Genomic DNA, 57,671 nt, shown 5'->3' on the forward strand with positions numbered 1-57,671 from the left:
ACAACTCTTGCTGATTCCATCGGTCAGAGGCTAGGCTATCCAAAGGCTGTGCATTGTCCAAATAAATGGAAGTCTTTCGTTGGGTATTTCGCAACGAGACATCTAGCATTGGGTAAAATGTTTGAAAACTCAAATTGGCATACGTTCCACTGGTTTGCTCATTCATATTGTAAGAATAACCTCCAGAGATAGCAGTAGTTCCCAACAAATCCTGAGACGACAACCCTGCGTAAAGCGTATTACCAGAAGAGGTAGTCATAGCACCCCACGAATAGATATTGAAGATGTTGAATTTACTATACTTGCTGACTTCATAAGACTGATTAGGGACTTGTTTCAACAAATTTTGATGAGCTTCTTTCAGCACCATTTCCCCAAAATATCGTTTTGTCGAAACGGGATTAACTTCTTTCAGATCTGAATCATGCAAAGGCATATAAGCTAATCTATGACCATTTTTAGTGAAATCATTAAAAATTAACTCTTTCCCATCTTGTGAAATGGCAGGATTAAATCCTCCTAGTTTACGATTAGTGACCTGATAACGAGCTTGTTTATCCAAACAAAACAAATACACATTATCTATCCCAGTCACTCCTGAATTAAAAAACAGGCTATCTCCAATCAAGACAGGATGTGCTAAATTTTCTTGACTACTCGCAAATAAGGCAGTCTCTTTACCTGACAAGTCTGTTTTTGTAATGGTTTTCTTTCCATCTTTTAGTTTTACAAAAACAATTTCATTCTGTTTTGTCCATCTTGGATGAAGTAAAAAAGCATTGGTTGGATTTGATATTTTTTGTAAAACTTGTCCAGACTGGGCATCCAAAACGACCAAACTATATTTTTGTTCTGGTGTACTTTCTACACAGACAATCTTTGTAGCATCGGTATTTAGGCTAGGCGCTGCATATTTAGTTTTATGAGTGAGTGTTCTGATTTTCCCCTCATTGAAATCATACGTTTTAATCACAGAATAATCCTTACGCGCCCAACGTGCATCATAAGCAATCTCTGCCCAAACTACTTTTGTTCCTTGTAAAGAAAGCATTCCTGCATCGTTCCAAATCCCTAATTCTGCTATTTTTTCTTCTTCACCGTTTTTATCAACTGCGACTAATTGCGAAATAATATCTAAACCAGTTTTGACAACCAAAATTCTACCGTCAGGCAAATATTGAGGATATAGATAATTGGAAAAGTATTTATCCTTACTCGCAATCTGAGTAGCAGGATTCTCCGTAATCTTACTTTGTTCTTCAATCCATTCTTTTTGAATATCTAAAAATGCATTTTTGTACAAATCTTCAACCCTAAGTCCAGTCACCTTTTTGATATTATTCGAAAAAGAAAAAGGATAAAATGGAAATTGATAAGTTCCTGTCAATACTTTATCCCAAGCATCATTTCCATATTTCTTCTTCAAGTAAGTCGTTAAAAAATAACCACTTACATAGTAATTAGGAATATAATCTTTATAGGATTCTGTAACAGCTTTGGCGTAAGGATATATCTTACCAGAAGTCAACTGCGCACGCAAAGCCATATCAAAACTAGGAATTCGTCCTCTACCTGATGGTGTCATAGCAGTTTCTACTCCTACGGCATCTCCTTCTTTAAACCAATTAGGGGCTGTCAAACTGCTTACTACACCTAAGCCATTGTTTCCAAATAAATAATAAGCCAATTTTGAAATACCCGTCAAAGCTTTGTCATTTTGTACTACATGACGAAACTCATGTACTGCTAGTAAATCAAGCCAGTTGTTAGTTCCCAACAAATTAGGGTCTTGGGGTGGTGTCACAAAAAATTCACTTCTGCGCGGTAATAGCGTCACAAAACCATTAGATATGGTCGTCTGATTTTGTAATAACACTGAAATTTTCCGAGGATTTTTTCCGAGTGAGGAAGATACTGGTTCGTAAACCGTTTCCAAAACATTGGCCAAACGTTGCCCTTCTTCTGTATTGGTGGTAGGAAAAATAAGTCTGAAGTGTGGGGTATTGATTTTTGACCAGCGAACTGATGGAGGATTTTGTTGTAAACTATTTGTAGAAACCTGAGCCAAATCCAAAAATGGACTCAATAGACCAAACACCAACAAAAGACTTTTTTTCATAGAGATTATTTGGTTTGCGAGAATGGATGTATTAGTAACGCTTGTTGAGTCGAACTCAACAAGCGCTATACGGTGTTTTAGTCAACCCAAGGGTCAAAAGTTTTTTCTAGTTCAGTCAAATAGCCCTTATTGCCATTTGGTCTTTTTAAGCTTTTGGTAAATTCATACCAATAACCGTCACCTACAGAGATATATTTTCCTGTATGCTTAGGTTCATTTTTCAAAGCTGCATCAGGGATAAACTCACCGATAAAAACCTGTTGAATAATAGCATTAGCTTGCGCCCAAGTAATTGGTTTTGAGTCAGTTTTTCCAATACTATTGATACCCTCAGCTTGACGCTTGGCATAGTAAAGGTTTAACTCAAAGTTTTTCATATTTTTATCTTTATCGATTCTGCGGTATTCCAAATGAAAAGGTGCTTCTTTTTGGGAAGTTTCATAAATAGCCTGAATCAATTCTTGAAGGAAATATTCCCAATCTGTTTGGTTAATAGGATTACCCGCAGATTGTTGATTTACTTCAATTTCGAAGAAGTTCATTTCCTCCTCCAACGCTTTATGATTAAATTTATTTGGCGTTTTTTTCAATATCTCTTTAATGGGTTCAAGCCATGCATTGTCAATCTGACCTTTCCAGCTGTAATCATCATTGAGAGAAAATCCTTCTTCCAAAATTTCCTCTTCGCTCAAATCTTCTCTATCGATATAGGCAATTTGGAAATCTACCCCGATGCCCTGCCCAGCAAATTGCATTTTTAGCAAAATCTGATGTGAAAATGGAGCACCGACCATATCGGCTGTCTCAAATTTTATTACTAATGATGATAATTGATTAATTTCCATTGGATACTTTTTTTGGTAAAATTGTGTTTTGTCACACTAACATTGTTGCTCATGCTCAAAGCATTGTTTTGTAGCAAATAGCAAAGTCACAAAGGTACAAAGGCTAATTTTGAAGGCAATGAATTGTCCAAAATTTTATGAGTTGGTATCCAAAAGCAAACGTTGAGCAATGACCCTTTTATCAATTTTACCCGAAGCTGTTTCAATAAATGTATTTACTAAAAAAATGGCTTTCGGGATTTTAAATTTGGATAATTTTTCAGCACATTTTTCTAAAATACTCTTTTCCTCTGTTTTCGTGATTTGGTTTGTTTCCCAAATCAACACGAGTTTTTGCCCTAATTTATCGTCGGGAATCCCCCAAGCAAAAAATCTTTTGTTCGACAATTCCTCAAAATACTCTTTGCAGATTTCTAAAACAACTTTCTCAACCTCCTCCAATTGTATCTTGACTCCTCCACTATTAATAATGTTGTCGTATCGACCTAAAATTTTGAATTTCTTATCCTCGGTTAATTCTACCACATCATTGGTAAATATCCATTCGTTATTAGAAGCAGGCGCTTTTATAGACAAACAAGAGCGCTCATCCAACTTAATTTCGACTCCATCGAGTATCTCAAACTCATCAGAAATACTTTCGTTATTCAGTCTTTTGATAGCAATATGTGAAACCGTCTCTGTCATACCATAAGTGCTGAACACTGGCACGGAAAGTTGCTGAATTTGTGACTGTAAGGCCGCATTCACGGCTGCACCACCTACGATAATGGCTTTCATTTGGTTGATTTTTTGTAAGCCTATACCCCCATTTTCAATAATCTGTTGAATTTGTAAAGGGACAAGTGCCACAAAATCAAAATCATATTGAGATATCATTGGGTATTTCACAAAGGGATTTGAAACAGGTGGTACAATTACCAATTTCAAGCCTAGCGTCATCCCTCTTACTAGCATCATCACCCCTGCAATATACTCGATATTCACACAAACCAAAGCTGTATCACCCTTGTTTAAATCAAATGTTTTTCCTGTCAATTCGGCGCTTGCCTTCATCTGAGCACGGGTCAATTCAATCGGCTTGGGCGTACCAGTTGAGCCTGAGGTGTGGAGGACAAAAGTCTCAGCGCCAGACAACCATTTTTTACAAAATTCCAATGCTCGTTGCTCGTAGGCATCGTTGGAATTGGGTAAATTTTCGTAAGAATCAATATATAGCATGCGCAAAAATACAAATCGACTGTAGCATTGTCTACCACAGTCGATTTTTTATGGTGAATATTAGAACCCAACCTTCTAAGATGGATTCTATTTGATTGCAACTTTATTCGATGCTGAGTCGAATGTAGCGGTGTATTGCTTCAACGGACTGCTTGCAGGAGCAGAAAGAACAGCACCAGTAGTCGAAAATTCGGAACCATGATTCGGGCATCTAAATTTGTTGTCATCTGCTACAAAATTAATCGTAGTACCTTCATGGGTACAAGCTTTGGCCAATGCAATAAAATTTCCAGCTTTTGTACGAGCAACTATTACATCGCCAACCACCAAGGCTGAGCCATTAGTTTTTAAAGTCGCATAATCTGAAGTGGAAATATCAATGGTAAAATCAATTGTTCCTTTCGAACTGGCAGCATTGCCAGTAAACCCTGTACTAGTTGGATTGGTTGTAGTACCGCCTGTAGTACCACCTGATGGCGTAGGGTCAGACTTGCTACTGCACCCTGATAAACAATTTTGTAAAATTATAGCACCCACACTGATGCCCACGAGCGACATGAATTCTTTACGTTCCATGATAGATTGAAGAAGTTGTTTAAATAAGACAATATTACGAGAGTCGAGAATTTACATCCTCTTGCACAAGTTGATTTAGTACCACTTTCGTTAGAAAATAGCACAATACGTTTTAAATGAAGAAATTATAAATTGCAACGCTAGAGAAAACGGTCAAGTATAAAAGAGAATAAACAGATATATGTAAGTAAATTAAATGTATTTACAGATAAAAGCAAAGTAAAATGTGTAAATTATTTATTACGATTTTATACTCAAAATCAACTCTTTAGTAAAATTCTGTTTAATCCATTTTTGGGCACTAATCTATAACTTCAAAAACAATTTATAAGTCTCCAAGGTTACAACCTTGATTGAATTCTTGGAAAATCTCCAAAATTTGGTCTACCCAATAGATAATATCCCTATTTTTGTAAAAGATTTCACAGGGATTTGAAAAACTTATCTATTTGCTTAAACACAAATAGATATATTATCTAAAATTTACTAGTCTAGTAAATAAAAAATCTTGTTCTAGTAAATTTGTGGTAATCATAAACAGTACACAATTTTCACTAAGATTATGTCCGACGATAAATTTATCAATCCCATTAATAAAGATAAAGTAGCCGAAAACCCAGGTTTATTACCATACGCACACACCGCAGGTGGGGCAGTAATCAGACCAGAGGATATGGGCAAAACCAAAGGTCGTTCTGTTACAGCGATGCGCCAGCAAACTGACCGTCAAATGAACCAGTTGTATGAACAAATGGAGACTTTGGCAAGGCAGGCAAAAGCACTGGCTCAGCGTCGTGAGATTTCTGAGAGGATTTACACTGCTACCGTAGGATTCGAACCTATCATCAACGAAACCTACTATATGTACGAGAAAGAAGACGGTACAGATTTATTGTCATTGGTAGCACCACACGAGTGGGGTCGTTCGTTTAAGTATGTAAGATATGTCGCAAAAGTATTACTTTTAGCAGATCATACTTGGGACGTCACATATAATGAAGAATTAGACAAAGAACAATAGGGCATTAATGCTTATTCATTATTTAATTATACAATTATGATTCAGTGGGAAACCATCAAGGAATATCAAGAAATCCTGTTTCAATTTCATGAGGCTGGGATTGCAAAAATCTCAATCAATCGCCCTCATGTACACAACGCTTTTACGCCATTGACCGTAAAAGAAATGATTGACGCCATGAATATCTGTCGTGACGACGAGCGTATTGGTGTGATTATTTTGACAGGTGAAGGTGGTCGTGCTTTTTGTAGTGGTGGCGACCAGTCTGTGCGTGGACACGGCGGATACATCGGTACAGATGCTGTACCTCGTTTGAACGTATTGGATTTGCAAAAACAAATTCGTTCAATTCCTAAACCAGTAGTAGCTATGGTTGCAGGTTGGGCAATTGGCGGAGGTCACGTTTTGCATGTAGTTTGTGACTTGTCTATCGCTGCTGAAAACGCTCGTTTTGGACAAACTGGTCCAAACGTAGGTTCTTTCGACGGTGGTTTTGGTGCATCTTACTTGGCTAGAGTAGTAGGTCAGAAAAAAGCTCGTGAGATTTGGTTCTTATGTGACCAATATAATGCTCAAGAGGCTTTGGATATGGGATTGGTCAACAAAGTAGTTCCTTTAGAAAAACTAGAAGAAACAACTGTTGAGTGGTGTTTGAAAATGTTAGGGAAAAGTCCTTTGGCACTTCGTATGTTGAAATCTGCATTTAATGCCGAATTGGACGGACAAGCAGGTATTCAAGAATTGGCAGGTAACGCAACTTTGTTGTATTACTTATCTGACGAAGCTAAAGAAGGTAAAAATGCTTTCTTGGAAAAAAGAAAACCTGACTTCAGTAAATTCCCTAAATTCCCATAAGAATCGAATACTGAGATTTAGAGAGGAGACAATCCTATTTTCGATAATCTGTATTCTCAAACGACGCCCAATCATATTTTTATGGTTGGGCGTTTTTGATTATTGACTCATATACAACATTTTAGATTTTATTCGAAAAAAACTTATCACCGCAAATCAACCTTTTATCTACAAATAGTGTCTATAGTGGAAGCAAATACTTCCAAATTTTAATAACAAGATTCAAGACCAAAGCGTTAAGTATATCAAGATTTCTTTTAGTTTTGGGGAAATAACAAACGAAGAAGATACATTGGATATTTTCTTTCATAAAATTTGTACAATACTTAATTCTTATCAAAATGAACTATTGGTTAGTAAAGTCTGAGCCTTTCAAATATTCGTGGGATGATTTTGTAGCGCAAGGAGTCGGTATGTGGGACGGCGTTAGAAATTATCAAGCTCGTAATAATATGAAAAGTATGAAGCTTGGAGATTTAGTGTTTTTTTATCACTCCAACGAAGGACTTGAAGTTGTTGGTATTGCGAAGGTGGTTAAAGAACATTATCCCGACCCTACCACAGACGATGAGCGTTGGGTTGTTGTAGATTTATCACCTGTTGAAAAATTACCAAAAACAGTTACACTTAAACAAATGAAGAATGATGAAAGACTACAAGATTTAGCATTAATCAAACAATCTCGCTTGTCGGTGACTCCTGTAAAATCAGAAGAATTTGACATCATCGTGGGATTGGCTCATGAATAAATAGCTGGTCTACAAGCTTTTGTTAATCTATAACCCAATCACAACATATATGAAAAAGATATTGTTGATTTTAAGTTGGCTACTTTGTACCACTACAATGTATGCCCAAAGTGTAAAGCGCGTAGAAATTCCGCTGCCTTCGGCCTCGTCGGAATACTTTACGATTCCTTTGCAAAAGCAAGGTGTGCTTCTTTTGTCCCAAATCAACAAAAATCAGTTTAACCTCATTAAACTTGATACCAACCTTGAAACTGTTTGGAATATAACTGGCACAATTGATGGCAACCTTGATTATGTAAAGCACTCTTACGATGGCAAAAATGTGTACTTACTTTTTAGCCGTTACCGTAGCAATGTGTTTGAGGTAATCAAAGTAAATCTTGGTCCAGGGTTTGTCGAAAAATTCCAAATTATGTCAGTCGACAGACTTGAAGTATCTGATTTTCAAGCACTCAACTCATCCGTATTTATCGGAGGACTTGTCAATAGTCAACCCATTATCTTGTACACAGATTTGGCCGCTCGCAAGACCAAAGTATTGCCTTCTGCCTTGAAAAATCAAGCAGAATTACAATCAATGGAGCTTGATACGGTAAACCATTTCGTGAATGTAACATACGCTGTTGGCAACAAAGGAAAGAATTACCAATTGGTCGTAAAATCATTTGACGAAGAAGGTACGCCAATCAATCAAATTGTGATGGATACCCAAGAAGATTTTGCCATGATGAACGGGCGCCTCAATATGGTTTCGGATAGCACTCAAATCATGTTTGGAACCTATGGTCACAAAAACTCCATCGGTACACAGCGTGGTCCTACCTCACAAGGAATTTATTTCAGCAAAATGCTTGACAATGAGCTAACTGAACTGAAGTTTTATAGCTTTACAGACTTCAAAAACTTCTTTAATTATCTTAGTGAAAAACAGCGTTTGAAGCAAGAAAGGAAAATTCAAGACAAAAGAGACAAAGGTGAAGACCTTCGTTTAGATTACCGTTTCTTGGTTCATGATATTGTTAAACAAGGTGATAAATACATTCTTGTAGCAGAGGCATTTTATGCGGATTATCGTTACAACAACTTCAATAACCCGTATAGTCCGTTTAGTTCATGGGGCTCTGGCTTGTATGGTAGCCCTTGGAATTCCTTCTATAATCCATATCGTTGGGGATATGGTTACTACGGTTTGTATTCGCCATTTAGTAGCTACTACAGTCCGTGGGGATATGGCAATAGATATTACAGCAACTCGCAAACATTTGATGGTTGGATCTATACCCATGCCATCGTAGCAGCTTTTGACGAAAAAGGAAATTTGTTGTGGGACAATAGTATTCCACTGAAAGATGTGAAAGAGCCTAAATTAGTAGAGAAAGTTCAAGCCTCTATCAAAGGCGATCAAATTACTTTAACTTACAGTAGCAAAGGGCAAATTTTCACCAAAACTATTGCCAAAGATTTAACACTTGACGAATTAACACCTAAACAGGTGGATACTCAGGTAGAAGGCGATGTAGTAAAAAGAACGACGTCTGACCATATCGATTATTGGTTTGATAACTACTTTTTGGCGTCTGGTATTCAACGAATTAATAATGATTCTGAAAACTTAAGAAGAAATGTATTCTATTTGAATAAAGTTTCATTCTAAAATCCAAAGCCAGACAAACTTATAATTTAGCAGAAAAGAACTTTAGCTCATCAAACAATCTATTGTTTTTCAGCAGTTTAAAGAAAAAAGTAAAAATAATCTAAAACAGCGAAGAGCTTATCGTTCAATTTGCACGCATTCTAACAACTCTTTTTTGTAAATTTGTAGCGGTATCCGAAAAGGATACCGCTTTTTATTTGCAGAAGTTTAATCAACAGAACCATTGAGCACAACCGTAATACAAACAGCAACGCCCAAAAACTGGAAAGCTTATCAACTTTTAGATTCGGGTGGTTTTGAGAAATTAGAGAAATTTGGAGACTATATCTTACGTCGTCCCGAACCGCAAGCGGCTTGGGATAAGTCACTTTCTGAACTAGAGTGGCAAAATCGAGCGAATGCTTATTTCAAAAAAGACAAAGGATCTCAAGAAAAAGGCGAATGGATGCTAAAGAAAGGCATGGTAGAGCGCTGGTATATGCCTTATCAAACACCCACCTTGAATCTTAATTTTAAGCTGGCATTATCTTCTTTCAAACACGTTGGTATTTTTCCAGAACAAGCTATGAACTGGGATTTTATCATGGAGAAGGTAAAGAAAATGCCCGTTAAAAATCCAAAAGTATTAAATCTCTTTGCCTACACAGGTGGTGCGTCTATTGCCGCCAAACAAGCGGGAGCCGATGTAACCCACGTGGATTCGATCAAACAAGTAATTAGCTGGTCGCGCGACAATATGGAAGCTAGTCAGCTTGACAATATTCGTTGGGTAGTCGAGGATGCTATGAAATTTGTACGTCGTGAAGCAAAACGTGGCAATGTATATCAAGGAATTATCCTTGACCCTCCTGCCTATGGTCGTGGTCCTGATGGAGAAAAATGGGTATTGGAAGAACAGATTAATGAAATGCTCAAAACTGTTGCACAAATTTTAGATAAAGAAAATTACTTTCTCATCTTGAATATGTACTCAATGGGTTTTTCTTCTCTTATTGTCGAAAATCTAGTAAAGTGTAGCTTTGAGCATTCCAAAAATCATGAATTCGGGGAGCTTTACTTAGAAGATTCTTTCAAAAAGAAACTTCCTCTTGGGGTGTATTATCGTTTTGCGAGCATCTAAAAATAGTACAAACTGGAGGATTTATTAAAGAAAGTCATATCTTACTTTAGTATCTTTTGTTAGTAACTATTTTACTGCTTAAAAACTAAATAAATACTTCTAATGCTTTGAGTAGCAACAAGAAAAGCGCTAAAAGATAAAATTTTTTCATAACAACAAAATCAGTGATTAGTTAAGGTTTTACTAATAGCAAATATATTGTTATTTATATTTTCAAACAATAATTTTTCTTTTGTTTTGGGAACTTTTAAATGTTTTTTAATACAGCAATAATTTACGTGGTAAAGGCTGTAATTTTGAGAATGATGAAAAGACTGTTTTTCTACTATATATTCTTATTGGGAGTAGTACTTTTTTTGGCAAGCTGTAATAGTGAATCAAAAAAAGGGCTTTCTATTCCTGCTGTTCCTGAAGTTACTGAAAAAGCACGCAGAGCTGCCGCAATTGAATTCTTAACCGATTTGATTAATTCGTCGTCCAGTTCTTCTGAAATTTATTACAAAAGAGCTAAATTGTATCTTGAAGACGAAAGACCCAAAGATGCCTTAGATGATATTAATACCGCCATTGGCATGAAAGCCAACAATGGTCATTATTATCAAACAAAAGCGCTAATCTTAAGAGAACTCAAAGAGCCTCAGCAAGCACTTGAAGCCGCTTCTAAGGCAGAGGTACTCAATGTAGAATCTCCTGAACTATTTACTCTTTTGGGCGATTTGTATCAGCAAATTGGACAATTCGCCAAAGCAAAACTATACTTGAATAAGTCTTTGCAGATTTCCCCAAATCATGGTGAAACGTACTTCTTCAAGGGAGAAATTGCAGCCAGACAAGGCGACACCACTACGGCTTTACAGTATTTTCATCAAACACTCAATCTCAAGCCTACATTTTTGCCGCTTTATCTCAAGTTTGCGGAGGTTTATACAGCCTTACGTCAATATGATTTAGCCTTATTTTACAGCGATGAAGGGATTAAACAACATCCTAAAAATGCTGAATTGTACTATAAAAAAGGGGTTACCTATCAGCGAGCTTATCAAACCGATAGCGCTTTGGCGAGTTATACCAAAGCTGTCAAGTTAGATTCGTCCTTGACGCAGGCTAGTTTTAGTGCAGGAATGTTGTATTTCAGAATCAAAAACTATCGTTTTGCTTTGCCTCAATTTGCTCATACGGTAAAAATTAACCCCAAATATCCCGATGCCAAGCTTTACTTAGCCATTTGTCAGGAGTTTACAGGTGATTTTGCTTCGGCTATCCTAACTTACGAGCAAATTATCGCCGAAAATCCAACAGATTACCGTGCTTCGGGAGGACTTTACCGCACCAAACGTAAGCAAGACTATGGAGCCTTTATTCCAGATAATTATGGTACGTCTACCGATACCAGTAGTTTGAGTCAATATGATATTCCAAGAAAGAATGTAGATACTACATTTAGACCATTGCAACCAAAATCAAGATTAAACTTAAAACCTGATTCTTCTCGAAAGAATTAATTATCTTTGAATAGTCTTTACATTTTAATTCATAAATACAAAAACCAACGCCTGTAATGGCTATCCCTTTCGAAGAAATTGTTTGTATAATTTTCTGACTAGGAAAGATAGAATACAGGCCGAAACTAAAACAATCAAATGATTAAAATCACTTTACCCGATGGTAGTGTTAGAGAGTATGCCCAGGGAGTCACTGGGATGGACATTGCCCTCAGTATTTCAGAAGGTCTTGCCAGAAATGTATTGGCAGCGAAAGTAAATGGAAAGGTAGTTGACGCCTCATTACCTATCAATCAAGATTCAGATTTCCAATTACTTACGTGGAATGATACAGATGGAAAACAGACTTTCTGGCACTCTTCAGCTCACTTGATGGCCGAAGCTATTGAAGCTTTATACCCTGGTACGAAATTCGGTATTGGTCCTGCTATTGAAACTGGATTCTACTACGACATCGACATGGGTGATAAAACCCTAAGCTCGGAAGACTTCAAGAAGATTGAAGATAAAATGGTAGAATTGGCTCGTCAAAAAAATGAATATCAACGCACACCTATCTCAAAGGCTGAGGCGATTGAATACTTCACTGAAAAAGGCGACGAATATAAATTAGAACTAATTGACGGCTTAGAAGACGGCTCTATTACGTTCTATTCTCAAGGAAACTTTACGGACTTATGTCGTGGACCACACATTCCAAACACTGGTTTTATCAAAGCCATTAAATTAATGAGTGTGGCGGGTGCTTACTGGCGTGGTGATGTGAGCCGCAAACAGATGACTCGTGTATATGCCGTTACATTCCCGAAACAAAAGGAATTAGAGGAATATCTACACTTGTTGGAAGAAGCCAAACGTCGCGACCATCGCAAGTTGGGTAAAGAATTAGAATTATTTGCTTTCTCTGAAAAAGTAGGTATGGGCTTACCACTTTGGTTGCCAAAAGGAACAATGTTGCGTGAGCGTTTGGAAGGATTCCTTCGCAAAGCACAGGTTCGTGCAGGCTACTCTCCTGTTGTTACGCCACATATCGCTTCTAAAGAACTATATGTAACATCGGGTCACTATGCCAAATATGGTCAGGATTCATTCCAGCCAATTCATACACCTGATGAAAACGAAGAGTTCTTCTTAAAACCAATGAACTGCCCTCACCACTGCGAGATTTATAAAGTAAAACCTCGTAGTTATCGTGACCTTCCATTGCGTTTGGCTGAATTTGGAACTGTATATCGTTACGAACAATCAGGCGAATTACACGGTTTAACTCGTGTAAGAGGATTTACTCAGGATGATGCGCACATCTTCTGTCGTCCAGACCAAGTAGAAGAAGAATTCATGAAAGTAATTGACTTGGTATTGTATGTTTTCAAAGCTCTAGGTTTCGAAAACTATTCAGCACAAGTATCACTTCGTGACCCTGAAAATAAGGAGAAATACATCGGTAGAGATGAAGACTGGGAAAGAGCAGAAGCAGCTATTATTCGTTCGGCAGAAATCAAAGGTTTGCCAACAGTAGTAGAATTAGGCGAAGCAGCGTTCTATGGTCCTAAGCTCGACTTTATGGTAAAAGACGCTCTTGGTCGTAAATGGCAGTTAGGTACAATCCAAGTAGATTATCAATTACCACAACGTTTTGAGTTGGAATACACTGGTTCTGACAACCAAAAACACCGCCCTGTGATGATTCACCGTGCGCCATTTGGTTCATTAGAGCGTTTTGTGGCTATTTTGATTGAAAACACCGCGGGTAACTTCCCATTGTGGTTGTCGCCAGATCAATTGGCTGTATTGCCAATTTCTGAGAAATACGAAGATTATGCAAACGATTTATTCTTGAGATTACAAGAACAAGATTTGCGTGGATATATCGATCACAGAGATGAGAAAATTGGTAGAAAAATCCGTGATGCGGAAGTTTCCAAAATTCCATTCATGCTAATTGTGGGAGAAAAAGAATCTGCTGAAGGTAAAGTTTCAGTGCGTAAAAAAGGAGAAGGTGATTTAGGAATGATGACCATTGAAGAGTTTATTCAATTGGCTCAAGAAGAAATCAACAAGAATTTGGCACGCATCAGCTAAGCAACCAACGATTTGTAGCATTTGGTGAATAACGAGTTAACACTCCCATTGTTCATCGAATGCTGCAGATTAAGGATGAAATAGCAACGAAAAATAAATTTGTGGTTTCACAGACGCGGAAATTTGCATTTCATTTTTTTTTGATTTAGATTTCGGAAAGATAAATTGATAACTATCTAATAATCACGAAAATCTGTAATTAGCCCTTGTGCTGGAACATTTTTAGGAGTATTATAGTTATTAATTTAAACAGTTTTTGAACTTCCAGCTCAATCTGATTTTATATAATTTAAAACTAATAAATTTTACAATATGGCGTTACGCCCGAATAATAATTACAAAGGGACAAAAAGAGAAGAGGAACCTTACAGAATTAATAATGCTATCCGTGGCGTTCAGCAGGTTCGTCTTGTAGGTGAAAATGTTGAACAAGGCATCGTTGAGTTCAAACAAGCCTTAGAAATTGCGAGTCAACAAGGTTTAGACTTGGTAGAGATTTCGCCAAAAGCAGTTCCACCAGTATGTCGTGTTATTGATTACGCAAAGTTTAAATACGAACAGAAGAAAAAACAAAAAGAAATTAAAGCCAACGCCGCTAAAACGGTTGTAAAGGAAATTCGTTTCGGTCCTAACACGGATGAACACGATTTTAATTTCAAGTTAAAACACGCTATCAGTTTTTTGAAAGAAGGTGCAAAAGTGAAAGCTTATGTACACTTTGTTGGTCGTGCTATCGTATTTAAAGAAAGAGGAGAAATGCTTTTGCTTAACTTTGCAAAAGGTTTGGAAGAGGTTGGCAAGCCGGACGAAATGCCAAGATTGGAAGGAAAAAGAATGTCTATTATCTTCTCTCCAAAAGTTGTGAAGAAATAGTATTCAATTTCAAATTTCAGTATTACTTTGACAATCTAATAAATCTGTAAAGGTTTATAGGTATATTTCAGGTAAACCCCTGATAATCAAAAGCCATTAATGACTGTTCGCAGCGTTAATGGCTTTTTAAGTATTAATGCAAAATAAAATTGCATTAATACGCTTTAGGCTGTAAGCCGTAGGCATTAGCCAAAAAAGTTTCTATTACTTCATGAGAAATACTATTTAACTTTTAGCCTACAGCATAAAGCCTAGCGCTTAATGCGGGTAAAATTATTTTAATTTTGCCCACTAACTTATTTCTTAAAAATTAATTACAAACGCAATTAATTGCAAACTTTTTTGTATCTTTGCGGACTATTTTACCAAGCCAAGACAGAAATGTTAAGGCAATTACTTTTCACAATTTAAACGTTTAACAGAAATGCCAAAAATCAAAACTAAGTCAGGAGCGAAAAAACGCTTCAAAGTGACTGGATCAGGCAAAATTAAGCGTAAGCACGCTTTCCATAGCCACATTTTAACAAAAAAATCTACTAAACGTAAGCGTAACTTGGTTCATGATACATTAGTATCTTCTTCAGATATGAACAGAGTTACAGCAATGTTAGTATTGTAATTTTTTTTCGGAAATCTAATTTCCATTTAGTTATTGTTCAACCAGAGAATTGGCCTTAAAGATTTCTTCAACGAAACGCCAAATTTCAAAAAACAAGCAAGATTATGCCACGTAGCGTCAATCACGTAGCGTCGAGAGCAAGACGTAAAAAAGTGCTTAAATTAGCCAAAGGTTTTTACGGAAGAGGTAAAAACGTTTGGACAGTAGCAAAAAACAAGATCGAGAAAGGTCTTCAATATGCTTACCGTGACCGTAAGGTTAAGAAAAGAGATTTCCGCTCATTGTGGATTCAACGTATCAATGCTGCTGCACGTCAAGAAGGTCTTTCTTACTCAGCATTCATGGGTAAAGTGAGCAAATCTGGTATCGAATTAAACAGAAAAGTATTAGCTGACTTAGCAATGAACCACCCAGAGGCGTTCAAAGCTGTAGTAGCTAAAGTAAAATAGCACAATAAAAGCCGAACCTCTAAGGAGCTTCGGCTTTTTTGTTTTCCTACGTTTCAATCACCTTTGTTTTTACTCCCACACAATTTCCTTCTGTAGGCTTTCCCAACAAATACACGTCGATTTCTATATTTCCTATTCTGTATATTTTTATATCTGTTAAGTTGGCTATTAATAGAGCATGTAGATCCTCCGCAGATTTTAGCCACTCTAATTCTTCTTCGCCAAACCAATCTTCTTTTTTCAATAAAGGTTTAAAGAATGTTTCTATATCCCACTCTGAAGTAGTTACTTCGGGCGGAATTCCTAAAAACATTTTAAGAGATGCCACATCTGGCGTACCTTCTATCGCGAATGGTGCATCAAAGAATTCAATCTTTTCATCAGATTCACTGGGGTAATAAAGGTCAGCTACTAAGGCTGTTATCTTTTCGCCTAAAGATAAATTTGGAGCTTCTTGTGACAAATTGATAGCTGTTTCTGTCATAACACTGATTTTTATAGATTTTAATCATATTTTAGTTGAATTTATAAAAAGTCTTTCTATTATTGTACTCAACACAAACCAAATTTAAACCCCCATAAAGATGTTAGAGCAACTCATGGGTCTAATCCAAGACCATTCTCAAGACGCAATCGTTAATAACCCCGCTATTCCTAACGAAAAAAACAATGATGCAATGCAAACTATCCTTGGTGCCATTACTGGCGGACTGCAACAGCAGGCTCAAGGCGGTGGTTTAGCTAGCGTTATGGGTCTTTTGGGTGGACAAGCAAACACAGGTGGTGGAAGTCTTATGTCTAATCCAATTGTAGCAAACATTACTCAACAAGCAGTAACAGGTTTGATGCAAAAATTTGGACTTGAGAATAGCGCAGCAGCAGGAATTGTTAGTCAAGTATTACCGGGTGTAATTAGTTCTGTGATTTCGAAAACTAACGATCCAAATGACAACTCATTAAACATGTCAGATTTCACAAACGCATTTAGCGATGGTAAATTTGATATGAATGATGTGTCTAACATTGCAGGTAAATTACTAGGAGGAAACGCTGGTGGTATTGGCGGCATGTTGGGTGGCTTATTCAAGTAATTAAATCATACCGAACCCATTTATATATTTGAAGGTGTAAGATTTTCTTACACCTTTTTTATTTTCGGTACTCCAGATGTTTATCTTTGAAGCAAATTCATCAAAGACTTTATCTTAGGACTCTACGAAGGATTTCCAACAATTGTAGATTTGGGATTTCTGATTTCGGAAATAAAATAAAATACCTTTATTATTTCAAAATAGATTAGATTACTCTTCCGAAACCCAACATCAGATATTCGAAAATCCTTCGTACACTACCAAATTATATCGTGAAATTACCTGTCTATTTGGATTACAATGCCACAACGCCTGTCGACGAAAGGGTTTTAGCAGAAATGTTACCATGGTTTACTCAGAACTTTGGTAATGCCGCATCAAGAAGTCATTTGTATGGTTGGCAAGCTGAGGAAGCCGTATCCATAGCAAGAATGCAAGTCGCAAAGCTATTAGGTGCAGGCGAAAAGGATATTGTCTTTACCAGCGGTGCTACAGAGTCAAATAACTTGGCGATTAAAGGTGTATTTGAAGCATTTGGTAAAGAAAAAAATCACATCATTACCATTGCCACCGAACACAAGGCTGTTTTGGATGTATGCACGCATTTGGAGCAATTTGGGGCAAAAATTACCATATTATTGCCTGATGCTGATGGACTCATCACCACTGCGCAGATAACCGAAGCAATTGAAGCGGATACATTATTGGTCTCGGCCATGTATGCCAACAACGAAACAGGTGTTATTTTTCCGATTGAAGAAATAGCAAAAGTTTGTCGTGAAAAAAATGTATTCTTTCATACCGACGCCACTCAGGCTGTTGGCAAACTCCCTATCAATTTACGAAATACCCCTATCGACCTATTGAGTTTTTCCGCTCATAAACTCTACGGAGCTAAAGGAGTCGGAGCCTTGTATGTCAACCGAAATAATCCCAGACTTAAGGTAATTGCCCAAATGGATGGTGGTAAACACGAACGTGGTATGCGCTCAGGAACGCTCAATGTACCCGGTATAGTAAGCCTTGGGAAAGCCTGTGATTTGGCTAGATTAGAGATGAAAGTTAATCAAGAAAAGTTATCTTTTTTAAGAAACAAATTAGAACAAACCATCCTTTCGAAGCTTAAAAATACCTCTGTAAACGGAGGAAATGCCCCTAGACTAGCACACGTTACGAATATTGCTTTTGGTGGTGTAGACGGAGAAATGCTATTAGGAAACCTTAAAAATATAGCTGTATCCTCTGGTTCTGCTTGTACTTCTGCCTCTGTCCTTCCCTCGCATGTGCTCAAAGCTATGGGTGTAAAGGACGATTTGGCCTATAGTTCTATACGCTTTAGTTTAGGGAAATATACCACAGAAGAAGAAATTGATTTTACGATTAATCATGTGGTGGAAGTTATTGAAAAAATGAGGTAAAGATTTTGGATAGAATCCTTAGAAAAAGAGAATGCTGGATAGGAATCCAGCACTAGCGAATGACTTCGCTTCTTATTGTAGTTAAAAGCTTACCAATTTTACTAGTGTATGCAGTCTTCATATATTTTAGCTTTTATTCTAAAGACTTTTTTTTCGACCTTTTGTAAAACTGTCAATACACTATCAGCTTCTTTTTCTGATTCATATATGCCTGCAACCAAAGCAATTGTTTTATTATCTGCATGGCTTTGATAAAACTTCAAATACTCTAAGCTTAAATCGCTTGAAGGCAAACGTCTCGGTAAATACTCTCCTGCATACATTTCATCTTCAGAATTATCTGGTAATACGATTAGATCTTTGACCTTATTAAAATATCGTCCCATTGTGTCAATCGGAATATTGAAATTTCTATGCAGTTCAAACATCTTCTTATGAAGAGTAAAGTAATTTAAGCAGGTATCTGCAATAATGACGAAGTAGACTGATTCCTCATTTTCCTTGGCTTTACTTTCCATGATAATAGGAGTTTCCACATTCGGAACAGTATCGTGAACATTGGCAGGAGATATAACTTTTTTATTTTCATGACTTTTGGTATTACATGCGCATAGCCAAAACAACGAAAGGAAGATGAGAGCTATTTTCATAAATATTGGTTGACGGTAGAAATTGTATTTGGTAAAATTTTCAATCATTCTATTAATATCGCAAGAACTAAAAATAGTTTAAACCTCATTGTAAGATTTAAAACGTCTATAAATTGGTGCTAAGGGTGTTGTTGGTATATTTTAAAGATTATAAAATATGCTTAAAGCCATTTTACTTTTGTCGTTTTGGTGTCTGTAATAACTTAGCTTTATCTCTTAAATCTGGGTCTGTTTCTAAGTTTCTTAGAATATTTTCTACTTTCCCGTGTCCTAATTTTTTTGCTTGTTCAAAATAATAGAATGCTTTTTCTATCAAGTTTTCTTCAGTCAAGAGTTTAAGAGCATAATCAAAAACACTTTCTCTTGTGACTGGGTGGTATATCACATCTCCAGTTTCAATATCTAAGGAAAAATAGTCTTCTGCCACTTTTTTACTTTTATATGACTGTACTCTATTAATATGAAAAACTCCAACGGTCTTATTATCCAACCACTTCAGTTTATCAAACCACTGAAAATTATAGTTTCCTATTAGAAATGTTACTTTTTCATTATGCTGATTGTCAAATAAAGTAACACTCGTAGTACTCTTATCAGGGTCTTCCGAGTAGAAGCCTTTCATTTGAGCAAAGTGTCGCTTGTTAGGACTAGCTTTTTTTTCTTTATAGAAACCATAATAAACAAGATTATCCAATACAAGTTTGTGCCTTATTGCTTCAAAAACAGAAAAATCACAAGAGTATTTTTGACAAACGAATTCTAACCCTCTACAGAACTGGTCGAGTAAAATTTTCTTTCGATTAAACTCATCAAAAAATATCAGGGAATTGTAATCAAAATAGATGTATAGCTCTACAACATATCCCTCTTCAATCGTATTGAAGTATGTCTTTTCATCAAGAGTTAAATTAACAATAACTCTCCAAATATTGTGACCTATCTCGTAGCTTCGAGGAAGATAGAAACTAAAAATATCCGCTACAAAACTTGCCGATTTTGCCACCAATTGTTGACTGGGCGTAAGCTTTTTCTGTCCCGCTGGAAGTTGAACACGATACATAAAATCTTGCAAGTATTTTCCCATACTTTATAATGTCATTATTTACCATCAACTAATTTTCATTACCTTACACTGACGTTATTTTATGCCAAATTAATCAATAATATTACATTTTGATAGTGCTTACCCCCGTTAATCCGCTTTATGTTGAAGTCTAATAATTGTATCGACTATCTCAACTGCTTTTTGGTAGCTAATTCCATTTTCTTGGTCAAGTGTTAATGAATGCCCTTCCTCTATTAGTATGATTTCAGGAATAAACCCAACTTCTTGCTCTATAGAAATGGTTTTCAGATTAATGGTATCTCCATAGCTAGGAACACTTGTTTGTAACCAACCGAAATATGGCTCTTCTTTTGTCCTGTTTGGGTCACTCCACAAATTCATCCTTTTATCAAAGTTGTCTTTGCTGATTGTTGTCCAAACATTGAAAATTAAATCTTCATGATAGTCTGTAATTGGAATAGTCAGCCTTCCACGATGGAAAAAGTATTGGTCATCAACTACACACAAACTTTCGTGTAATTCGATTCTGGTTTCTCGTTCATTAGGAGGTACAGAATAATAATACTCAGGATAATCAGCCCCAAAACAAAGTGGTAATTCATCGTAAATTTTCCCACAACATGAACACGTATAAATAGGCTTGGTATTGTCATCACCAAGAAAAGAAAATATTTCCATTGATAGCTTCTAACTTTTATTTTAGTTGACAGTCATATTCGTTAGGAAAGTTAATTACAATTCTTTCCGTTGATTTTATAAAGCTAAAGAAATCCTTTAAGGTTTTCTATTAGACCATTTTAACAAGAGAGGTAATCATCTCCCAAAAACAACAAAAAAACCTCGTCTAATCAAATTAGACGAGGTTTTTTGTACTTAATACTGAATATTACTTTCCTTGTAACAACTGAATATCTGGTGTTGAGTTGTCATCCAAAGTAACTTTGCCTCTTTCTTTGCGGACGATACGTGAATAAAGCCCTACTTCTTGACTAAACAAGAAGGTAAAGAACAACTTCGTAAATGAAGTATGATATTTCAAATTATCATAAAACTCTGGAGCGGCAGCCTTCAATTTTGGAAGATTATTCCAAGGTACTGATGGCATATCGTGGTGTTCGTTGTGGTATCCAACGTTCATGTTGATTCCATTCAATGCACCATAGTAGCTGTATGTTTCTTGGTTTTTATCCAATACCAAATAGTGTTCTTGAATCCAACGAGCACCAAGTGGGTGTAAACCAACCGAGAACATGAAACTTGCACCCATGTAACCTAATGCAGGCCAGCCCATTGCATATACAATGATTGCATCAAATGCCAATTGGCAAACGATATTCATAATTACCCAACGGTCGAATACTGCCAATTCTAAACAACGCAATGTACGAATAGCTTGGAAAATTGGGAACAATAACAACCACAATGCTTTACCGATGAAATAGTTGTTAATCAATTTTGCTTCCCAGTGATCTGGTAAGTCTGCATCTAATTCATGAACACCTTGAAACGCGTGGTGTTTCAAATGGTAGTTTTTGAATGAAATAGCTGTTGGCGCCAATGAAGGGAAGTTTGCTACGATACCTGCATAAACATTCCAAGATGGTTTTTTGAAAATCAAGTTGTGAGCAGCCTCATGGATACATACAAAAAGTGTATGCGTTGGAAATGCACCAATAAGCCAAGCAGCAGCCAAAATAACCCACCAAGCTTGGTCTTTCACTAGGTAAGCCATACCAATTTGCATTGATACACAGCCTAGAATCCAAACAAAAGTCATGGGGTTTTTGGTAATAAGTTTTTTTACTTCTGGGTGAGCTTTTACAATTTCACGTGTACGAGTACGGTGTGGTTCTGTGCCCGTAACATAGGTAAAATCTTTTTGATATGCCATTAGTTTGGTAATTGTTTAGTTGTTATTGTTAATGTGACTATTTCAAGATTCGGGGATTTTCTGACGAAAATCTTTCAAATATATAGCGAACTTCGCGTTTTATCAATTTGTTTACGAATTAATGCTTTTTTAGTACCTTTTACAATGATATGAATCACTGTTGGGACAAGCTTCTTGTGTTTTATCCAATATTCATGAGTATTTTAACAAGAATTAAGACTATCGAGAAAATACTTTTATCCTACCTCAATTTTCAACCATGAAGAAATACATTTTACCGTTACTTTTGGCAGCTTGTACCGCTCAGGGGCAAGTGTCGGGCACACTACCCAAACCTTCTGCCAGACAATTGGCTTGGCAACAATTAGAGACTACTGCTTTTTTGCATTTTACTGTGAATACTTACACAGATAAAGAATGGGGAGAAGGTGATGAATCTCCTTCGATTTTCAACCCTACGAAGTTAGATGCGATGCAATGGGCGAAAGCCTTGAAAGCTGGAGGTTTCAAAATTGCTATCATTACGGCAAAACATCACGATGGCTTTTGTCTTTGGCCTTCAAAATATACCGAACATTCTATCAAAAACAGTCCTTATAAAAACGGCAAAGGGGATATCGTTAAAGAGCTTTCGGAAGCTTGTAAAGCTGTTGGAATCAAATTTGGCGTGTATCTTTCTCCTTGGGATAGACATGAAAAAACTTACGGGACTGACGCCTATAATACCTATTACAAAAACCAGTTGAGAGAATTATTGACTAATTATGGAGAAATAGCTGAAGTTTGGTTTGATGGTGCCAAAGGCGAAAACGCTAAGAATATGGAGTATGATTTCCAAGGCTATTGGAAAATGGTGCGTGAGCTTCAACCAAAGGCAGTCATGTTTTCGGATGCTGGTCCAGACGTTCGCTGGGTTGGAAATGAAAAAGGAAACGCTGGCGAAACTTGTTGGTCGACTATCAATAATGCAGGACAAGCGCCAGGGAAAGCCGATGAACATTATTTGAATACAGGTGATGAAAAAGGTCCAGACTGGATACCTGCAGAGACTGATGTTTCAATTCGTCCAGGATGGTTTTGGCATGAAAAAGAAAACACTAAAGTAAGAACGCCACAAAATTTGGTTAATCTCTATTATCAATCGGTCGGAAGAAACAGTTTGTTGTTGCTAAACATCCCTCCTAACCGTGATGGTTTACTAGAAACAACTGATGTGAACGCCATTCAGAAGTTTAGAGCCATTTTAAATGAAACATTCGCTCATAATTTAATAAGCCCAAAACATCAGTTCTTGATTGACAAAAAGTTAAGTACTAGTAAAGTCTTGGATGTAAATCAGTCTTTAATTTTACAACTAGATGGTGAAAAAGAGTTTGACAGAATTGCAATTCAAGAAAATATTGCTGAGGGACAAAGAATAAAGTCTTTTTTGGTAGAATATTGGGATGGTAAGACTTGGCAAAAGCTAGCCGAGAGTACAACAGTCGGTCACAAGCGCTTATTACGATTCCCAACTGTTAAAAGTACGCAGGTAAGATTAACCATCAAAGACGCCTTAGCAAAGGTATATTTAGCAGAGTTTGGCGTTTATAAAGCCTCCGCACAAGAATAAGATAAGAACTTCGTTATCAAGGTGTTTGAAAGCCATTTCAAGCACCTTATTTTTTAACTTGTACTGACATGAAAACTTTTTTTGCCTCTTTTTGCTTATTCATTACCCTAATACTCTCGAATAAAGTTCAGAGCCAGCACTTGAACACAAGTGGTACTTTTTTAGATAAAAAAGGAGGTCTTTTTGTTGCCACCATTGAGAAAGACAAATCGGATTTGGTGTCGATAAAAGTCAAAAAATACCTATTGAATAAAAAAACTAAAGTATCATCCAGTGTTGTCGCGAACGATTATAACCTAGATATACAATCTCCAGTCAAAATACTAGAGACTTCAAATGGCACTTTATATGTTGTTTTTTTAACAAAACCTATCGTTCATGCCAATCCTAATCCATTTAAAATGAGTGATGATGTTTCATCGAAAAACAATACTGATAACGCTCCCAGAAGCAAACGTGCTGAAACGCAAGGAACCACGGTCGTTAACTTCAAACAGTTGAGATATGCATATTCTAATAATGGAGGAAAAACATGGTCGGAAAGCAAAGCCATTGAAAACTTGGATGCCTACAGCGCTACTCACACAGATTTATTTGAATTAATGGAATTTAGTGGAGATAGGTTGGAAATTAAAGGAGTAAAAAGACTTATTAAGGATGAAAGAGATGTGGTTTTTAATGTAGTCATTGACAATAAGTAGATAGATGTTATTTGTTAAAAGTATATCAGTTAGTTAAATAAAATTGAGTGAATGGTGATTGAGTGAATGAGTGATTATTTTTAATAAGAATTTTATTCGTAGAGACGCAATGATTGCGTCTCAAACCGAGCCATATCTAGCATGAGAGTATAAAAAAAAAGCGGTCGGAAAATATTTTCCGACCGCTTTTTTGATACAATTTAGAGAATAACCCAAATCCTAAAATTAGGGATGACTTCTGCTCAGACTACTTTTCAGTTTCACGCTTTGAGCCTTTGCTACTTTATCACAATCTAATTGTGATAGAATTTTTTGTATCCAAAAACAGAAGCAATTGGTGCTAAAATATATGCTAGAAAGTTTTGTGTTTTTTGAGATAAACCTTCAAAATAAATCTTACCCTCCATGTAGTTCACCCATACCATACTTTGCAAAAAGTTAGCATTCCCGTTTCTTATCTTGCCATTTTGCCACATCGTGATCATTGTTTCTATTAGTGGCTCTATGTCGTAAGAAGGTGTAATGGTATAGTACATCACTACTGGCTTGGCTGAGTCATTGTAATGTCGATGTGCTTGTGCTTTGGGTAAAATAATTGTTTCACCTGCCTTTGCTAGCATTTTTTTGTGGTTAATCTCATACGTGAGTTCTCCTTCTAAAATTTCATAGATTTCGTCAGACTTCTCGTGACAATGACAAGCAAGTGCTAATTGATTGGGTTGTAAACATACTTTTATTTTAGTATGATTACCATTAGTTTCGGAACTAACCTCTATAAATTCAAAGGTATTTCCATTCCTATCTTCCAGAATTGTGCCTTTCTTCACCATAATTTTAAGGTTTAAGCTATCAGACTACTTTCTTCATCGAAAGCAGATTTAATAGAGGTAATAAAAAGTATTAATGGCTATTTTTGCAATGACATTTTACTTTAGTTAGGTTAACACTAAAGCAATTACTTGTGGAATTAGAGAAGAAATACATTTCTTAAAACAATGTGCGGTTGCTTCAGGAAATAAACTTTAAGGCTATCAAAAATAACTGAATATTAACGAGTTACCAACAAAGTATTGTCTAATTATTATACGGCATATAAATTCCCCTTTTTGTTAACAAAAATCAATTTTATCACTTGAACTGCAAGCTATAGTCTACTTAAATCTTTTGTTTCTTATGAAAGCAACATTCTCTACTATTCATTTTCAGAGTGAGGTTGGACGTAATAATCCACTCAAAATATATTATCTGAGTGTTCCGCCTGATGTCGTACAAGCCTTAGGTGGAAAAATGGGTATTAGATTTTTGTGCACCATCAAAAATACCACTTGGCAGGCTGGTCTGGTCGCTTTAGGTGAAGGCTGGGCATATATCAATCTTAGCACAAAAAGAATGAAAGAGGCAGGATTAAGCCTAGGCTCGACGGTAGATGTGAAATTAGAGCCAGACTTGAGTGAATATGGAGCTTTAATTCCTGAGGAGCTTCAGGCCGTTTTTGATACCGACCCAGAGGGATATGACCGTTTTCAAGGACTGAGCAAGGGAATGCAACGCTATATCATTCATCATGCTGATGGGGTAAAATCGCCACAATTGAGAGTTGAAAGAGCCCTGATGATGATAGAGAATTTAAAAAAGTTGCCCGTAGGCAAGGAGGAATTTAGGCGTATTTTAGGGAAACATGATTAAAAAAATATCCCCAAACTTGGATGGCCGCAAGAATGGGGTATTTATTCTCTCATGTATGTAAAAATTCTTAAATAGTCGTGTACTGTTAAGCAATCGGAATATGGTTAAAAAATCTATTTTGCTTGTACACTTACGGTATTACTCATTTTGTAGCTTGTCCCATCTTTGAAATAGACTTTCACTGCATAATCCAAGGTGTTTGGTGTCTTATCCAGTTTTTCTGAAAATCTATTTGCTTCAACCGTCTGCCACGTACCCAATGCTGCTTTATTTTCTGCACGATAAATCACAAAATGAGATACGTTGTTTGAACGGCAAGTCCAATCTAAAGTCACAAGTTTTTGATTGGGGTCATAATTTACTTTCAATCCTTCCACGCTGGCAATGCCATTTTCACCAACATACAAAATCGATTGAGAAAACTCCGATTTCGATTTGAGTTTGCTATAATCTTCTGCCTCCACTTTGTACTCATAGCGTTGGTTATTTTTCACGTCGGTATCTATATAATTGATAGAGGTTGTCAATAAGCCATTGTATTGCTTCAACACCTCCCAACTTCCTTTCGAAGATTTTTTATATAAAGTATGAAAAGAAACATCTTCACTCGAACTTGGGATAATCAATAGTTTTATCCCGTTTTTCTCTACGACAATTTGTTCAAAAACAGGTGCCGTTGGAGGATTAGTATCGGGTAATTTTGCCATAACCACAGGTGAATATTCTGAATGATTATTGCTTAAATCAACCGCTACTACTTTATAAAACAGTTGGCGATTCAATAATGTTTTGTCTGGGATTGAATCTGTGTAATCAGAATTAGGAACGCCATAAGGTGTGAGCAACGTATAATTTTTGGCATCCTTACGATATGCTCGGTATACTTTATAGATGGCGACATCAGGCTCTGAGCTAGCGGGCCAGTCTATCACTACTTTCCCTTGTGGCGTGGCCGAAGCTGTGAGTGTATTTGGAGCTTTGGGAGGCGTCCTATCCTCAATATTTGCCACAACGGGCATTGCGTAGTTCACATTCCCAGCGGTATCTACTGCTCCAACCACATAATATCTCCCTGTATACGGCTCAGGCGATGCGTCGGTAAAACTGAGACTTTGATTAGATAAAATCTCTTTTTTGACAAAATTAAAAGGACCAGCTACTGTGCCGCCTTTGGCTATGACATAGCCTTTAAGGTCATTGGTATTACCTGTTTTTTCCCATGTAATAATTACTTCCTTGTTATCTACAACTTTTATTTTAACATTTTTAGGTTTTGCAGGAGGCGTAAAATCCTTTGGCGAACCTACCATAATATCCGACACTGGACTTGATACGCCAAATGGGTCAATCCCAACGATGCGATAATAGTATTTGCGATAGTTGACCAAATTAGAATCTATATAGGTAATCAGAGAACTAGGATTAGTAATACCTTTGTAGGTTAAAGAATCTTGTTTGAGTATATTTTCATCAGCAGGCGTTTGAATGTAAGGATTAGAGGTGATAGATTTAAAATTTTTCCCATCCTCACTTCTTTCTATCAAATACCCCGAAAACTCCCCATCCACACTCATGCGATACCAACGAAGTGTAACCTGCGAGTCGCCTTGTAAAATACCTGCTGTTATGGGCGCATAGACTTTGGTAAACTGGTTGGCAAACAATACCACTGTCGCAGTATCTGCTTTAGTTCTAGATTTGGTATCGGTATCTATCCAAACTTTATACATAATAATATCATCGGGATTTTTAGCAGCCTTATCGACCCAACGCAAACCAAGCACTGTCGCAGCATTAGGACTATAATCTGCTGATAGCATCGCACTGGCATATCGACTATTTTGTTCATTACTCTTTTGCATGATTCCTCCCATACTCTGCTGAAAAGTCGTGCTTGCTTTGGGATTATAGAGTGACTGTACAGCAGCACCCACATAACTATCTTGTTTGGAATAACGCAATTTTACCTCCTCAAAGGTCAAAGGAAGAATTTTATTAGGTGTCAAAAGAGTACTCATACCTTGACTTGAGCCTTTTGAGATAACCGTTTTCTGAACACGATAACCCTTTTGACTAGCAATGAGCCATTGCGCTGCACTAGTAGGCGCCCAACGCAATACGACCGAATCTTGGTAATTGCGTACAAGAAGCTGAACTTTTGGATTGAGAGACTTTTGCGCCTGAGTTTTTAATCCAACAAGGAACAAAAGCAAGCATATATAACTTAGTTTTTTCATGACTCACGAGTTTTAAGTATATCAAAAAACGGGACAAAGAACTAGTTGTAAAGACCACTCAAAATATGGAGAAACTTTGAGTACTATTACTCCATTGCTTCAAATCATACATCTACACTCTTATTTTCGTTGTCCCATCTTGCTTAAAATTTAAAATACCCTCCTACGATTGGTGATGGCATAAATGCTGCCGTACCAAAAGTGAAAGCCTTCTCTACCCTATTGGTTGGTGCATCTACATAAGGTTTGTACTCCAACGTAATATAGACAGTTGTGCCACCCGTCCGTGGCTTGAAGGTATAATAGCTGGCTGACTGATAGCCACTATACACATCCAAATCGGCATTGCTAAAATTACGAGCCATCGTGGAGGCGGAGGTATTCAAGGTCAAACTTCGACTTGTTCCTTGTACATTGATATTCGCGAAAACAGAACCAAAACCTAAGGAAACGTTTTTCCAATTCCCTAAACTTGCATTCAGTGCTTGGCGAGTTTTGACCATATTTTCTCCAAAATTCTTGACTGCATAGAAATCATGATACGCCACTTGGTCTACCTTGAAAGCAAAAGCATACATTCTGGTAGGTTCGTCTTCTAATGGGAAGAAAGTCAATGAAGGTCCAATAATATCGTCCATTCGTAAAGCAGAGCTAATCGTATTGATATTTCCTAAAGTTGCTTTTACACTACCAGAAGTAGTAGGCTGATTCGAAGCAGGTTGGTTGACAGTAGTTTGTAAGCCATTGAAAGAAGCATTCAAATTAACAGAGCTAATCGATGCTATTTGCCCTAATATAGACTGTCGTTGGATGCTTACTGCTAAATCTGGTGTACCAATACCTACAATTTTTCTCAGTTCTTGAACACCGTAGTTGATACCTACCTGTTTGGCACCAAAATTTACCAAAGGTGTGTACACTTCGTTTTGAATATAGGTATCAAAACTTACTACGCCAGCTTTCATCGGACTCGATACATTCAATAAAGCTGGCTGGGTTTTTCCATTACGAGTATAACCATACAACTCAGCATCGTCAAAATTTTCGGCTGTTCCATTGGATGGCTTTATATCCATGACCAAGTAATCCGCAGATTGCACATTATTGGTATTTCGATATTCGGCTCTTTCAAAATTTACAGCTGACAGTTTTTCATTGATAGTACTGTATTTACTAGTTTTGAAAACAATGTCATAAATTACCTTAGATTTAGGAATCGAAGAAGAGGAAGTTGCCGAACGATTTAGGGCATTTTTGTTGATATAGAAAAAATCCTCTTGGCTTCGTAAAAATGCTGAGGCTTTAGCCACCGTAACCTTTTCTTTTACCATGGCACTCGCCAAAAGTTGCTGATTGAGATTGATGGCTGAGCCTACAGCACTTTGATAAATTCTACGGATTTCGACACGGTAGGTTTTATCATTTTGTAAATTGTTCGGAATATCAAATTTCACCTGATTTTGTTTGTCGTAATACACAGCTGTAGTGAGTGTATCGCCACCATCTTTCGGAATATATACTGCCTTGTAGATATATTTTCCAGCCAACAAAGCACTAAATTTTGAATCGCTACCATCTACGGTGCTACGGAAGGCCTCATCAGGAATTTGTCCTTCGATCACTCCTTGTGGCAATTGATTTTTTAGGAAATAATTTTGTCCTTCTAATGGCCAAGTATAATTTACATTGCTAAACTTGATATAATCAGGTTGTTTGGCGGTTGAAAACTCTACTGTTTTTTCTTCGGAACGATTGGCATTATCACCTTTTCCTCCAACTTCTTCAATACCTAATGAAATACTGAATTTATGTTTGGACGTAGAGGCAAAATGTTTGTTTTTTGACAAAATCAATTGCTGATTATCATTCACCCATTCAGGTGATTGGAAGCCATCAAATGTGGTTAGACGCCCGCCATTTTTACTGTCTTCATACGTAAGCTTGTATTCTTTTAGTTTAAAACGGAATGTTTTGACAGTATTATCAGGCATAGCCAATTCATAATCTTGCCCAATACTTGTGTTGAATGTCACGGTAATAGGCGCATCGGTTTCTACAGCATTTTCGCCATTGGCAGGAGAAATATCACCGATAATTTCGATACCATCCAAACCATTATCTTTGTTGTTGGCAGGGGTGCATTGTTCACCAAAAGCCAAATCAAAGCCTGTGTTTATTTTGATTAAACCCAACACATTCCCTTGAACTTTTACCCTACCACTCATCCACATCGGATTTGGAATACCTCCTTTGAGTATTGCTCCTGCCGTAACTTCACATATTTTGAAACGTCCAGCGGCAAACCACGAATCTAAGTCTATATAGGCTCCTCCGTTGAGATATGCATACATTTGAGCATTGGCATACCAGCCGTTCCAGCCTAAGGCTTGACCACCTTGTTCGCATTCGATACCATATTCTAAGGCAGCATCGAAGCCTAAAATCGCAGATGCATTCACAGATAGAATGGCGACAGTAGCGTCAAAACTACCTTGTAGTTGTCCACCTACCAAAATAGAAAACTTAGGTACAGAAGTAACTCGTCCGTCGTCGTCAGTACCGACATTAGTTTTGGAAGCTACCTTACTATATTGGGCATTGCGATACTGGTCAGCGGCGGCGTTAGCACCACCCATAAAATTGCTTACTTCGGCAGGCAATTCTGGCAAACCACCCAAGTCATTGCCCATCGCTATATAAAATTTGGCTCCCAAATGCGCTTTTACAACAGGTAGATTCAAGTCCAAAATATTGAATGCAATACGTTTTTGAGCATCGAGTGGGTCACCCAATTTGATATGCCAATTTTGTGGGTCAAAGTGTACACGCAATGGCACTTGGACATTTGTTCCTAATATGCCTGCGGTAATATCTGCGTTTACATCATAGATGCCCGGTGCCAAATAATTGAACGCTACCGAACCTTTCACCAAGGTAGTTGGGTCGTCGGGAACACCGTCTTTACTGATGATATTGACAGAACCCGTAGCATTAAAATTATTGAGTGCACCATTAGCAAAACCTGCTTCAAGTCCGACAGAAGCCGTCAATAAACGAGCATCTGCTACAGACATATACACACGAGCTTTGAGTCCCCAAGCACCTTTTTGTGGTGAATACACCAAGCCCGACTTTGTCACGCCCGGAGCATTATTTAGCTCCAGTTTTTCGGCGTCGGTAAGTGGCTTATTAGCAATTTTAGCATCTACAGTACCCTCTTGTTTCATGTTAAAATACAATCCTCCACCAAAACCTGTCAAGGTGAGCGGTGGAACTAATACAAACCCAGGATTTGCCACCACTGAAGCATCCATATAACCATAATAATAGTCATTGGTATTGCCAAAAATGATATTAGATTCGACTGTTGCCAGATTCGGAATTTTTACCTTTCCCCATCCACTTAATCCCGTTCCATATTTTGCATCGCTATAATAAAATTTCAATTCACCTTTTACATTGGCAGGACCGAACTGTCCATCAATCGTAAATCGAGAAGGATATACTCCTTTGAAAGAAGGTGTTAATTTTCCATTGACAAAATCTAATCTGCCTAATACCTGCACCGTTCCTGAGGCATTTGCCAAACTGGCATCGTCACCACCTACCATGACTTTTACTCCAAATTCGAAGCCTAAGCCTATATTATTTTTCACAAATTTTGGAGGAATCAATTGAATAGGGAAACCTCCCATTTTTGATTCTTTACCGCCATTGGCCACTGCTGAGGTCATGATTATATCCTCGTGAGGACCGCCTTTTACGTCTTTATTAGCAGGGTCTTTTTCATGTTCTCCTGCCAGTCCTCCTTCCAGACACCATTCACCTGTTTGTAGATAAATGCCACTTCCAGCAATTTCGTCGCCACCCAAGGCTTTGAAAGTTGAAAGAGAGAAATTCTCAAAAGTCAGGTCAGGCACGACCATATTAAGTGGTGGTTTGGAATCCAAGGTTAAAGTGCCATTGAGCGAAAATAAAAACTCTGGGTCTTTGTCTTTTACCAAGCCAATTACAAAAATTGAGTTAGGGGCTATTTTCATATTGGCCATAAATACTGGCACGTTGTATCCTTGTGGTTTGGGTTTTACCAAGATTTTAAGCGAATCTATACCATTGCGAAGATTACAAGTATAATCTAGCACATCGGAACTAATGGGCAATTGTATTTTACCCACCATATTGCCACGTATCAGGGCATTTTTGACAATCAATACCTCAAAGGAGTCTACAGAGAAAGCTAATTTACCCATTTTTCCAGTCGTATAATCCAACAATGGATAACGTGAAGGCGTAAAACGTGCAGTAAGTCCGTCGCTATCAAAAACCATATTAGATGCTGCAAAACTGAGTCGATTATTACCTCCTCCACCTAGTGATTTTGGTAACAATACATCTACTCGTTGTAAATACAGTCCTTTGAAAGTATTACCTCTTTCGCCATCATATTCGGCTGGAGGATTAAAATTGGGAGGATTACGAAAATCGGAATGGTCATAAAACGCATCTAAGCCTTTCACCGAAATTCCTCCCGCATCCTTAATCCCAAAAGTGGGAACAGTCACTGTAGCAACCCAATCGTTCCATTTATTAAAATCAAACTTGAGTTGTGTAATGACATCGCCTGCTAGGGTATTACCGTTTTCGTCGTTTAACTCCAACACATTTTTTCCTAAATTCAAATCTGCTTCTACATGCACATGACGAACCGAGTCTTCGTCGAGAATAGCATAGGTACCATCATTTTGTGGATAATGACTTTGCTTAAACGTGATTGGTGTATAGGGTGCTTTAAAGTCTTTGACTAAATAAAGTACTGCATTTTTGGGGAAAAGCTTGTCAGGCAACATACACATTTCGGTGGCTGCCATCGACAAAAAGGAATTATCCTCTGGCATTTTGACATTGAGTAATGCTCCCATTTCGGCACCATCTGGCGCTATTGTGAAATAATTGATTCCAATCAAACCAGCGCCAGTACTATATCCAATAGGCAATGAAACAGCCATTTGCCCTTTGAGGTCATTCCAAAGTTTGCTGGTTAGCAAGTTGGTGTATGTTTTCAGGTAGTCTACACTGATATTTTTATACGTCGATAAATCGGGAGGAGTAATGCCTGGCATTTGGAAACCTTCATCGCTTCCATTCGCCAAACCTGAAATAGCTTGATTGGCGGCATTAATTTTCAATTTGGAAAATTTCACCTTCAATGGAACATAATTCCAAGTAATTCGTCCATTCCCCGACCAGCCCTCTGGCGATTCTACGGCTTGGTCAATGGTCATATCAAAATTGCCTATCTTGATGGTCCTTCCCGTCAGGTCAGTCTGCTTTACTGCCACTAAATCAGCTGGAAATTTGGCATTTTTACACTTTACAATACTGCTGTTTGCTGCCAACATTTCGCCTTGGGCGCCTACTCTAAAAGTGCAGACTTCACTTTTTCCATCATTTTGTAAATAGATTTTTTCGTTAGCATCTTTCGCAACCACCATCCACGCATATAGTCCATTAGCGAGTTCGGGATAGTTGGCTCCAAAAATGAGATTGGGAGCTACTAAATCCTTTTCCGAATATGGATTACCAACATTTCTACTGATCGCATTATTAATAGCGTCGTTGGGGTTTTGTCCTTCTGGCACTCTAACAAGGTAAAAATCATACGTTATTTGTGCCCCAGCAATATTACCCACGCAAGGAGTCCAGTTAAAAACGATATTTTGTGGATTAGTCGATTGAATTGGTGTAACGGGGTCACAAATTGGCATAGTCAAGCGAGCTGGCTCGATATACGTTATAGGAATCATGATACATCCACGAGGCTCATTGCCGTTCAATATTGCAGGTCGCTGATTGTAGGGTGCCACCTTGATACAAAATTCGTAAAAGCCTTGAGGAATCAAGCCACTAATCAACGATTTGGGGTCGATGCCCGTAATATCGATGTTATTTTCAGTAAAAAAGTTTTGGCTCGAACCAAAAATTTCTATTTCCACAGGCACACCATTACCAGGAAGTGTTATTGGCGAGGAAGGCTGGTAAGAGTCACGGGTAACGGCTCGTACACCATTGTTTTGTCCTTTTATTTCTCCCAAAAGCTTTACATCGACTGGGTTAGGAGTTGTATTTGTCAAAATCACCCTCAAGGAGTTATTGGCACCATCGGGTGCATAATCTTTGAGTCTTGGGCTGTAAGGTGGGGGAAAAATCGTTTGAACGTTGATTCCACTAAGGGTTTGACTCAATGAATCAAACCCTATTCCCATCAATAAGCTCAGAAAAAGAAAAAGTTTTTTCATGGCGTTGAATGATTTAAAAGTTGAGAGAGTAACCTGCTTGGGTATATACTTCTGTAAAATTTCTTGCTTCAAATTTGAGATCCTTGTTGTAGAGCAATGCCGCACTTAGCGAAAGTTGTTGTTTGCTCGAAAGCCTGATACGTCCGTTCCATCGGGCATTGAAGGTATAGCCGTTGGCATTTTCTTTATAATAGTTTTGGTTGTAATTGACATTCAAACTATTGGAAAATGATTTCAAGTTTTTAGAAATATTCAAACTTGCTCCTAATGATTGTGTATTGCCGTAGGACAAAAAGTTTTTGATAAAAATCCCTCCGGGGCTTATCGTAAATTTTTGTTTCATGTTGTTTCTCAAATAGTTGAAAGACAAAAACAGGTTATTAAATTCTAATAACTGTTTGGAAACCGTGTTATAATCAGTAGAATTTTGATAACTCGACATCAAGTTTATGGAATGGCTTACCACGCGGTCGCCCCATGCAAAACGAGGTGCTACGACCAAACTTTGGTTGACTTGCTGGATTTTGAGCGTATCAATAATTCTATCAGGATTGTTCTGGAAAGTGCCGTAATTAGAATAGGTCATCATCATTCCAAACTTGGCAGAAGGCTGTACCGACAAATTGAGTGATCCAATGTTGCGAGTAGTTTGAGTGGCTTTGGTTTTACTAACATTATCTTGCTGTATGCCATAACTACCACTCAAGTTTACTCGACCCTGCCAGAAAGAAAAGGAGGGAGAAAATAGTATTTCTTGCACATCATTGTTAAAAAAATACGCTCCCATCGACTTATAATCTGTAGAAATTAAACGGTATTGAACTTGTAAGGATGCAAAGCGCGAACTAAATCTCAGACTACTATTGGCGGCATAACCCACCTGCGTACTCCGCTTTAGTAAAAATAGTTTCTTCAAAAATTCACTATCGAGGGATATTGTTCCAGTCAAATCTTTGGCATTTATATCGGAGGTATAACCACTTACACCAATGTCAGTCGACCATGATATTTTCTTGAAAAAAGTCAATTGAGAAACAATGCCGAGTGTAGTATTTTCGGCGGGAGTGATACCTTCGGCAATTGGGATTTTGATAGAATTTTCTTCATCCCAAGCTTTCGTATAAATCAGGTCAATAAAGTTCTGTGAAGAGCCTACTCCTACTTTTACGTCATATCCCATACGTCTGAAGCTAGAAGGTAAAGACGAAAAGGTATTGCGAGTAGTATCTCGTAAACTTGCTTGTTGAAAGCGTCCATACATCGCAGAAAAGCGAAATTTGCCAGGATTGAGGTCGATACCTGCCCCAAAAAACATTCGCCCAGCCAGTGTGTAATTAGAATAACTGAGGTTACGATAGCCCAAGTGCAGTCTCGCCCATTTGTAAGATGGACTCATTCCAAACTGTTGGAAGGGGCCTGAAAAGGACTGACTTTGTTGGTTAATCAAGAAAAAGAATGGCATTTGAATACCATAAAACGAAATAACAGGACTGGCAGAAATAGTCCAAGAAAAAGGGTCGAGACGTTGCCTGCCTTCAAGATTTGAATAGGTATTAAAACCTAAATTCAAACCTCCCGAGACGGTGACAGGCTTTTGTCCCTTTAAACCACCCAAATCTTGCGCTAATAGCGGAATCTGCCAAAAGCATAGTAGTATAAAAAGTTTCTTCATGAGTAGGGCAAGGAAAATGTTTACCCAAAATAAGAGGGTTTATCTCCCTTAATCCATGCCCTTTTTTAGTCATTGAACAAGTGGATAACCAATTGATTTACAATAAATTAAATAAAATTAAAAATGATTATTTTTTTCTTTGATATAGCTTATAACCCTTTTTACACATTGTGTGGTGATGATTTTGCTTTTTGAAGTTGAAAACTTTAGAAAAAAGGGAGTCCAAGACTAAGTCTTGAACTAGGCTTATTTTTAGTTTTTATGATAATAACTGTACTAAACCAGATAAGAATGTGTAGATTTGACACAATATTTGCAAAATTCAAATCAATCTATCAATCCCCCAATTAATAAAGCGTGATGCTTTATGACCTCAATTATGAAAAAAGTACTATTCATCGTCGCGATGCTTCTGCAAATTTCAAGCTTCGCTCAAGAAAATGTAAGTATTCTTAGTCCTGACAAGCAATTAAAAGTTAGTCTGGCGATTACAGATGGTAAAGCGAATTATTCTGTTACTTATCAAGGCATTACTGTATTGGAAAACTCTCCATTAGGACTTTCTACGAGTATTGGAGACTTTAGTAAATCTTTGACTTTGGTAAAAAAGGAAGAAAAGCAAATCGATAAGACTTACCAACAAAGTAGAATCAAAAAATCGAGTATTCATTACCTTGCAAACCAAGTAGTATGTACCCTTTCAAACGCTGATAAAAAGCTCTTGGAAATTACTTTTCAGGTGAGTAACAATGATATTGCCTTTCGATATGGACTTTTTCCATTTAAAGAAACGGCCAATTGTATAGTCGAAAAAGAATTGACAGGATTTAGTTTCCCTTCAAACACAACGACTTTCTTAACACCACAAGCTCCCGCAGGAAGCGGTTGGATGCGCACCAAACCAAGTTATGAAGAAGAATATGAAGTAGATGCTCCACTCAACCATAACTCCAAATACCGTTTGGGATATACCTTCCCTGCTTTGTTTCATGTAGGAAAAGAGGCTTGGGCTTTAGTTTCAGAAACAGGCGTAACAGGAGCCTATTGTGGTTCGAAATTAAGTGAATCCAATAATGGTACATTCTCTATTTCATTTCCTGAAAAAGACGAAAATAACGGTCATGGCAGTGCCGAGCCAGCAATGGCTTTGCCAGCTACGACGCCTTGGCGTACTATTACGGTGGGAACAAGTCTGAAACCAATTGTAGAAACTACGATTCCTTTTGATGTAGTTGAACCACTTTATGCACCTTCACAGGAATATAAAGCAGGACGTGCTACTTGGAGCTGGATTATGTGGCAAGATGAAAGTATGAACTACGATGACCAAATCACGTTTATTGATTTAGCTCAGAAATTAGGATATGAATATATTTTGATGGATGCTCTTTGGGACAAAAATGTGGGATATGAGCGTATGGAAGCATTGATTAAATATGCTCATTCTAAAAAGGTAGATGTGTTTTTGTGGTATAATTCCAATGGTGCTTGGAACAATGCCCCTCAAGGTCCCAAAAACTGCATGAATAATACTATTGCTCGCAAAAAAGAGATGAAATGGCTAAAAGCTCAAGGCGTAAAAGGCTTGAAAGTAGATTTCTTTGGGGGTGATAAACAAGAAACTATTCAACTTTATGAAGATATTTTAAGCGATGCCAACGAATATGGTTTAATGATTATCTTTCACGGCTGTACGCTTCCTCGTGGTTGGGAAAGAATGTACCCAAATTATGTAAGTAGTGAGGCTGTTTTAGCCTCTGAAAATTTGATTTTCAACCAGCATTTTGATGATAATGAAGCCTTTAATGCATCTCTGCATCCATTTATCAGAAATACTGTCGGAAGTATGGACTTTGGAGGGACTTTGCTCAACAAGCGCCTCAACAAAAATAACAATGGTGGAAGAACTCGCAAAACGACGGATATTTTTCAATTAGCTACGGCTGTTTTGTTCCAAACAACAGTACAGAACTTTGCACTCACACCAAATAATTTGACAGATGTTCCAAGTTTTGAAATTGATTTTATGAAAAAAGTGCCTACTACTTGGGACGAAACAGTTTTTGTAGATGGTTACCCAGGCAAATATTGCGTATTGGCACGTCGTCATGGTAATGAATGGTATTTAGTAGGTATCAATGCTGAAAAAACTGCGCTAAAAATCAATGTAAAATTGCCAATGTTTGCAGGAAAAACCGTTGCAGAATACAATGATGATGAGAAAAGAAATCCAACTTTTAAGTCAACAAAAGTCGCTAACTCTGGAGAAGCTACCTTGACTATCCAGCCAGAAGGTGGTGTTATTTGGGTGAAATAACGAGGGGTTCGATTTCGGATTTCGGATGTTGGATTGCGGAAGTGATTATGTCATCTTCGCCCTTGTCGGAGTTTTCTCCGACAAACTTGCGTCAGCAATAATTTTATTTCAAACCTAGTCCAAGACTAAGTCTTGAACTAGGTTTGAATCACTCATTGACAATCTTCTCACGAATCGCCTTTGCTACGGCTTCAGTACCACATTGAACCTGTAATTTGAAATAGATATTTTTAAGATGGCGGCGCACGGTCTCTATCGAAATAGTACATTCGTGGGCTATCATTTTATACGAAAAACCTCTTGTTAAATATTCCAATACCTCTTTCTCTCGTTCGGTTAAATGATAAGAATTTTGGTTAGGTACAGGTTTTCTAAAGGTTTGTAAAATTCTTTTGGCAATCCCTGGCGACATAGGAGCACCACCATCAAACAGTTGTTTGATAGCGCCAAACAGCATACTTGGTGAATCTTTCTTCAAGATATAGCCATCTGCACCGTAGCTCAAACAGGCAAACAATCGGTCGTCATCCTCAAATACCGTATGCATAATGACTTTCATGTTGGGGTATTTTTCTTTGACAATTTTCACACCTGTAATACCATCAATGACGGGCATATCAATGTCCATAATCAGCATATCTGGTGACTCAGACTGGATATGCCGTAAAATATCTTCACAGTTATGGTGAGTGCCTACCACCAAAAACTCCTCGGCAGAATTTATCAGTAATTCGAGTAATTCACGAAGTTTAGGGTTATCTTCATATATTGCTATTCGATTCATTAAATTGGGTTGGCTGTAGGAATGTATAAATATTAGTAAAACCTGTCAATCGATTTTGATATTACAAATCAACAGAATAAATAGATTGTTGTAAATAACCTTTTTGGGTCAGTTGCCTTATTGATACTATGCAAACGTATAAACACATCATTTTTGATTTTGATGGCACTATTGCCAATTCTGTTCCAATTTTTCTGAAAATCTACAATGAATTGGCTACAGAAAAAAACTTCAAGCTTATTTCGGAAGAAACTATTCCTCAAATCCGACATTTATCCTATCTAAAGCGAGCTGAATATTTAGGAATTCCCTTGTATCAAATTCCCTTTATTATTCCTGTGTTATACAAAAAATACAAACAAAATATTCACTCGCTACAAGCATACGAAGGGATTTTTGATTTTTTAACAACGCTTCATCAACAGGGATTCACTTTAGATATAGTCTCTTCGAACAGCAAAGACAACATTATACAATTTCTTGAAAGTCAAGACTTTTCTTATTTCACCAACATTTACTGTTCAGAAAATTTTATGGGAAAAGATAAGGTGTTGAAGAAGTTATTAAAAACCACGGGGTATCCTCTGAAAACGTGTTTGTATGTGGGCGACGAAAACAGAGATATTGAAGCCTGTATAAAAATTGATATGGATTGTGCGTGGGTCAACTGGGGCTATGAGAATGAGTTGCAACCGCAATTAAGATATTACCCTAAAGGACATTTTAAAACTCAGGAGGAACTACAAAGGTTTATTTGTGGAAAAGCCTAACCACTTAATCATTCCTTTATGAAAATTGTTTTTTGGCAAAGAATTTGCGAAAGGTAAAGTACGCACTAGCACCCTTTTTAATTCAGCAAAACTGATTTTTAAACGCTTAGTATAATTAAGCATTAGTGCAAAATAAAAATGCATTAAGACGCTTTAGGCTGTAAGCAATAGGTATTAGGCAAAAAAGTTTAAACTATTTTACGAAAAATACTTTTCAACTTTTAGCATAAAGCCTAGAGCTTAATGCGGGTACAATTATATTTATTTGGCTCACTCACTTACATCCATACGAATAAAAACCTTATGAAATTGGACGCAAATCAGATAGATGATTGGGAATGGGAAATCAAACCATCGGTTGGATGGTTCGATTTTAGTATCAAAAAAATATTCAATCATGCCAATTTGATTTGGAGTTTTACTAAGAGAGATTTACAAAGTAGCCATAAACAAACCGTTTTGGGTAACTTTTGGTTAGTTTTCCAACCACTTATTACCACGATTGTTTACACCCTTGTTTTTGCTAATATCATTAAAGTTTCCACAGACGGCATGCGTCCTCTGTTGTTTTATCTGACAGGTAACATGCTATGGAGCTTTTTTGCGGATAGTATGTTCGGCTCATTATACACCTTCAGGACAAATGCCCATATTTTATCAAAAGTTTACTTTCCCAGAATCATTTTACCGTTGAGTAGCGTATTGGTACAGGCCTACAAACTAGGTATAAATCTACTGTTCTTTATTTTAGCAGTTTTGTTTTATCAGTTTTTTACCAATTGGGAAATATCCTTTAACTATAACCTGTTGGCGATTCCGTTTCTTCTTGCATTTATGGCATTATATGCCTTGGCGCTGGGTTCGTTTTCTTTTATTCTCACCACAAAATATAAGGATTTAGAAAATATCATCCAGTTGATTATGCGACTGTACATGTTTGTAACACCTGTATTTTATCCTGTTTCATTAGTTTCGAATGATTTATCTTGGGCCTTTTGGTTTAACCCCCTGACTGCCATTTTCGAAAGTTTCAGAGCCTGTTATTCCTCAAATGAGTTTTGGACAACTGAACTCTTGATTTCATTAGGTTCAATAGCTTTATTTAGTATTGTTGCCTTACTCATCTTCAGAAAATTTGAAAGTAAATTCATAGAAGTACTCTAATGGCCAAACCAGTGATTGAATTTGACCAAGTTTCAAAATCATTTGAAATTGGTCAACTCGGAAGCGAAACTTTACGTCAAGACTTGATTAAATATTGGAAAAAACTAACTCAAAAAGCTAGTTTGGATTCATCCAACCATACATTTTGGGCTTTACAGGATATATCTTTTTCGGTAAATGAAGGCGAGGTAATCGGTATTATTGGTAGAAATGGTTCGGGTAAATCCACGCTCATGAAAATCCTTTCGAGAGTCTTACTACCTACCCAAGGCCATATTCGTGGCAGAGGAAAAATATCAAGTATTTTGGAAGTTGGAACGGGATTTCATGGAGAGCTTACTGGACTGGAAAATATATATCTCAACGCTCAGATTTTGGGTATGAAAAAGCATGAAGTAAACCAAAAGCTCGATGAAATCATCTCATTTTCTGGAATAGAAGACTTTATCAATACACCCGTAAAGCGTTATTCTAGTGGGATGTATGTAAGATTAGCATTTTCGGTAGCAGCACATCTTGATGCAGATATATTGATTTTAGATGAAGTATTAGCGGTAGGCGACGCAGATTTTCAGAAAAAATGCCTGATTAAAATGCGGGAATTAGCCTCCTCACAAGGAAAAACCACCCTCATTATCAGTCATGATATGCAAGCTTTGAGACAGCTTTGTAACCAAATTGTTTATTTGGAAAACGGTAAACTCAAAGAGTTTGGAGCTCCTACTCCAACCATTGCAAAATATCTTTATCAGGAAAAAATAGAGTTTTTAGACCAAGATTACGCTTCGCCTGATACAGCGCCAGGAAATCAGTACTTGAGAGTCAAGCGGGTATCAATAACACCTTCTGAAAGAGTAAACCAAATTATTTATCGAAACTCTGTACTACGTTTTGAGTTAGAATATTGGAATCTCGTACCAGAGATTCAAATTATGGTGAGATTGTTTGTCTTTAGCTTTTCAGGCGAGTGTCTGATTCAGATTGATACTCCAATGAAAAATTTAGGGCAGCAAAATCTCCATAAAGTTTCGGGAGAAATCCCAAGCAATTATTTAGGGGCTGGCTCATATTATTTCTCAGTATATTTCTTGGATGCATCCGACAAAAAAGTGCTGGGCTTTGACACCTGTTTATCAATTGACTTAGCCAGTGATTTATCAAATATCTTAGGAGATATGCCTCAGGCATACGTATCCTCCATTTTAAAACTTCAACATTATTAAATCTTATTCCAAAGTATTTGTACGAAATAGGAAGTAATAGCATTTGGGTTAAAAATGACATCTCGATTTTGAACTACAATTCATTAATTCTTTTTGTACAAATACCTTTAACCACATTGTTATGAGTAAAACCGCTTATTCTCCACGAAAAATCCATCACTGTAGGTTGGAGGAAGGTATTCCTCCTCTCCCAACTGGAGAAGCAGCCTATTATCTTTTCTGGTTTAATAATATACCAATGGGGCATCTTTGGCTAGACAGCGTCCATCCAAAAGACCTTACAGAATGGGAAACGTTCATCTTAAATGCCTTAAAAAAAGCTTTTTCATATTATTTTAAGCCACTTACTGCGTTAGAAAGTCAAGAGCTATTGCACGCCTTTAAACATAACCCATCCTATTTAAATGGGCGTTTTTCAAGTAATTATAAAAAGGTATTCCAAAGCTCGATTTCGACTGAACTACCAAGTATATCTGTCGTTATTTGTACTAGGAATAGAACATCCGCCCTCAAAGAATGCCTTTCAAGGCTATTGCTTTCTACTGAACAAAACTTTGAGATCGTAGTGGTGGATAATGCTCCTTCTGATAATGGAACTGCGGAATTAATTAAAAATGAATTCCCTTCCGTAAATTATGTTTTGGAACCACGTAAGGGCTTAGATATTGCCCGCAATACAGGAGCGATGACCGCAACAGGGGAAATTCTTGCATACACAGACGATGATGTGATTGTTACTCCAGAATGGGTTTCTCAAATTAGACGAAGCTTTGCCGATCCACAAACTATGTCAGTGACGGGGTTAGTAATACCCTATCAATTAGAAACAGAAGCTCAATGTTTTTTTGAAAGATTTTGGGGATTCAACAAAGGACATCAGCCTCTCGTTTTTGATAAAGACTATTTTGAAAAACACCTTCCTGTTGGCGTTCCTGCTTGGGATGTAGGCGCAGGGGCAAATATGGCTTTTAGAAAAACTGTATTTGAAAAAGTAGGTTATTTTGATGAAAGACTAGATGTTGGCGCCTCTGGCTGTAGTGGTGACTCAGAGTATTGGTATCGTATTATGGCAGAAGGATACACCTGTAGATACTTTCCACATATCTACGTTTATCATCAACATCGTGAGTCTTGGGAAGACCTCAAGAAACAAATACATGCTTATATGAAAGGAAATGTAAGTTCAGTATTGGTGCAATATCAAAAATACGGTCATAAAGGAGAACTTTACAGACTCAGGAAAAGCTTGCCTATATACTATCTCAAACGCATAAAATATGCAATTTTACATCCCAAATCTAAGCATAACAAATTCATTTTTGAAGAAATAAAGGGTTGTTTTTCTGGTTGGAGATTTTACCTAAAACATAAATATTCAGCCTGCTACCCAGTATAATAGACACCCATTTTCTACACAAAAATTAAAAGAATTATCCCAACTCTTCTTGCTAGCTAGACAATCATATAAATATCGGCAACTCCTAGTTGCCCAGTTTCCTTATTGTTTAAAATCATTGTATTACTTTATAATATGTCTCTTTCCAAACCAAGAACTCCTGATAAACCTCCTAAAATCGAGGCACTCAGTGACCCCGATAGGCCACTGATATCGGTCATGATACCTGCTTATAACTGTTTTGCTTATGTCGAACAAACCTTAATGAGTGTCTTAAATCAAATCGAAGATTTCTCTATTTTTCAAATCGAGATTATCGATGACCATAGCACCGATGGAGATTTAAGTAGTATTGCAGAAAAATATAGTCATTTGAATATCGGCTACTTTAGGCAAGAAATAAATGTAGGCAGCTTGAGAAACTTTGAGACCTGTATCAACCGAGCTAAAGGTCATTGGATTCATATATTACACGGTGATGATATGGTAAAAGAGGGATTTTACCAAGAGATTTTTAACCTAATAAAGGCATTTCCGAATGTAGGAGCGGTATTTACGGATTATATCTACATGAATGAAAACAATGAGGAATTGTATGCGCTACCTCCTTTGCATCATGAATCAGGAATTCTTGATAATTGGTTTGAAAGAATTTCAAAAGGTCAGCGAGTACAGCCCCCAGCTATTGTTGTAAAACGTTCCGTTTATGAAGAAATGGGGAGTTTCTTTGGGGTTCATTATGGCGAAGACTGGGAAATGTGGGTGAGAATTGCCTCCAAATATGACTTTGCTTATACGCCAAAATACCTCGCTCTTTACAGATTGCATCAAAACAATATTACAAGTCGCTCATTTTTATCTAATGACGATATCAAGAGCATTATTAAAGTTATTGATATTATTCAGCACTATTTGCCAAAAGAAAAAAGAAAGGAATTAAAACGAGAATCCTTGAAGAATTTCTCACAATATTTTGCCAAAATTTCTGATAAAATCTATCACGACTATCAAAATCCACGTGCTGCGCACAAACATGCTTGGCAAAGTTTTTTAATGCATCAAAATAATGTTACACTAAAATACTTTATTAAAAACACCATAAAACGATTAATTAGATATAGAGTTTAGCTGTAGAAGTTAGTGGGCAAAATTAAAATAATTTTGCTCGCTTTAAGCTCTAGGCTTTACGCAGTAGGCTAAAAGTTAAATAGCATTTCTCATGAAGTAATAGAAACTTTTTACCTAATGCCTTACAGCTTACTACATAAAGCGTATTAAACAATAATCAACTGTCCTTCTCAATTTAGTGATTGAAGGAATTAGTGATTATGTTAAAATTTATATACCAGCGGTAGAGAGGTAATGATTACGTCTTGAGCTAAGTCAAATCTAGCATTGTAGCATCAAAAAAGGGGGCGAAAAACAATTTCCACCCCCTTTTCTGGTATAATGTTGGAGTACCCTAAATCAATATTTCAGGATGACTCACGTCTATCTAATTCTTATTTATTAGTTACCTTAAATACCCAAGCTGGTTGCGAAGCGAAGGCAGTACGAACTTTTTCTGGAATTGTTACCTCAATGCCACTAGCAGTGACTTTATATTTCAATGGTTTTACCTCTCCTACCAAAGTTATTACTGTTGACTTTTCTGCTTTTTTCCAAGGTAAAACCACCGTTGCAGGAACAGTTTCTCCTTCTTTAGCCAAATAAGTCAAATACGTCGATTTTTCTTTTCCAGTAAATGCCCATTGTCCTTCACGGTATGGTGCTACAGGTTTGGTACCATAAATTGACTCGCCATTTACCGAAACCCATTTACCCATTTCTTCCATACGTTGATAGGCTTCGTTATGCCATTCGCCATCTGGTCCTGGGGCTACATTCAACAACAAGTTACCATTTTTAGCAACGATGTCGACCAACATGTGAATGATTTCACGAAGTGATTTGTACTTATCATTAGGCACATACGACCAGCTTGTACCCATAGTTGTACAAGTCTCCCAAGGAATCGGCATGTAATGGTCAGGAATAGACTGCTCTGGTGTTACATAGTTTTCAAATTCACCTGTTACAGTACGATCCACTACCAAAAGACCTGGTTGATTCTTACGACCCATAGCAGCAATTTTTGCCATGTCAATATCTTGGTCATAAGGAATCGTTTTTTGCCAGCTGATATTTGGGTCGATAGTCGAGAACGGGCGTACCCAACCACCATCTAACCAAAGAATATCCATTTTACCATATTGGGTCATCAACTCCTCAATTTGGTTGTAGGTAAAGTCCTTAAACTCTTGCCATTTTTGAGGATATTTTTTAGGGTCATAGTTGACATTGCGGTCTTTGGGTGGAAAATATGACCACCAGTATGAAGGCGTATTCCAGTCAGGCTTTGAGAAATAAGCCCCAACCATAAAGTCCTTTTTACGGAATGCGTCAAAAACCTCCTTGGCAATGTTGCTACGTGGATTGCTAGAGAAAGGCGTTTTTGGGTCTGTAACTTTGTAGTTGGTATATTTTGAATCAAACATACAAAAACCATCATGGTGCTTTGTAGTAAAAACTACATACTTCATCCCAGCCTTTTGAGCAGCATCAGCCCACTTTTCTGGTGCAAATTTTACGGGGTTAAAAGTAGTTTGAAGGTTTTCATAAGCTTTTTTGTACTCAAAATAATTCGCAGAAGACGCACCTCTACGCTCGCACCAACCCTCGTCTTCAGGACATAATGACCAAGACTCAACGATACCCCATTCGCTATAGGTACCCCAGTGCATCAACAAACCAAATTTGATGTCTTGCCAGTTGTCTAATTTCTTTTTTACCAACTCGTCCTTCGGCCACACATACTTGCTATGGTCTTGTTCTGAGTGTTGTTGGGCGGATGTACCAAAACTGAGTACACTTGCTGCTAATCCAGCCAATATTAATGATTTTTTCATTGGGTGTTTTGATATGCCAGAATGCCTCTCATTAAGCTCTAGCTATTAAATTTGAAAATGGGTGATGGTACCAAAAAATTGATCCTATTACTTTAATGCTAATTTCTTCAAAATATACTCACCTATATTCTCTCCTTGTTTACCACCATCCTCAATAGAATCTCGAAAATGGATTCCCCCATAGAGTCTGGAAATAGCCGCTTCTTGTGCCGCATGTTTAAAGGATTTGAACTTGCGTGCAGGAACACCAAATTCTACCTCCACAACATCAGTATAAGCAAAATTCTCTCCCACTAATGCCGTTAATACAGTCGCGACAGAGGCTGAAACAACACTATGTCCACTTGTATATTCAGGAAATGGTGGCGTTTGTAGCACGGCTCTCCATGCTGGATCTATCCACTGGTTGATCACCGTTTCGGGTCTAATTCGGTTGCTTCTATATTTCTCATCCCAACAAGAAATAAAGGCGTCGGCCATTGTCATGGCTACAAGTGCGTGCGTACGAATTGTATTATTTAGGTCTAACTTTTTTTGGTTACAGGCAATGCCAGTAATACCCATCCAATGTCCTCCAGGAGATATTTTTTTGGTTCCAAAACTAATATGTCCTTTTTGGTTTAGAAAAAAAGGATTACAATCCCAGAAATTTGCAATATGTAATTGGTCTTTTGTCAGGTTTCGCGAAGCCTCATATACTTCTTTAGTAAGAGCGTAAAACTCACTCTTTGGATCTGCACTGTAAACTACAGGAGGGTTGGGTTTAAATTGACCAGCACTATCGAGTACAAAAGGACGAAGCATTCGCCAATGAGGCTCATACGCTTCTGTATAGGCTGGCGGGGTCGGTTGCCAGTATCCTGGTTTATTGATTGGTGTATACCTTAGGTATCCACTTGTTTTTACATAACCATCTTTTAGCGCATATTTAACAAATCTTTTTACTACGCTATCAGCCAATATTTTAGATTCAGCAAACGCTTTTGGAGATAATTGAAGCTGTGCCTTTTGGATTAATTCTAACTTAGGTTTTTCTAGCAAATACCCAGATGGCAATAGCTCTTCTCCCATTCTTAATAAAGTATATATTGAGGCAAAGTCTGCAACAACCGATTCTCCTATCGTCAAATCTCTAAGCTGAGGATACTGTCTCAATTGTGAGAGAACTTGATTGGCTGAGGCATTATGCTCACATAATGCATTTACTTGCCACGCTGCCAAAGTAGTGTAAGCATAGTATCTGGCGGCAGCACAAGGGCCAGTAACATCCTCGACCATGACATCAGTTATTTTCTTTAGGGATTTAACATAGTCCTCCGTGGGTAATATTGAATTGGCTTTAGGCTTTGGTTGCGCCATAACTTGTAAAGCCAAGAGTGCCATAACAAAAAATAAAATAATACGGGAAATATTCATAATGGAAAGTATTTACAATCATCCATACTCAAATACATGTAAATGGAGATGTTTGAGTTCTATTTTTGGCTATTCAAACGATAGCTTTTTACACTGTCATTATTTCTAAAAAAATGTATTTGGATACCTTTTGATTGAGGGATAATTACCAAATCTCTTACCTCACCTTTTACTTGGAAACCAGATTGATTTTGAGGAATATAGTTAAAAGTACCATTTCCTTTGTTCAAAAATAACTGACCATAGTTAGCATCCATTCTACCTATTTTGATTCTAGAATGAAAGAAATTACCAGCAAGAACAAGGTCTTTAAAGCCATCGTGATTGACATCTAAAACACTGATGGCATATACTGGAGCCATTTGCGCTTCGACTGGAAGAGGGCTAGGTTTGAATACTCCTTTTCCTTGATTGAGCAATACGATCGACTCAAACTGATTCGCTTCTAATTTATTGGCTTTGGACAACTGTTCTGGCGTAAAAAGTTGCTCCATACTTGCATCAGCGTAACTAGTATAATTAGGAAACTTTTTTCTTAATGAAAATACTTGATTTAATGCTTCATCTCGGCTTACCAATGGATAAGTTTTCCCTTGTACATAGTAATTCACAAATGGATCTATAGCTTCATTTTGGTCAAAATCTGCGTATACTAGTGATACAGGGGTCTGTAGACTTGGCTTCAATTGATTGTTTTTACCATAATTTCCAACTATCAAGTCTAAATCACCATCGTTATCTAAATCGGCAGATTCTAAAGATGACCACCAACCATTGCTAGGGTAGTTTTGTATCAATGTTTCTGAAGCTAAAAATTTACCTTGAATATTTTTGATCCAAAGAATAGGTTGCCACTCCCCCACTAAAACTAAGTCTTCCCATCCATCACCATCAATATCAATATTTTTTCCAGCAGTTATTCTCCCTAAAGTTTCCAGAGCGGGTGCTAACTCTTTCGTAACATCAGTAAAAAATCCTTTGCCGTCATTTTGTAACAATCGACTTCCAGGAGAAAAAGGGTACTTCCCAGGAGTTATTCTTCCTCCTATTACTAGATCAAGGTCGCCATCTTTATCAAAATCAATGGTCATTACACATGAGTCACTATTCAAATCACCTGTCACTAAATTATCTTCTGCCTTCTTAAAATTGCCTTTGCCATCGTTTAGGTAAAGTCTATCTTGTAACAATAAATCATCAGGAAGGTAGGAATATCCTCCACTTACGACATACAAATCCAAATCGCCATCTTTGTCTGCATCGAAAAAAATAGCATCAGTATCGGTACACATTATATCACTATCGATACTAGCTTGTTCTGTTCCTATCCACGAACCATTGGGTTGTTGAAGTAAAATAGCACCTGATTGTCCCTTCGAACCACCAATATAGATATCCACTAAACCATCTCCATTTACATCGCCATGAGCAGTCTTAGGACCTACGTATGACAACATATTTGGTAAAAGCAATTGACGCTTGAAGTCGTTGTAATCATCCTCTACATTGCCATAAGGTAAGGTATCAGTATCAATTTGCTTAAAATACGGAAATTGGCGATTTACAGCCCATTGACCAAAAGGTTCTTGAACTTTAACTTTATGAACTTGATTTATTGAAGGATTTAGAAGTGTTTGAATCTTATTGTTAGGAAAAATAATTTGTACGCTATCTACTTTGGTTTTCCCTAGCCCAAAATGTAATGGAATCATCATACAAGACTGAAAGCCTCTTGTTGGGAAATGCTCTCTCAATTGCTTTTGTCCATTTTGATATACCAAAACTTTGGTTCCATAAGTTTTGGCATCTAATAACCCATCTATGTCAAAAGCAATATAGTTCCCTTGAGTTTGTTCATTTAGGTAAATACTGGCTTCAAGGTTAACATTATTTGTAACTATTTCTAAATCACCATCATTGTCCAAATCGACATAAATAGCCCCATTAGAAAGGCGAAGTTGATCACAAGCCCATGCAGTAGTTTTATCTTCAAATTGGAGATTACCATTATTTAAGAAGAAATAGTTTTTAGTCAATGTAGAAGGCATTTCTTTGATTATATCCATCATGGCCATTGGATTACCCTGTGCAGCTTTTAGCTCCTTATCAGCATAAAACTTCATAAAGTCCATGTTGGTGTAATCTCTCAAATAGCCATTTGTAATATATATATCTTTTTGACCATCATTGTTAAAATCTGCCACTAGTGGTGCCCAGCTCCAATCTGTATTAGACACACCTGCCAGTTGACCAATTTCACTAAATGTTCCATCACCATTATTTAACTGCAACATATTGCGCATAATTTGATGATAAAACCCATTGCGAACCATTGATTTATAATTCTCATAGTTTTCGGGTCCATAAAGTAGTTTTTGACGGCGATTGTCCTCTGGTAACATGTCCAAGGTCAAAATATCTGGCAAACCATCATTGTTGATATCGACCACCTCATTTCCCATTGAAAACTGACTTAAATGCCCAACCGAGGTCTCCAATTGATCTGAAAAAGTTCCATCCTTTTGATTGATATAGAGGTAATCCTGTTCGATATAGTCGTTTGACACATAGATATCAGGCCAGCCATCTTGATTAATATCAGCAATGGCAATTCCTAATCCAAAACCCAAAGGGTTTCCTTTGATATGCGCCTTTTCGCTCACATCAATAAATTTTCCATTATCATTACGTAAGAGCCTATCACCTGCTTGAGGGTCTCGCTGACTTTTTAGTACCGAGGCATCAAAGCGTTTATAATCTTTAATGCTATGGTTGAGTAAAAAACAGTCGAGATCGCCATCTTTATCGTAATCAAAAAATGAGGCTTGAGTAGAGTTTGTTGGTAGGTCTAGACCAAACTGAGAGGCTTTTTCTACAAATTGGAAGTTTTTTTGATTAATATATAGCCTATTTCTCCTAGAGGTCTCATCTCCATCACCCGAATAGCAAACATAAATATCTAGCCAACCGTCTTGATTAATATCGACCAAAGTTACACCAGTCTTCCAGCCACTTCCTTTACTAATACCAGCTGTAGAAGTTTGGTCTTTAAATTTCATTTTCCCCATATTCTGATAAATACGATCAGAAACCATATTACCAGTAAAATACAAATCTATTAGACCATCATTATTAAAATCTCCTGCAGCTACTCCTCCACCGTTATAGAAATATTCGTAAGCCAAAACATTATGTTTTTCATTCTCTGTTAGTTGGTTTTTAAAAGTAATACCAGTTTCTCCTGGAGCCAATAATCTAAACTGACCAACAGAGGGAAAAAACAAACAAGAAAGACAGAAGAATAGTAGGAATCTCATGAGACAAAGACAAATTGAGCGTCGTATTCAGTAGTTAAGGAAAATTAAAAGTAAAAACAATATCCCAAATTATTCAAAATGCCTCTGAAATCAGAGGCATTTTGAGATAAATTTCAATAAGAATTAAGCTGTACAGTTCAGAAATAAATAATTCGTTAATACTATTCTTAGTTAATCACCAATTTAATTGAATAAACAGGCACAAAAGTTTGTGCCTGTTTTCATCCATTGATTATTGTTTATCCCACCACATACGAGTAGTGAATAAGTCAGCACCTTGTTGAGCCACTACTGCATTGTAGTTAGTAGCATTTTTAGATGATTCTGACTGAGGGTATTTCAAACGACGTGGAATTACACCTCCTGTTTCGTTACCAGGGTAGTTTGTTGGAGTCAATACAGGATAGCCAGTACGTCTCCAGTTAGCATACGCCTCATAAGAGTTTAGAAAGTTAACAGCCCAATACTGAGTATGAATCTGTTCCATCTGAGTATTTGTTGTTGTAGCGTTGTAAGGGCGAGCGGTCAAATAAGCTGTGATCGCCACATCAGAGATAGTTGCTCCGTACAAGCTAAACATTTTCATAGCAGCAGTTACACCTTTGTTGTAATGGGCAGCAGCTTGACCATCACCCCAGCCACGTAAAGCAGCTTCAGCTAACAATAATTCCACTTCAGCATAAGTTTGGAATATTGTTGGAGCGGCATTGCTAGCTACATAGTTCAAGTTAGCCTCTGAATATTCAGCCAATGAATTGTCATTCCAAGTTGTGATAAGGTTTTTGATTGTTGTATTATCATAACCATTAGGAAGACCTTTTTGTGCTGCTGGAGCAGAAGCTGTTGCTAATTGAGTAGCATCAGCGTTTCCTTGCCATAAAGTAGCAAAATATGGTAAACGAGGGTCATTGTTGTTTTTCAAGAAATCAACAAATGTTTTACTCAATTTACTGTTTGCTTTACCTTTCAAGTTAGCAGCATCATATTCTTGAGTTTTCAATGTATTTCCATCCAAGTTACGGTTGTTATCATTGGTATCTTGGTGATTGATTTTTGCAATATCATCGTTGCTTTGCATTACACCACCAGCAATTGCTTTCTTCACCCAAGTTTGAGCTAAGTTAGCATCTACTTTAGTTAAACGCATACCTAAACGCAACATCAATGAGTTAGCAAAACGTTTCCATTTAGCCACATCTCCACCATAAACAGCATCAGCAGTTCCATAAGTAGCTTTTGTTGCATCTAAAGCACCACCAGCTTGCTCTAACTCTTTCAACAAGTCAGCATAAATATCTGCTTGTTTGTCATATTTAGGAGCATACAAGTTAGACAAATAACCTTTTCCTGCCTCAGAATATGGAATATCACCATAAAGATCAGTCATACGGCTATAAATATAAGCACGCCAGATACGAGCAACATTGTACTTGTTTGACAACGCTGTGTTGTCTTTCGTCAATGAAATAATTTGCTCAATTTCCTTCACTTGGTTTTGATAACCTGTATCAAAGTAAGCACTGTAATACTCAACATTTGAAAGGTATTTATCACCTGACCAATAGGTATTCAATGAAGCAAAATGCTGAACCATTGCGCCACAATAAATCAAGTTAGCACGGTGGTTTTCATATCCTGTACCAGCTGTTTTTACAAGGTTATAAGTAAAAAGGTTTTCTAAAACAGGGTCTGTAAGAGCATTAGGGTTTTTGTTCATATCTTCAAAACCCTTATCACATGATGTAGCTAACATCGTCGCTGCAGTGAGCATACCCGTTAGCATTAATCCTCTTTTTTGTTTGATATATCTGATCATTATTTTCAAAAGATTTTAGTAAAAAGACTAGAATTTAGCTGACAAGTTCAAACCAAAGCTACGAGTAGTTGGTACTCCAAACATTTCCAAACCTTGAGCATTACCATTGTTATAAGTCGACTCAGGGTCAATGTTAGGAACGTTGTTGAAAATCATCAACAAGTTACGAGCAACAAAGTTGATTGATAATGATTGGATTGGAGTCTTAGCCAAGAATGATTTTGGAACTGTATATCCAAATGTCAATTGTCTCAACTTAGCAAAGTTGGCATTGTACACAAACTCATCTGTGATGGTTGTAGAAATTCCAGTGAAGTAGTCTTGTGCAGAGATAGTCTTAGTAAATGGAGCTCCGTTTTGGTCAACACCTGTAACTGTAACACCAGTTTCACGTACGTTGTTAGCAACAGTACGCTGAGTCAAACCGTAACGAGTAGCAAACGCATTTGTTGCTGAGTATAAAGAAGCTCCAAATTTAGCATCAATCAAGAAACTGAAATTGAAGTTTTTGTAGCTAAATGTGTTTGTTAAACCCATAGTTACTGGAGGCACACCTCTACCTAAAGAAGTAAATTCGCCTTGTACTGGCAAGCCTGTGTCTTTGTTGTACACAGTGTTACCATTTGCGTCTTTCTTAGCACGGTAACCTGCAATCATACCAAATGCTTGTCCTTCGAAGTGATAGATATACGCATTACGAGTTCTTGACTCATCCATTGAAAGTGTAGTTAAACCATCTGCAATTTTAATAACCTTGTTGTCATTGTATGCGAAGTTGTAACTAACATCCCATTTCAAGTTAGAAGTTTTAACAGGAGTTCCTGTCAATAAAACCTCAATACCTTTGTTTTCTACACGACCTACGTTCAATAATACATCCGAATAACCACTTGCTGAAGAAACAGAAGCTCTAACGGCATCATTCTCAGTTACACGATTGTACAATGTCAAATCTAAACCTAAACGGTTATCAAGAGTTTTCAAGTCAAAACCTAATTCAGTTGTAGTTGTAGTATTTGGTTTCAATTGCGAGTTAGGAATAGTACTTGTACCAATGTTCATTAATGGGTAACCCATGTATGAGTTTGACTGCAATGTATATGGTAGGTTCAAGGCATAAGCACCAGGATAACCACCACCTACTGTAGCATAAGATGCACGTACTTTACCATAAGTCAACCAATTTGGACGAGAAGCCAATGCATCAGAGAATACAAAACCTGTACTTACCGCTGGGTAGAAAATGCTGTTGTTAGCAGGGTTCAAAGTAGAGAACCAGTCTTGACGACCTGTTAAAGTTAAGAACAACAAATTTTTGTATGATAAGTCAGCCGAACCATAAACTGAGTTTACAGCAATTTTAGAATAGTCATAGTTCCAGTTACTTGAAATCAAGTTACTTGGGAAATAGTTGAACGGTACGTTAAATTGGCTACCGCTGATACCTGTTCCTTCGTTTACTTTAGACATTTGGTTACCACCAACAAATGCATTTACAGAATAATCACCAATTTCTTTTGTATATCCGATGATCAACTCAGCGTTAGTTTCAGTGATTTTACGCTCACTTTGGCTTAAGCTACCACGAGTGCTGTAAGCAATACCTGTTGGTTCAATTTGCCAGAATTTCAATTGGTTGTAGTCTGTACCTAAACGTGCTTTTGCATACAAATTGTCAGTAAGATTATAACGTAAGTTGAATGATCCCATGAAACGGTTACGATCATCTGTATTCTTTACGTAATTGGTAGCAAAATACGGGTTTTGAGCATAAACGTTATCATTCCAAAGAGATTCATAACCACGGCTATCTACGCCGGGAGCCAAAGTACGAATGTCGATACTTGTAGCCAACAACTGAGCCGCAACGTTAGGGTTTTTAGGAGTATCAGACAAGAAAGAACGGTTTTCGCCATTTTCTACGTTGTACTGAACAACACTTTGGAAAGTTAATTTTTTCGCAAGTGTACCATTTGTAGCCAAGTTGAATGACTTACGGCTAAATGTTGAGTTAGGAACAACGCTTTTCGAATCAGCATTAGACATTGAAAAACGGAAGTTCAAATCTTGGTTACCACCAGAAATCGCCAATGTATTAGAGAAAGTACTACCTACATTGTAGAAATTCTTGATGTTATCTTTTTGAGCAACATAAGCGCGAGATACACCATCTGGTTGAATTACAGACGAACCATCCAATTTAGCGCCCCAAGAAAGTCTACCTGCTGCAATAGCTTCGTCTTTAGTTGTTGGTTTAGCACCTCTAGTACCTGAGCCATACAAATACTGATAATCAGAAAGTTTTAAAGGAGTTTCTGCTGTAAAAGTTGAATTAAAATCAACACCTAAACCTTTTTGTCCTTTACCACTTTTTGTTGTAATCAAAATTACACCACTACCAGCACGGAAACCATAAAGTGCCGCAGAAGCACCACCTTTCAATACTGTTACAGACTCGATATCGTCTGGGTTGATAGAGTTCAAACCATCCCCTGTATCGAAACCACCCCACATACCTGCCGAGTTAACGTTAGTATTATCCATTGGAACACCGTTGATAACATACAATGGTTGGTTATTACCACCCAAAGAACCGTTACCACGGATAATTACACGGCTAGAACCACCAGGGCCCGTTGCTGTACTTGTAGCGTTTACACCGGCAATTTTACCCGAAAGTGCATTACCTAGGTTAAGTTCACGAGCTTGCGTAAACTCTCCTCCTTTTAACTCTGTTACTGCATAGCCGAGTGCTTTTTTGTCTTTTTGAACACCCAAGGCTGTTACAACCACTTCTTGTAGGTTTTCAACTGTAGCCTCTAGTGCTACATCTACCACAGCACGGTCGCCAACAGCAACTTCTTGCGTTGCAAAACCCAAAGATCTAAAAATCAATACTCCGCCTTTAGGTACGTTAATAGAATAACTACCAACTGCATCAGACACTGTACCTTTTGAAGTACCTTTAATCAGAATGTTAACTCCTGCTAAAGGTGTATTATTACTATCAGTTACTTTACCTTTTATTGGGCCTTGAGCAAAGATAGTTTGCCAAGAAAGGAACAGTAATGCAGTAAATAAGAGAGTAAATTTACTTTTGCATGCTTTCATTTTTATGAACTGTTTCAGTGAAAAAATTGAATTGGATGTTAATGTGATTGATAATAAGGGATACTCTACCCTAAGGGGGATTGGTGGCAAATAATGCTTTTTTCATGGATGGCTAAGAATAGTATAACGTGGAAAATTGGGATTATATAATTATTAAAAAAATGCTGAATCAAATTTACTTAAACTCAAAATAATACAGGTATTTCGTCTAATATATCAATAAGTATGCGATATTAGTAAATTATTTTAATAATTAGTACAAAAAAAAACGTTTGTATACCAAAGAGGAATTTCACCTACTAAATACTCATTCAAAATATTCATGAATTAAAAATAACTAAAACAAAATATAATTTGCAAATTTTATTATAATATTACATATAATTTTAAAATATTAAAACAAAACCCTATATAATTCGAGTAAAAGTACTTAACATTTTTTTTAAAATATATTAATAAAGTAAGTATTTTCTACAAAAGCCCACAGTACCCACAAGTTTTTTTGATATTAAATCATATACTTGTTGTTGAAAGTATTAATTTTTCTTTTTTTTGTAGTACTGTAGACTGAAACGTTAGAAAATATCAGCTCCTTTTAGTAATCTTTATTCAAGATTGACTTTTATCATTTTTGAATAACAGCACGATAGGTGATTTTTTAAGTGTCTTCTCAGATACTATATCCTAATTAATTTATATATTAAGCTCCACTAATCTGAAAGCCTATCAAATTATTTATAAAAATGTAAACCTTTTAGAACTGTTTAACGAAGTCCATGTTGGTCGAGTAATAGTCAGTCTATTCATAACCACATACTTGAATTCTTATCCCTGAATATATGTCTGATTTGTACAAATCTGCTCCGGATAGCGAAATCGTCGAGAGAGAGTCAATTGTTGATTTAAAGAAAAACAAACTAAAAAAGAAACTTTTACAACACCTTTATAATGGTGGTAACTTCACTATTGCGCAGTTGACAAAACAGCTACACACCAGTGTTCCTTCTGTCACGGCATTGGTCGAAGAACTTATCAATGAAAAGTGGGTAATTGAAGTTGGTATTGCAGAAGTGCAATTGGGGCGTAAACCTACTTTGTATAGTCTAAATCCCTACGAACGCTTTGTCTTGGCTCTTGATATCAATACCTATCAATCGAAAGCCTATATCCTGAATCTCCAAAACAAGGTAATGTACAGCGATGACATTCCTGTTTGTATTGATGGTGATAGCCCTATCGCTGACCAATTAATTAGAGCCGTCGAGAAATTCCTAGCCATTTCTGCCTACCGAATCGAACATTTTGTGGGTATTAGTGTCTCTATGCCCGGATTGATTAACCCTCGTACCGGGCTAAATTACACGTATCCACATGTAGTAGCTGATGGCGGTAGCTTGGTCTATC

Annotated in this window: 41 protein-coding genes (2 of these 41 running past the window's edge); 22 read left to right on the top strand and 19 right to left on the bottom strand. The window is 37.2% G+C overall.

Annotated elements, in window-relative coordinates:
* From GVN22_RS11060 to GVN22_RS11075, 4 genes are all read right to left on the bottom strand, one after another.
* A protein-coding gene (locus GVN22_RS11060) for a hypothetical protein (protein ID WP_166551089.1) crosses the window boundary here: on the bottom strand, nt 1-2,119 show its 5' portion. It extends 791 nt beyond the left edge of the window; the window shows 2,119 of its 2,910 coding nt (coding positions 1-2,119); it begins with the start codon at nt 2,117-2,119; its stop codon lies beyond the left edge, outside the window.
* A 77-nt stretch (nt 2,120-2,196) separates the two neighbouring features.
* Entirely contained in the window at nt 2,197-2,964 is a 768-nt protein-coding gene (locus GVN22_RS11065) for a hypothetical protein (protein ID WP_166551090.1), read from the bottom strand.
* A 135-nt stretch (nt 2,965-3,099) separates the two neighbouring features.
* The gene (locus GVN22_RS11070) at nt 3,100-4,185 is read right to left on the bottom strand and encodes an AMP-binding protein (protein WP_166551091.1); all 1,086 of its coding nucleotides are present in this window, start codon (nt 4,183-4,185) and stop codon (nt 3,100-3,102) included.
* Between the two features lie 87 nt (nt 4,186-4,272).
* Nucleotides 4,273-4,761, bottom strand: a complete 489-nt coding sequence (locus GVN22_RS11075; RefSeq protein ID WP_166551092.1) for a ubiquinol-cytochrome c reductase iron-sulfur subunit — start codon at nt 4,759-4,761, stop codon at nt 4,273-4,275.
* Between the two features lie 562 nt (nt 4,762-5,323).
* On the opposite strand from GVN22_RS11075, the gene GVN22_RS11080 reads away from it, so the two are divergent.
* From GVN22_RS11080 to rplT, 10 genes are all read left to right on the top strand, one after another.
* The gene (locus tag GVN22_RS11080) at nt 5,324-5,782 is read left to right on the top strand and encodes a DUF2452 domain-containing protein (protein WP_095167296.1); all 459 of its coding nucleotides are present in this window, start codon (nt 5,324-5,326) and stop codon (nt 5,780-5,782) included.
* 36 nt (nt 5,783-5,818) lie between these two features.
* Nucleotides 5,819-6,637, top strand: a complete 819-nt coding sequence (menB, locus tag GVN22_RS11085; protein ID WP_166551093.1) for a 1,4-dihydroxy-2-naphthoyl-CoA synthase — start codon at nt 5,819-5,821, stop codon at nt 6,635-6,637.
* A 341-nt stretch (nt 6,638-6,978) separates the two neighbouring features.
* A complete protein-coding gene (locus tag GVN22_RS11090) occupies nt 6,979-7,386 on the top strand; it encodes an EVE domain-containing protein (RefSeq protein ID WP_166551094.1) in 408 nt (135 codons plus the stop codon).
* Between the two features lie 49 nt (nt 7,387-7,435).
* On the top strand, nt 7,436-9,040 hold the full coding sequence (locus GVN22_RS11095) for a hypothetical protein (RefSeq protein ID WP_166551095.1): 1,605 nt from the start codon (nt 7,436-7,438) through the stop codon (nt 9,038-9,040).
* Between the two features lie 223 nt (nt 9,041-9,263).
* The gene (locus GVN22_RS11100; protein ID WP_166551096.1) at nt 9,264-10,160 is read left to right on the top strand and encodes a class I SAM-dependent methyltransferase; all 897 of its coding nucleotides are present in this window, start codon (nt 9,264-9,266) and stop codon (nt 10,158-10,160) included.
* A 302-nt stretch (nt 10,161-10,462) separates the two neighbouring features.
* Nucleotides 10,463-11,662: a tetratricopeptide repeat protein gene (locus GVN22_RS11105; protein WP_166551097.1), complete on the top strand. Its 1,200-nt coding sequence runs from the start codon at nt 10,463-10,465 to the stop codon at nt 11,660-11,662.
* Nucleotides 11,663-11,800: 138 nt separating this feature from the next.
* Nucleotides 11,801-13,744: a threonine--tRNA ligase gene (gene thrS, locus GVN22_RS11110; RefSeq protein ID WP_166551098.1), complete on the top strand. Its 1,944-nt coding sequence runs from the start codon at nt 11,801-11,803 to the stop codon at nt 13,742-13,744.
* Nucleotides 13,745-14,056: 312 nt separating this feature from the next.
* Nucleotides 14,057-14,617, top strand: coding sequence for a translation initiation factor IF-3 (gene infC / locus GVN22_RS11115; RefSeq protein ID WP_095167282.1), 561 nt, complete (start codon nt 14,057-14,059; stop codon nt 14,615-14,617).
* Nucleotides 14,618-15,041: 424 nt separating this feature from the next.
* Nucleotides 15,042-15,236 carry a 50S ribosomal protein L35 gene (rpmI, locus tag GVN22_RS11120; protein ID WP_166551099.1) on the top strand — a complete coding sequence of 65 codons (195 nt, stop codon included), beginning with the start codon at nt 15,042-15,044 and terminating at the stop codon, nt 15,234-15,236.
* A 104-nt stretch (nt 15,237-15,340) separates the two neighbouring features.
* Nucleotides 15,341-15,685 carry a 50S ribosomal protein L20 gene (gene rplT, locus GVN22_RS11125; RefSeq protein WP_095167278.1) on the top strand — a complete coding sequence of 115 codons (345 nt, stop codon included), beginning with the start codon at nt 15,341-15,343 and terminating at the stop codon, nt 15,683-15,685.
* Between the two features lie 46 nt (nt 15,686-15,731).
* Here rplT and GVN22_RS11130 read toward each other — a convergent pair whose 3' ends face one another.
* A complete protein-coding gene (locus GVN22_RS11130) occupies nt 15,732-16,169 on the bottom strand; it encodes a nuclease A inhibitor family protein (RefSeq protein WP_166551100.1) in 438 nt (145 codons plus the stop codon).
* 100 nt (nt 16,170-16,269) lie between these two features.
* On the opposite strand from GVN22_RS11130, the gene GVN22_RS11135 reads away from it, so the two are divergent.
* Together GVN22_RS11135 and GVN22_RS11140 are read left to right on the top strand one after the other, a co-directional pair.
* Entirely contained in the window at nt 16,270-16,776 is a 507-nt protein-coding gene (locus GVN22_RS11135; protein ID WP_166551101.1) for a DUF937 domain-containing protein, read from the top strand.
* Between the two features lie 272 nt (nt 16,777-17,048).
* On the top strand, nt 17,049-18,194 hold the full coding sequence (locus GVN22_RS11140) for an IscS subfamily cysteine desulfurase (RefSeq protein ID WP_166551102.1): 1,146 nt from the start codon (nt 17,049-17,051) through the stop codon (nt 18,192-18,194).
* Nucleotides 18,195-18,295: 101 nt separating this feature from the next.
* On the opposite strand, the gene GVN22_RS11145 is transcribed toward GVN22_RS11140, so the two are convergent.
* The 4 genes from GVN22_RS11145 to GVN22_RS11160 form a co-directional block, all read right to left on the bottom strand.
* Entirely contained in the window at nt 18,296-18,844 is a 549-nt protein-coding gene (locus tag GVN22_RS11145) for a hypothetical protein (protein WP_166551103.1), read from the bottom strand.
* 172 nt (nt 18,845-19,016) lie between these two features.
* Nucleotides 19,017-19,928: a hypothetical protein gene (locus tag GVN22_RS11150; RefSeq protein WP_166551104.1), complete on the bottom strand. Its 912-nt coding sequence runs from the start codon at nt 19,926-19,928 to the stop codon at nt 19,017-19,019.
* A gap of 108 nt (nt 19,929-20,036) precedes the next feature.
* Entirely contained in the window at nt 20,037-20,588 is a 552-nt protein-coding gene (locus tag GVN22_RS11155) for a DUF2199 domain-containing protein (protein WP_166551105.1), read from the bottom strand.
* 208 nt (nt 20,589-20,796) lie between these two features.
* A complete protein-coding gene (locus GVN22_RS11160) occupies nt 20,797-21,801 on the bottom strand; it encodes a fatty acid desaturase (RefSeq protein ID WP_166551106.1) in 1,005 nt (334 codons plus the stop codon).
* 259 nt (nt 21,802-22,060) lie between these two features.
* Between GVN22_RS11160 and GVN22_RS11165 the strand changes: the two genes are divergently transcribed.
* Together GVN22_RS11165 and GVN22_RS11170 are read left to right on the top strand one after the other, a co-directional pair.
* Nucleotides 22,061-23,413: an alpha-L-fucosidase gene (locus GVN22_RS11165; protein ID WP_166551107.1), complete on the top strand. Its 1,353-nt coding sequence runs from the start codon at nt 22,061-22,063 to the stop codon at nt 23,411-23,413.
* A gap of 68 nt (nt 23,414-23,481) precedes the next feature.
* Nucleotides 23,482-24,114, top strand: a complete 633-nt coding sequence (locus GVN22_RS11170) for a hypothetical protein (RefSeq protein WP_166551108.1) — start codon at nt 23,482-23,484, stop codon at nt 24,112-24,114.
* 293 nt (nt 24,115-24,407) lie between these two features.
* Here the strand turns inward: GVN22_RS11170 and GVN22_RS11175 are convergent, their stop codons facing one another.
* Nucleotides 24,408-24,944, bottom strand: a complete 537-nt coding sequence (locus tag GVN22_RS11175; protein ID WP_166551109.1) for a cupin domain-containing protein — start codon at nt 24,942-24,944, stop codon at nt 24,408-24,410.
* Between the two features lie 343 nt (nt 24,945-25,287).
* Here GVN22_RS11175 and GVN22_RS11180 point away from each other — a divergent pair, with 343 nt between their 5' ends.
* Nucleotides 25,288-25,800 (top strand): YdeI/OmpD-associated family protein, encoded by a 513-nt coding sequence (locus GVN22_RS11180; protein ID WP_166551110.1) that lies wholly within the window; start codon nt 25,288-25,290, stop codon nt 25,798-25,800.
* A gap of 113 nt (nt 25,801-25,913) precedes the next feature.
* Here the strand turns inward: GVN22_RS11180 and GVN22_RS11185 are convergent, their stop codons facing one another.
* From GVN22_RS11185 to GVN22_RS11195, 3 genes are all read right to left on the bottom strand, one after another.
* Entirely contained in the window at nt 25,914-28,037 is a 2,124-nt protein-coding gene (locus GVN22_RS11185; RefSeq protein ID WP_166551111.1) for a fibronectin type III domain-containing protein, read from the bottom strand.
* A gap of 143 nt (nt 28,038-28,180) precedes the next feature.
* Nucleotides 28,181-34,333 (bottom strand): hypothetical protein, encoded by a 6,153-nt coding sequence (locus GVN22_RS11190; protein ID WP_166551112.1) that lies wholly within the window; start codon nt 34,331-34,333, stop codon nt 28,181-28,183.
* 13 nt (nt 34,334-34,346) lie between these two features.
* Nucleotides 34,347-36,005, bottom strand: coding sequence for a hypothetical protein (locus GVN22_RS11195; RefSeq protein WP_166551113.1), 1,659 nt, complete (start codon nt 36,003-36,005; stop codon nt 34,347-34,349).
* A gap of 379 nt (nt 36,006-36,384) precedes the next feature.
* Between GVN22_RS11195 and GVN22_RS11200 the strand changes: the two genes are divergently transcribed.
* A complete protein-coding gene (locus GVN22_RS11200; RefSeq protein WP_166551114.1) occupies nt 36,385-38,322 on the top strand; it encodes a glycoside hydrolase family 97 protein in 1,938 nt (645 codons plus the stop codon).
* A 148-nt stretch (nt 38,323-38,470) separates the two neighbouring features.
* Here GVN22_RS11200 and GVN22_RS11205 read toward each other — a convergent pair whose 3' ends face one another.
* Entirely contained in the window at nt 38,471-39,106 is a 636-nt protein-coding gene (locus tag GVN22_RS11205) for a response regulator transcription factor (protein ID WP_166551115.1), read from the bottom strand.
* A 128-nt stretch (nt 39,107-39,234) separates the two neighbouring features.
* Between GVN22_RS11205 and GVN22_RS11210 the strand changes: the two genes are divergently transcribed.
* The 5 genes from GVN22_RS11210 to GVN22_RS11230 all read left to right on the top strand — a co-directional run bounded on the left by GVN22_RS11210 (nt 39,235) and on the right by GVN22_RS11230 (nt 44,787).
* On the top strand, nt 39,235-39,876 hold the full coding sequence (locus tag GVN22_RS11210) for an HAD hydrolase-like protein (RefSeq protein WP_166551116.1): 642 nt from the start codon (nt 39,235-39,237) through the stop codon (nt 39,874-39,876).
* Nucleotides 39,877-40,179: 303 nt separating this feature from the next.
* A complete protein-coding gene (locus GVN22_RS11215; RefSeq protein ID WP_166551117.1) occupies nt 40,180-41,040 on the top strand; it encodes an ABC transporter permease in 861 nt (286 codons plus the stop codon).
* A complete protein-coding gene (locus GVN22_RS11220; RefSeq protein ID WP_166551118.1) occupies nt 41,040-42,263 on the top strand; it encodes an ABC transporter ATP-binding protein in 1,224 nt (407 codons plus the stop codon). The genes GVN22_RS11215 and GVN22_RS11220 overlap by 1 nt, the downstream gene beginning before the upstream one ends.
* Before the next feature lie 121 nt (nt 42,264-42,384).
* Nucleotides 42,385-43,659 carry a glycosyltransferase family 2 protein gene (locus GVN22_RS11225; RefSeq protein ID WP_166551119.1) on the top strand — a complete coding sequence of 425 codons (1,275 nt, stop codon included), beginning with the start codon at nt 42,385-42,387 and terminating at the stop codon, nt 43,657-43,659.
* 135 nt (nt 43,660-43,794) lie between these two features.
* Nucleotides 43,795-44,787, top strand: a complete 993-nt coding sequence (locus GVN22_RS11230; protein WP_166551120.1) for a glycosyltransferase — start codon at nt 43,795-43,797, stop codon at nt 44,785-44,787.
* A 374-nt stretch (nt 44,788-45,161) separates the two neighbouring features.
* Here GVN22_RS11230 and GVN22_RS11235 read toward each other — a convergent pair whose 3' ends face one another.
* From GVN22_RS11235 to GVN22_RS11255, 5 genes are all read right to left on the bottom strand, one after another.
* Entirely contained in the window at nt 45,162-46,607 is a 1,446-nt protein-coding gene (locus GVN22_RS11235; protein ID WP_166551121.1) for an alpha-L-fucosidase, read from the bottom strand.
* Between the two features lie 87 nt (nt 46,608-46,694).
* Complete coding sequence (locus GVN22_RS11240; RefSeq protein ID WP_166551122.1) at nt 46,695-48,023, bottom strand: vanadium-dependent haloperoxidase; 1,329 nt, start codon at nt 48,021-48,023, stop codon at nt 46,695-46,697.
* Between the two features lie 59 nt (nt 48,024-48,082).
* Nucleotides 48,083-51,340, bottom strand: a complete 3,258-nt coding sequence (locus GVN22_RS11245; RefSeq protein WP_166551123.1) for a VCBS repeat-containing protein — start codon at nt 51,338-51,340, stop codon at nt 48,083-48,085.
* Nucleotides 51,341-51,572: 232 nt separating this feature from the next.
* Nucleotides 51,573-53,156, bottom strand: coding sequence for a SusD/RagB family nutrient-binding outer membrane lipoprotein (locus tag GVN22_RS11250; protein ID WP_240915608.1), 1,584 nt, complete (start codon nt 53,154-53,156; stop codon nt 51,573-51,575).
* 27 nt (nt 53,157-53,183) lie between these two features.
* A complete protein-coding gene (locus GVN22_RS11255) occupies nt 53,184-56,267 on the bottom strand; it encodes a SusC/RagA family TonB-linked outer membrane protein (protein WP_166551124.1) in 3,084 nt (1,027 codons plus the stop codon).
* 839 nt (nt 56,268-57,106) lie between these two features.
* Between GVN22_RS11255 and GVN22_RS11260 the strand changes: the two genes are divergently transcribed.
* Nucleotides 57,107-57,671, top strand: partial view of an ROK family protein gene (locus GVN22_RS11260; RefSeq protein ID WP_166551125.1) — the 5' portion only. Its footprint extends 671 nt past the window's final position; 565 of the gene's 1,236 nt are visible here — the first part of the coding sequence; the start codon lies at nt 57,107-57,109; its stop codon lies beyond the right edge, outside the window.

It is taken from the genome of Cellulophaga sp. BC115SP (assembly GCF_009905545.1).
Classification (GTDB): domain Bacteria; phylum Bacteroidota; class Bacteroidia; order Cytophagales; family Spirosomataceae; genus Flectobacillus; species Flectobacillus rivi.

What these genes read in the sequence shown, in the direction of transcription:
- GVN22_RS11075 (WP_166551092.1), bottom strand. Translation starts at nt 4,761, where the DNA reads ATGGAACGTAAAGAATTCATGTCGCTCGTGGGCATCAGTGTGGGTGCT.
- rpmI (WP_166551099.1), top strand. Translation starts at nt 15,042, where the DNA reads ATGCCAAAAATCAAAACTAAGTCAGGAGCGAAAAAACGCTTCAAAGTG.
- GVN22_RS11230 (WP_166551120.1), top strand. Translation starts at nt 43,795, where the DNA reads ATGTCTCTTTCCAAACCAAGAACTCCTGATAAACCTCCTAAAATCGAG.
- GVN22_RS11245 (WP_166551123.1), bottom strand. Translation starts at nt 51,340, where the DNA reads ATGAGATTCCTACTATTCTTCTGTCTTTCTTGTTTGTTTTTTCCCTCT.
- GVN22_RS11205 (WP_166551115.1), bottom strand. Translation starts at nt 39,106, where the DNA reads ATGAATCGAATAGCAATATATGAAGATAACCCTAAACTTCGTGAATTA.
- GVN22_RS11135 (WP_166551101.1), top strand. Translation starts at nt 16,270, where the DNA reads ATGTTAGAGCAACTCATGGGTCTAATCCAAGACCATTCTCAAGACGCA.
- GVN22_RS11225 (WP_166551119.1), top strand. Translation starts at nt 42,385, where the DNA reads ATGAGTAAAACCGCTTATTCTCCACGAAAAATCCATCACTGTAGGTTG.
- GVN22_RS11105 (WP_166551097.1), top strand. Translation starts at nt 10,463, where the DNA reads ATGATGAAAAGACTGTTTTTCTACTATATATTCTTATTGGGAGTAGTA.
- rplT (WP_095167278.1), top strand. Translation starts at nt 15,341, where the DNA reads ATGCCACGTAGCGTCAATCACGTAGCGTCGAGAGCAAGACGTAAAAAA.
- menB (WP_166551093.1), top strand. Translation starts at nt 5,819, where the DNA reads ATGATTCAGTGGGAAACCATCAAGGAATATCAAGAAATCCTGTTTCAA.
- GVN22_RS11145 (WP_166551103.1), bottom strand. Translation starts at nt 18,844, where the DNA reads ATGAAAATAGCTCTCATCTTCCTTTCGTTGTTTTGGCTATGCGCATGT.
- GVN22_RS11180 (WP_166551110.1), top strand. Translation starts at nt 25,288, where the DNA reads ATGAAAGCAACATTCTCTACTATTCATTTTCAGAGTGAGGTTGGACGT.
- GVN22_RS11130 (WP_166551100.1), bottom strand. Translation starts at nt 16,169, where the DNA reads ATGACAGAAACAGCTATCAATTTGTCACAAGAAGCTCCAAATTTATCT.
- GVN22_RS11090 (WP_166551094.1), top strand. Translation starts at nt 6,979, where the DNA reads ATGAACTATTGGTTAGTAAAGTCTGAGCCTTTCAAATATTCGTGGGAT.
- GVN22_RS11165 (WP_166551107.1), top strand. Translation starts at nt 22,061, where the DNA reads ATGAAGAAATACATTTTACCGTTACTTTTGGCAGCTTGTACCGCTCAG.
- GVN22_RS11210 (WP_166551116.1), top strand. Translation starts at nt 39,235, where the DNA reads ATGCAAACGTATAAACACATCATTTTTGATTTTGATGGCACTATTGCC.
- GVN22_RS11150 (WP_166551104.1), bottom strand. Translation starts at nt 19,928, where the DNA reads ATGGGAAAATACTTGCAAGATTTTATGTATCGTGTTCAACTTCCAGCG.
- thrS (WP_166551098.1), top strand. Translation starts at nt 11,801, where the DNA reads ATGATTAAAATCACTTTACCCGATGGTAGTGTTAGAGAGTATGCCCAG.
- GVN22_RS11170 (WP_166551108.1), top strand. Translation starts at nt 23,482, where the DNA reads ATGAAAACTTTTTTTGCCTCTTTTTGCTTATTCATTACCCTAATACTC.
- GVN22_RS11255 (WP_166551124.1), bottom strand. Translation starts at nt 56,267, where the DNA reads ATGAAAGCATGCAAAAGTAAATTTACTCTCTTATTTACTGCATTACTG.
- GVN22_RS11185 (WP_166551111.1), bottom strand. Translation starts at nt 28,037, where the DNA reads ATGAAAAAACTAAGTTATATATGCTTGCTTTTGTTCCTTGTTGGATTA.
- GVN22_RS11160 (WP_166551106.1), bottom strand. Translation starts at nt 21,801, where the DNA reads ATGGCATATCAAAAAGATTTTACCTATGTTACGGGCACAGAACCACAC.
- GVN22_RS11240 (WP_166551122.1), bottom strand. Translation starts at nt 48,023, where the DNA reads ATGAATATTTCCCGTATTATTTTATTTTTTGTTATGGCACTCTTGGCT.
- GVN22_RS11175 (WP_166551109.1), bottom strand. Translation starts at nt 24,944, where the DNA reads ATGGTGAAGAAAGGCACAATTCTGGAAGATAGGAATGGAAATACCTTT.
- GVN22_RS11065 (WP_166551090.1), bottom strand. Translation starts at nt 2,964, where the DNA reads ATGGAAATTAATCAATTATCATCATTAGTAATAAAATTTGAGACAGCC.
- GVN22_RS11070 (WP_166551091.1), bottom strand. Translation starts at nt 4,185, where the DNA reads ATGCTATATATTGATTCTTACGAAAATTTACCCAATTCCAACGATGCC.
- GVN22_RS11190 (WP_166551112.1), bottom strand. Translation starts at nt 34,333, where the DNA reads ATGAAAAAACTTTTTCTTTTTCTGAGCTTATTGATGGGAATAGGGTTT.
- GVN22_RS11155 (WP_166551105.1), bottom strand. Translation starts at nt 20,588, where the DNA reads ATGGAAATATTTTCTTTTCTTGGTGATGACAATACCAAGCCTATTTAT.
- GVN22_RS11080 (WP_095167296.1), top strand. Translation starts at nt 5,324, where the DNA reads ATGTCCGACGATAAATTTATCAATCCCATTAATAAAGATAAAGTAGCC.
- GVN22_RS11235 (WP_166551121.1), bottom strand. Translation starts at nt 46,607, where the DNA reads ATGAAAAAATCATTAATATTGGCTGGATTAGCAGCAAGTGTACTCAGT.
- GVN22_RS11220 (WP_166551118.1), top strand. Translation starts at nt 41,040, where the DNA reads ATGGCCAAACCAGTGATTGAATTTGACCAAGTTTCAAAATCATTTGAA.
- GVN22_RS11215 (WP_166551117.1), top strand. Translation starts at nt 40,180, where the DNA reads ATGAAATTGGACGCAAATCAGATAGATGATTGGGAATGGGAAATCAAA.
- GVN22_RS11095 (WP_166551095.1), top strand. Translation starts at nt 7,436, where the DNA reads ATGAAAAAGATATTGTTGATTTTAAGTTGGCTACTTTGTACCACTACA.
- GVN22_RS11200 (WP_166551114.1), top strand. Translation starts at nt 36,385, where the DNA reads ATGAAAAAAGTACTATTCATCGTCGCGATGCTTCTGCAAATTTCAAGC.
- GVN22_RS11250 (WP_240915608.1), bottom strand. Translation starts at nt 53,156, where the DNA reads ATGATCAGATATATCAAACAAAAAAGAGGATTAATGCTAACGGGTATG.
- GVN22_RS11195 (WP_166551113.1), bottom strand. Translation starts at nt 36,005, where the DNA reads ATGAAGAAACTTTTTATACTACTATGCTTTTGGCAGATTCCGCTATTA.
- infC (WP_095167282.1), top strand. Translation starts at nt 14,057, where the DNA reads ATGGCGTTACGCCCGAATAATAATTACAAAGGGACAAAAAGAGAAGAG.